At 34.5% G+C, this 46142-nt stretch carries 39 protein-coding genes and 1 pseudogene; 11 read left to right on the top strand and 29 right to left on the bottom strand.

Going from position 1 to position 46142, the window contains the following annotated elements; genetic code table 11:
• Nucleotides 1–383: 383 nt before the first annotated feature.
• Nucleotides 384–935 carry a DUF4494 domain-containing protein gene (locus ACNQGH_RS19175; RefSeq protein WP_417957637.1) on the top strand — a complete coding sequence of 184 codons (552 nt, stop codon included), beginning with the start codon at nucleotides 384–386 and terminating at the stop codon, nucleotides 933–935.
• 83 nt (nucleotides 936–1018) lie between these two features.
• Here ACNQGH_RS19175 and trpA read toward each other — a convergent pair whose 3' ends face one another.
• From trpA to ACNQGH_RS19110, 13 genes are all read right to left on the bottom strand, one after another.
• Entirely contained in the window at nucleotides 1019–1780 is a 762-nt protein-coding gene (gene trpA, locus ACNQGH_RS19170) for a tryptophan synthase subunit alpha (protein WP_417957636.1), read from the bottom strand.
• 57 nt (nucleotides 1781–1837) lie between these two features.
• The gene (locus ACNQGH_RS19165; protein WP_417957635.1) at nucleotides 1838–2158 is read right to left on the bottom strand and encodes a gamma-glutamylcyclotransferase family protein; all 321 of its coding nucleotides are present in this window, start codon (nucleotides 2156–2158) and stop codon (nucleotides 1838–1840) included.
• A 141-nt stretch (nucleotides 2159–2299) separates the two neighbouring features.
• Nucleotides 2300–3481: a tryptophan synthase subunit beta gene (gene trpB / locus ACNQGH_RS19160; RefSeq protein ID WP_417957634.1), complete on the bottom strand. Its 1182-nt coding sequence runs from the start codon at nucleotides 3479–3481 to the stop codon at nucleotides 2300–2302.
• A 16-nt stretch (nucleotides 3482–3497) separates the two neighbouring features.
• The gene (locus tag ACNQGH_RS19155; RefSeq protein WP_417957633.1) at nucleotides 3498–4127 is read right to left on the bottom strand and encodes a phosphoribosylanthranilate isomerase; all 630 of its coding nucleotides are present in this window, start codon (nucleotides 4125–4127) and stop codon (nucleotides 3498–3500) included.
• A 113-nt stretch (nucleotides 4128–4240) separates the two neighbouring features.
• A complete protein-coding gene (gene trpC / locus ACNQGH_RS19150; protein ID WP_417957632.1) occupies nucleotides 4241–5020 on the bottom strand; it encodes an indole-3-glycerol phosphate synthase TrpC in 780 nt (259 codons plus the stop codon).
• Between the two features lie 83 nt (nucleotides 5021–5103).
• Nucleotides 5104–6096: an anthranilate phosphoribosyltransferase gene (trpD, locus tag ACNQGH_RS19145; RefSeq protein ID WP_417957631.1), complete on the bottom strand. Its 993-nt coding sequence runs from the start codon at nucleotides 6094–6096 to the stop codon at nucleotides 5104–5106.
• A 69-nt stretch (nucleotides 6097–6165) separates the two neighbouring features.
• A complete protein-coding gene (locus tag ACNQGH_RS19140) occupies nucleotides 6166–6732 on the bottom strand; it encodes an anthranilate synthase component II (RefSeq protein ID WP_417957630.1) in 567 nt (188 codons plus the stop codon).
• 49 nt (nucleotides 6733–6781) lie between these two features.
• Nucleotides 6782–8182 (bottom strand): anthranilate synthase component I family protein, encoded by a 1401-nt coding sequence (locus ACNQGH_RS19135; protein ID WP_417957629.1) that lies wholly within the window; start codon nucleotides 8180–8182, stop codon nucleotides 6782–6784.
• 275 nt (nucleotides 8183–8457) lie between these two features.
• Nucleotides 8458–9024, bottom strand: a complete 567-nt coding sequence (locus ACNQGH_RS19130; protein WP_417957628.1) for a YceI family protein — start codon at nucleotides 9022–9024, stop codon at nucleotides 8458–8460.
• A 301-nt stretch (nucleotides 9025–9325) separates the two neighbouring features.
• Nucleotides 9326–10603, bottom strand: coding sequence for a hypothetical protein (locus ACNQGH_RS19125; protein WP_417957626.1), 1278 nt, complete (start codon nucleotides 10601–10603; stop codon nucleotides 9326–9328).
• 224 nt (nucleotides 10604–10827) lie between these two features.
• Nucleotides 10828–11394: a YceI family protein gene (locus ACNQGH_RS19120; protein WP_417957625.1), complete on the bottom strand. Its 567-nt coding sequence runs from the start codon at nucleotides 11392–11394 to the stop codon at nucleotides 10828–10830.
• 27 nt (nucleotides 11395–11421) lie between these two features.
• Nucleotides 11422–12054 (bottom strand): NAD(P)H-dependent oxidoreductase, encoded by a 633-nt coding sequence (locus tag ACNQGH_RS19115; RefSeq protein ID WP_417957624.1) that lies wholly within the window; start codon nucleotides 12052–12054, stop codon nucleotides 11422–11424.
• A gap of 13 nt (nucleotides 12055–12067) precedes the next feature.
• Entirely contained in the window at nucleotides 12068–12520 is a 453-nt protein-coding gene (locus ACNQGH_RS19110; RefSeq protein WP_417957623.1) for a MarR family winged helix-turn-helix transcriptional regulator, read from the bottom strand.
• A 469-nt stretch (nucleotides 12521–12989) separates the two neighbouring features.
• Between ACNQGH_RS19110 and ACNQGH_RS19105 the strand changes: the two genes are divergently transcribed.
• The 4 genes from ACNQGH_RS19105 to ACNQGH_RS19090 all read left to right on the top strand — a co-directional run bounded on the left by ACNQGH_RS19105 (nucleotide 12990) and on the right by ACNQGH_RS19090 (nucleotide 24605).
• Nucleotides 12990–18635, top strand: coding sequence for a PAS domain S-box protein (locus tag ACNQGH_RS19105; protein WP_417957622.1), 5646 nt, complete (start codon nucleotides 12990–12992; stop codon nucleotides 18633–18635).
• A gap of 442 nt (nucleotides 18636–19077) precedes the next feature.
• The gene (locus ACNQGH_RS19100; protein ID WP_417957621.1) at nucleotides 19078–21258 is read left to right on the top strand and encodes a chemotaxis protein CheB; all 2181 of its coding nucleotides are present in this window, start codon (nucleotides 19078–19080) and stop codon (nucleotides 21256–21258) included.
• Nucleotides 21259–22398 (top strand): PAS domain S-box protein, encoded by a 1140-nt coding sequence (locus ACNQGH_RS19095; RefSeq protein WP_417957620.1) that lies wholly within the window; start codon nucleotides 21259–21261, stop codon nucleotides 22396–22398.
• Between the two features lie 65 nt (nucleotides 22399–22463).
• Nucleotides 22464–24605, top strand: coding sequence for an ATP-binding protein (locus ACNQGH_RS19090; RefSeq protein ID WP_417957619.1), 2142 nt, complete (start codon nucleotides 22464–22466; stop codon nucleotides 24603–24605).
• A gap of 43 nt (nucleotides 24606–24648) precedes the next feature.
• Here the strand turns inward: ACNQGH_RS19090 and ACNQGH_RS19085 are convergent.
• Nucleotides 24649–25353 (bottom strand): annotated as a pseudogene (locus ACNQGH_RS19085) (LOG family protein).
• Nucleotides 25354–25417: 64 nt separating this feature from the next.
• On the opposite strand from ACNQGH_RS19085, the gene ACNQGH_RS19080 reads away from it, so the two are divergent.
• Entirely contained in the window at nucleotides 25418–26320 is a 903-nt protein-coding gene (locus ACNQGH_RS19080) for an IS1595 family transposase (protein WP_417957617.1), read from the top strand.
• 14 nt (nucleotides 26321–26334) lie between these two features.
• Here ACNQGH_RS19080 and ACNQGH_RS19075 read toward each other — a convergent pair whose 3' ends face one another.
• The 12 genes from ACNQGH_RS19075 to ACNQGH_RS19020 form a co-directional block, all read right to left on the bottom strand.
• Nucleotides 26335–27459 carry an ABC transporter permease gene (locus ACNQGH_RS19075; RefSeq protein ID WP_417957616.1) on the bottom strand — a complete coding sequence of 375 codons (1125 nt, stop codon included), beginning with the start codon at nucleotides 27457–27459 and terminating at the stop codon, nucleotides 26335–26337.
• 106 nt (nucleotides 27460–27565) lie between these two features.
• Nucleotides 27566–28672 (bottom strand): ABC transporter permease, encoded by a 1107-nt coding sequence (locus ACNQGH_RS19070; protein ID WP_417957615.1) that lies wholly within the window; start codon nucleotides 28670–28672, stop codon nucleotides 27566–27568.
• An 18-nt stretch (nucleotides 28673–28690) separates the two neighbouring features.
• Complete coding sequence (locus ACNQGH_RS19065) at nucleotides 28691–29425, bottom strand: ABC transporter ATP-binding protein (RefSeq protein WP_417957614.1); 735 nt, start codon at nucleotides 29423–29425, stop codon at nucleotides 28691–28693.
• 3 nt (nucleotides 29426–29428) lie between these two features.
• Nucleotides 29429–30340 (bottom strand): ABC transporter ATP-binding protein, encoded by a 912-nt coding sequence (locus tag ACNQGH_RS19060; protein WP_417957613.1) that lies wholly within the window; start codon nucleotides 30338–30340, stop codon nucleotides 29429–29431.
• 7 nt (nucleotides 30341–30347) lie between these two features.
• On the bottom strand, nucleotides 30348–31223 hold the full coding sequence (locus tag ACNQGH_RS19055; RefSeq protein ID WP_417957612.1) for an HlyD family secretion protein: 876 nt from the start codon (nucleotides 31221–31223) through the stop codon (nucleotides 30348–30350).
• A gap of 67 nt (nucleotides 31224–31290) precedes the next feature.
• Nucleotides 31291–32547 carry a TolC family protein gene (locus ACNQGH_RS19050; RefSeq protein ID WP_417957611.1) on the bottom strand — a complete coding sequence of 419 codons (1257 nt, stop codon included), beginning with the start codon at nucleotides 32545–32547 and terminating at the stop codon, nucleotides 31291–31293.
• A complete protein-coding gene (locus ACNQGH_RS19045) occupies nucleotides 32544–33137 on the bottom strand; it encodes a TetR/AcrR family transcriptional regulator (protein ID WP_417957610.1) in 594 nt (197 codons plus the stop codon). Before ACNQGH_RS19045 ends, ACNQGH_RS19050 begins: the two co-directional genes overlap by 4 nt.
• 269 nt (nucleotides 33138–33406) lie before the next feature.
• Nucleotides 33407–33709: a thioredoxin gene (gene trxA / locus ACNQGH_RS19040; RefSeq protein WP_417957609.1), complete on the bottom strand. Its 303-nt coding sequence runs from the start codon at nucleotides 33707–33709 to the stop codon at nucleotides 33407–33409.
• On the bottom strand, nucleotides 33702–33908 hold the full coding sequence (locus ACNQGH_RS19035; RefSeq protein ID WP_417957608.1) for a hypothetical protein: 207 nt from the start codon (nucleotides 33906–33908) through the stop codon (nucleotides 33702–33704). Before ACNQGH_RS19035 ends, trxA begins: the two co-directional genes overlap by 8 nt.
• 25 nt (nucleotides 33909–33933) lie before the next feature.
• Nucleotides 33934–34767 (bottom strand): methyltransferase domain-containing protein, encoded by an 834-nt coding sequence (locus ACNQGH_RS19030; RefSeq protein ID WP_417957607.1) that lies wholly within the window; start codon nucleotides 34765–34767, stop codon nucleotides 33934–33936.
• A complete protein-coding gene (locus ACNQGH_RS19025) occupies nucleotides 34764–34970 on the bottom strand; it encodes a YgaP family membrane protein (RefSeq protein ID WP_417957606.1) in 207 nt (68 codons plus the stop codon). Before ACNQGH_RS19025 ends, ACNQGH_RS19030 begins: the two co-directional genes overlap by 4 nt.
• A 25-nt stretch (nucleotides 34971–34995) precedes the next feature.
• A complete protein-coding gene (locus ACNQGH_RS19020) occupies nucleotides 34996–36411 on the bottom strand; it encodes an MBL fold metallo-hydrolase (protein ID WP_417957605.1) in 1416 nt (471 codons plus the stop codon).
• A gap of 225 nt (nucleotides 36412–36636) precedes the next feature.
• Here ACNQGH_RS19020 and ACNQGH_RS19015 point away from each other — a divergent pair, with 225 nt between their 5' ends.
• Together ACNQGH_RS19015 and cydB are read left to right on the top strand one after the other, a co-directional pair.
• Complete coding sequence (locus ACNQGH_RS19015; protein WP_417957604.1) at nucleotides 36637–37968, top strand: cytochrome ubiquinol oxidase subunit I; 1332 nt, start codon at nucleotides 36637–36639, stop codon at nucleotides 37966–37968.
• Nucleotides 37969–37971: 3 nt separating this feature from the next.
• Nucleotides 37972–39048: a cytochrome d ubiquinol oxidase subunit II gene (cydB, locus tag ACNQGH_RS19010; protein ID WP_417957603.1), complete on the top strand. Its 1077-nt coding sequence runs from the start codon at nucleotides 37972–37974 to the stop codon at nucleotides 39046–39048.
• A gap of 59 nt (nucleotides 39049–39107) precedes the next feature.
• Here cydB and ACNQGH_RS19005 read toward each other — a convergent pair whose 3' ends face one another.
• Both ACNQGH_RS19005 and ACNQGH_RS19000 read right to left on the bottom strand, forming a co-directional pair.
• The gene (locus ACNQGH_RS19005) at nucleotides 39108–39896 is read right to left on the bottom strand and encodes a sulfite exporter TauE/SafE family protein (protein ID WP_417957602.1); all 789 of its coding nucleotides are present in this window, start codon (nucleotides 39894–39896) and stop codon (nucleotides 39108–39110) included.
• Between the two features lie 71 nt (nucleotides 39897–39967).
• Entirely contained in the window at nucleotides 39968–40594 is a 627-nt protein-coding gene (locus ACNQGH_RS19000; protein WP_417957601.1) for a Crp/Fnr family transcriptional regulator, read from the bottom strand.
• 295 nt (nucleotides 40595–40889) lie between these two features.
• Between ACNQGH_RS19000 and ACNQGH_RS18995 the strand changes: the two genes are divergently transcribed.
• From ACNQGH_RS18995 to ACNQGH_RS18985, 3 genes are all read left to right on the top strand, one after another.
• On the top strand, nucleotides 40890–41195 hold the full coding sequence (locus ACNQGH_RS18995) for a rhodanese-like domain-containing protein (RefSeq protein ID WP_417957600.1): 306 nt from the start codon (nucleotides 40890–40892) through the stop codon (nucleotides 41193–41195).
• Nucleotides 41196–41261: 66 nt separating this feature from the next.
• Nucleotides 41262–42842, top strand: a complete 1581-nt coding sequence (locus tag ACNQGH_RS18990; RefSeq protein WP_417957599.1) for an NADP-dependent glyceraldehyde-3-phosphate dehydrogenase — start codon at nucleotides 41262–41264, stop codon at nucleotides 42840–42842.
• 238 nt (nucleotides 42843–43080) lie between these two features.
• Nucleotides 43081–44964 carry a M1 family metallopeptidase gene (locus tag ACNQGH_RS18985; RefSeq protein WP_417957598.1) on the top strand — a complete coding sequence of 628 codons (1884 nt, stop codon included), beginning with the start codon at nucleotides 43081–43083 and terminating at the stop codon, nucleotides 44962–44964.
• Between the two features lie 142 nt (nucleotides 44965–45106).
• Here ACNQGH_RS18985 and ACNQGH_RS18980 read toward each other — a convergent pair whose 3' ends face one another.
• Nucleotides 45107–46018: a DUF6268 family outer membrane beta-barrel protein gene (locus ACNQGH_RS18980; RefSeq protein WP_417957597.1), complete on the bottom strand. Its 912-nt coding sequence runs from the start codon at nucleotides 46016–46018 to the stop codon at nucleotides 45107–45109.
• Nucleotides 46019–46142 lie beyond the last annotated feature (124 nt).

Below are 46142 nucleotides of genomic sequence, written 5' to 3'. Positions count from 1 at the left end.
CTTTGATCGTCTGGGAATGTCTTTATAAACTCTAAAATATTCTCACCCTGAAATATCTTTTCCATATCCTTGTATTTACTATAAATATAAGTGTTTTTTATGTAAGTAACTCGATAATTTTTTTTCTTCTAAAGTTTCAATTCTGGGATTCATTTGAAAATAGGGCGTTTGTATTTATGATGTTCTTTGGTCTGATGGTTCTGATTTGCAAGCCCTGCAATGATTAATTCACGTCTTACAAATCTATTGAAATAATGGTTAAGTGTATGTTTAGTAACAGAAAAAATTAATGCTGGCACCACCTGAAATTGTGAATATCTATTTTATGAATTGTGGATTTATTTTCCTTTAAAATCTATCTTTGACATCCTAAAAAAAAAGATATGAGCACAATTTGGTATGAATGCAAGGTAAAATACAGAAAAACGGATGATACTGGAGCGCAAAAGATCACGACAGAACCTTATTTGGTAGATGCTTTATCCTATACGGAAGCAGAAAGCAGAATTAATGAAGAGATGTCTGCTTATATTAGTGAAGAATTTAAAATCACGAATATAAAAGTGGCAAATTATGCGGAGATACATCCCTTCGAAAATGCGGACCGCTGGTTTAAATCAAAAGTTTCTTTATTGGCGTATGACGAAGAAAGTGGCAAAGAACGAAAGTCGAATATGTATTTATTAGTGCAAGCTAATGATGTAAAAGAAGCTTTTGATAACACCACCAGTGTAATGAAAGGCACTATGGGAGACTATACCATACCTGCTATTTCGGAATCTCCGATTATGGATGTTTTTCCTTATTTCAGTGGTGACGAAGGGGAAATACAGCAATTAGAAAGGTTCAATGCGCTCAAAGCTTCTAAACTTGAAGTAGAAGAAGTAGCAGAAACATTGGATGCTATAGAAGCTAACACTTTATTAGAGGTATAAGTGTTTACTTATAAATAGTAACCATAAAAAACGGCGCTTAATGAACTTAAACGCCGTTTGGTTTTTAGATGGAATGATTTTATTTATCGAATCGCTTTTACAAACTCATCAATTTTTTCAGTGCCATTTTCTGTTAAATGCTGAATGAAAGCACTGCCAATAATTGCTCCTTTAGCAAATTCAGTTGCCTGATTGAACGTTTCCGCATTATTAATTCCAAATCCTATTACTTGAGGGTTTTTCAAATTCATTGCTGCAATGCGTTTGAAATAATCTTCTTGGATGCTTCCAAAACCAGATTGGGAGCCTGTAACACTTGCAGAACTTACCATATATATAAATCCGTCAGAGACGCTGTCAATAAAACGGATGCGTTCATCAGAAGTTTGCGGTGTAATTAAAAATACATTGATTAATCCGTATTTTTCGAAAGCTTCCTTGTATTCGTTGGCATAAACATCAACAGGAAGGTCAGGAATGATTAATCCGTCGATGCCAATCTCTGCACATTTCTTGCAGAAATTTTCTACACCATATTGCAACATTGGATTGAAGTAGCCCATAACCACTAGGGGAATAGTAACTGATTTTCGGATATCCTTTAATTGGTCAAACAAAACTTGTGTTGTCATTCCATTATGCAACGCTTGGGTCGAACTGGCTTGAATTGTTGGTCCATCAGCCAATGGATCGCTAAATGGCAATCCAATTTCAATCATATCGATACCGCTTTTTTCTAAATCCTGAATGATTTGTACGGTGTCGTTTAAGTTTGGATATCCCGCAGAGAAATAGATGGAAAGTATCTTTTTAGTTTCTTGTAATTTTTGATTTATTCTGTTCATTTTTTATGTTTTATCAGATTTACAATCTGTTTTATGACGTTATAGTTTTTGACCAATTTATGTGGTGGCGCTATAAACCCATGCCGTTTGCTCGGATTGCAACTGAACCTGAATTCGTTTGTAATGTATCCCTTCATAACTATCAGCCTGTTGCAGTTGCGCTTCTGTCAGTTCATATAGGATTCCGCTGATGGTATCCTCCTGATTGTGGGTTGGTGTAATAATTGGATACTGCTCTACTCCAAATTCTTCTTCTATATTGATTTCATTTATTACATATCCAACTAGTGTTTCGGGCACTCCTTTTAGTATTCGGCCAAAAATAGTTTCCTGAATGTCTTTATCCTTTAAGGTACCGTAGGCAAATAATTGTTCCATGTTTTCTGTTTTGAAAAATTTAGTTTTAAATTCAAATCTTTTTTATCGTTGCGTTAGAGCTGGAAGTAACTTTTTTTGTCCTCTTTTTAAAGACAAGAAAGAGATAACGTACTGCCGATTTTTTTTAGTGGTAACGCCCCACTATAATTTAAAATAATCAATATAGGTATTCAAATCCTTGTCTCCACGACCGGAAAGATTGATCACTACAACATCCTCCGGTTTGAATTGCATTTCGTCCAAAACCGCAAAGGCATGTGCACTTTCGATAGCAGGAATCAGTCCTTCCATTTGAGATAATTTCAGTCCCCATTGCATCGCCTGATCATCTGTAATCGAGATAAATTGCGCTCTTCCTGTTGCAAATAAATTAGCGTGCATAGGACCTACACCAGGATAATCTAATCCTGCCGATATAGAATAAGGTTCAGTGATTTGTCCGTCGGGAGTTTGCATCAACAAGGTTTTACTTCCGTGAATAACGCCTACTTTTCCCAATGCCGATGTGGCGGCACTTTCGCCTGAATCTACGCCTAAACCTGCTGCTTCGACCGCAATAATGTTCACGTCTTCCTTGTCAAGAAAATGATAGTACGCACCGGCAGCATTACTTCCGCCACCTACACAAGCGATTACATAATCAGGATTTTCACGACCTTCTTTTTCTAACAATTGTTCTTTGATTTCCTTAGAAATTACGCTTTGGAAACGTGCTACCATATCTGGATATGGATGGGGGCCTACGACAGATCCAATGATGTAATAGGTGTCAACTGGGTTGTTGATCCAGTCACGGATGGCCTCGTTAGTGGCATCTTTTAGGGTGCGTGATCCCGAAAGGGCCGGACGAACTTCGGCACCCAACATTTTCATACGAGCTACATTTGGCGCTTGACGCTTGATGTCGATTTCTCCCATATAAACGATACATTCCAATCCCATTAATGCGCAAACAGTTGCTGTTGCAACGCCATGCTGACCGGCACCCGTTTCAGCAATGATTCGTTTTTTGCCCAAACGTTTGGCTAATAAAATTTGTCCAATGGTGTTGTTCACTTTGTGTGCACCGGTATGACATAAATCTTCTCTTTTTAAGTAGATTTTGGTGTTGTATTGTTCTGACAGACGTTTTGCAAAATAAAGCGGCGTAGGACGGCCTACATAGTCTTTAAGCAATGCATCAAATTCAGCCTGAAATTCTGGTTCCGCTGTGATCTTTAAATAATTCTGACGTAATTCTTCCACATTTGGATATAACATTTCAGGAATGAAGGCACCTCCAAATTCTCCGTAATAGCCTTTTTCGTTGACGTTGTATGACATAATTTTATTTTTTATTTTATTTATGCGTAGAGACGCGATGAATTGCGTCTGTACATAATTGTATGTTTTTTAATCCTGGTTCTATTTCAAATTTACTGTTTATATCAATGGCGTAAACGGGTAAATTGGTTTTCGAAATCTCATTTACAGCGGCCATTTCATTAATTCCGATTCCTCCACTCAGGAAAAATGGTTTGCTTGAAGGATACTTTTCTAATACTTTCCAATCGAATGTAATCCCGTTTCCACCAGGTAATTTCCCTTTGGTATCAAAAAGGAAATAGTCACAAACAGCTTCAAATGGCTTCAGTATTTCAAAATCAAAAGTATCATCGACTGAGAATACTTTTATGATTTCAATTGTACGGTCTATTTTATCCTTTAAGTTCAAACAAAATTCAACCGTTTCCTGCCCGTGTAATTGAACAGCTTGCAAATCATATTTTGTTGTTTTTTCAAGAATTTCTTCTGGTGTGGCATTTACAAAAACACCCACTTTTTTAATTGACTTTGATACGGCTGGAATAATACCATCAAAATACCGTGCGGACTTATCCCAGAATATAAATCCCATATAATCGGGTAGGAGCGAGCCTACATCGCGTATATTATCGAGATATTTCATGCCGCAGATTTTGAGTTTCATAGTATGTTTTTTAGCTACTACTTTGTATTCTTTGCCATGAAGGCAAAAACACAAAGTTTAATTATTGTTTATTTTAGCCGAGGCTTTCGAACACTGATGGCAATTGGATTATTTTACAGTTGATTTATAAATTCCATTGCTGCTTTGCCGGCATTATCCGTTTTCATAAAGTTTTCTCCAATTAAAAATCCTTTGTATCCGTAGGGCTTTAATTCATTAATCGCTTCAACTGATGAAATCCCGCTTTCGGAAACTTTTACAAAATCATTTGGAATTTGTGACGCCAATTGCTTGCTGAAATCCAAACTCACTTCAAATGTTTTCAGGTTTCGGTTGTTTACACCAATCATATCCAATGTTGGCATGATTGATTTTTCCAGTTCTGCCTGATTATGTACTTCCAATAAAACTTCCAATCCTAGATTTTTAGCAAATTCTGATAACGATTTGATTTCGTTTTTTGTTAAAACCGCTGCGATAAGCAGAATTAAATCGGCCCCATGAGCTTTAGCTTCCAATATTTGGTATTCATCAACAATGAATTCTTTGCGCAATAACGGAATGTTTACTGTGGCTCTTGCCAAAAGTAAATCGTCTAATGAACCGCCAAAATATTTTCCATCGGTCAATACTGAAATTCCACAGGCACCCGCATTTTCATATCCTTTGGTTACTTCTTCAACTGTAAAACTATAATTTATTTCTGCTTTGGAAGGGGAACGACGTTTGTGTTCTGCAATGATTCCGGATGTGCTGTTTCTTAAATTATTACTCAAAGAAATAGTCTTTTTTGCAAAGAAAACTGAAGCTTCCAATTGCGAAACAGGAATGATTGATTTCTTGAGAATGACTTCCTTTTTTTTGTCAACTATAATTTTATCTAAAATATTCATTCTTATTTGTTTAAATTTTTCTTTGCTTAAAGTGCTCATTATTCGCAATAATCCATTGCTGCAATTGTAAACCTTAAACTGTTTTATTTACTCAATTCCTGTATTGTTTTCAAGGCGGCAAGTCCTTTTCCAGATTGTAAACTTTCCTTTGCTATTTGAAATCCTTCCAGAGGAGAACATTTTGTGACCGTTGCTATTGCCATTGCAGCATTGGCACAAACTACATTGTTTTGGGCTTCGGTTCCTTTTCCAGAAATGATGGAAGTAAATATTTGAGCTGATTCCTCGATAGTTTTTCCACCTTCGATTTCGTTTTGCAATAAAAGGCGAACACCAAAATCTTCCGGATTTAGCATACCTTCCATTGCACTGGTAATCGTTTTTGTAGGTCCGGTCAATGAAACTTCGTCATAGCCGTCCAGCGAATGCAATATGGTAAAATTCACATCAGTATTTTGATACAAATAGGCATACATTCTGGCCATTTCTAAATTGAAAACCCCCACCAATTGATTTTTTGGAAAGGATGGATTAACCATTGGTCCCAACATATTAAAGAAGGTTTTCACAGCCAGTTCTTTTCGAATTGGACCTACGTTTTTCATGGCCGGATGAAATAATGGTGCATGCAAAACACAAATACCTGCTTTGTCGATGCATTTTTCAAGGAAATCAGTGTCATTACTGAACTTGATTCCCATCTTTTCCATCACATTACTAGATCCGGATATAGAGGATACACCATAATTTCCGTGTTTTGCCACTTTTATTCCTGCTCCCGCAGCCACAAAAGAGGCCAAGGTTGAAATATTGAAGGTGTCTTTTCCGTCACCGCCCGTTCCACACAAATCGATAGTGTTGTAGGCTGATAAATCCACGCGGATGCACAGTTCCAACAATGCTTCACGAAAACCGGAAAGCTCTTCTATACTGATGCTTCGCATCATATAAACGGTAAGAAAAGAAGCGATCTGACTGCCGTTATAACTTCCATTGGAGATATTTACCAATACGGTTTTAGCTTCTTCTTGTGAAAGTATTTCGTGATTGATCAGTCTGTTTAATATGTTTTTCATTTTTATGTTGTTTTTGCCACAAAGGCTCAGAGACTCAAAATTTTTACTTTATGATTTGAAATCTGTAAACTAACTCTTTACCCAATTCTCCAATATCTTTTTCCCATTTGGAGTTAAAACGCTTTCCGGATGAAATTGTACACCACGAACGTCGTAAGTTTTGTGACGCAACGACATCACCTGTCCGTTTTCGTCGAATGAAGTGGCTTCCAGGACATCCGGCAGATTGGTGTCAACCACCCAGGAATGATAGCGTCCAACTTCAAATTCGTTCCCTAATCCTTCGAATAAAAGTTCATCATCTACTACTGTTTTTACATTGGTAGCAACACCATGATATACTTTATCTAAATTAGAAAGTGTTCCTCCATAAACTTCGCCTATCGCTTGTTGTCCTAAGCATACACCAAAGATACTTTTGGTTGGTCCGTATTTTTTAATGACTTCTTTCAATAATCCCGCTTCATCTGGAATTCCAGGTCCGGGAGAAAGAAGAATTTTATCGAAAACTGCAATTTCATCAATATCAAATTCATCGTTTCTGTAAACAGTTACTTCACAATCTAAATCTTCGAGATAATGCACCAAATTATAAGTGAAACTATCGTAATTGTCTATGACTAGTATTTTTTTCATGTTTTTATCTTTCGTATTGTCTCTTTCGTGTTGTCTCTTTCGTCTTTTTTTAAATTGTTTCCGCTAAATCCAAAGCGGCATTTAAGGCTCTCAATTTATTATATACTTCCTGCATTTCACTTTCTTCATCGGAACTGGCAATAATTCCTGCCCCGGCTTGGGAATGCAATTGATGATTTTTACTCAGGAAAGTACGAATCATAATAGCATGATTAAAATTACCTTCAAAATCCATAAAACCGATAGCGCCACCATAAAAGGTCCTGCTGGTTTTTTCATAATCTTCGATCAGTTGCATCGCTCTGTGTTTCGGCGCTCCGCTTAATGTTCCTGCCGGAAAAGTATCGGCTACGACTTGCATCGTTGTTGCGTTTGGGTGCAAATGTCCGGTCACTTTTGAAACTAAGTGAATAACGTGCGAAAAAAACTGTACTTCTCTATATTTTTCGACATTGACATTATTACCATTTCGGCTTAGATCATTTCTGGCCAAATCCACTAACATTACATGCTCGCTGTTTTCTTTTTTATCTACAGATAATTCTTTGGCGAGTATCGCATCTTTTTCGTCATCACCCGTTCTTTTGAAAGTTCCTGCGATAGGGTGAATTTCAGCTTTGCGGTCTTTTACAATAATTTGTGCTTCAGGCGAAGAACCAAATATTTTGAAATCCCCGTAATCAAAAAAGAATAAATAAGGTGAAGGATTGATGCTTCTCAAGGCTCTGTATACATTAAATTCATCGCCTTTGAAACCTTGGGTGAATCTTCTGGACAAAACAAGCTGGAATACATCGCCTCTGAAACAGTGCTTTTTGGCCAAAGCTACATTGTGCTTGAATTCGTCATCCGTCAAATTAGAAAATCCGTCTCCTTCTTTCGAAAATTTATAAGAAGCAATATTTCGCGATTGTAATAATTGTTCGATTTCTGAAATGTTATTTCTTGCGTCTAAACTGTGACAGAAAATGTAAGCTTCATTTTTAAAATGATTGATAGCAATAATATTTTGGTAGACCGCATAATAAACATCAGGAATAGAAATACTATTGTCTTTTTTGGCGATAGTTACTTTTTCAAAATAACGAACCGCATCGTATGATATGTACCCAAACAAACCATTATTGATGAATTTGAAATCATTTTTCTCCGATTTGAACTGCCCTGAAAATTCTTGAATCACCTGTGGAATATTGGTGTTTTTTTCGATTGCAGTTTTCTCAGAACTCCCATTAGGAAATGTTTTATAGATAATTTCATTTTCTATTTTTATAGAAGCAATCGGGTTGCAGCAAATATAGGAGAAACTATTGTCACTGCCATGATAGTCACTACTTTCCAGTAATAAACTATTAGGGAATTTATCGCGAATTTTGAGATATACACTTACTGGAGTAATGGTATCGGCAAGGATTTGCTTGTAATTTGTATTTAGTATAAAAGGTTTCAATTTGTATGTTTTTTAATGTTGTGTGATAGTGATAAAATGGGCACAAAAAAAAAGGCCTGTCGTGATGACAAGCCTTTCATATTTATAGTTTAATAATACTATAGGAAGCTTACTTCACGACGACTGACGTAAATTGTTCCACCACCAAGTATTGTTTATTGTTGTTTTCATCATTTTTTTTCTTATGACAAATATATAAATGAATTTCGATTATTCAAAAATAAAAAACCAAAAAAAATATTAAATTTAATGTTTTTTTGTTAAATAAATTTAGGCTAAAAGACTAAATCAACATTTAATTCGAATTCATCGTAAATCGTTTTGTCTCCTAAATCATCAAAATAGCTTCCGGAACCGTATTTTATGTCATATTTTGTTCGGTCTATTTTCAAAGCAGCAGTTGCGGTATTCCCTTTAACAATAAAATCAAATTTTACGGGATTAGTAATTCCTTTTATTGTTAAATCGGCGGTGACAGTATAAATATTATTGCCTTTATCTCCGATACTTTTAAAAACTAAATTTGAAGTGGTGTATTCATCAACACCAAAAAACTCGCCTGATTTCAGATGGTCTTCCAGTTTTATTTTTGATTTTCCGGTCTGATCGGTATTTGTTATTGATTTCATATCTGTGGTAAAATTTCCCCCAACCACTTTATTGTTTTTGAAAATAAGGTATCCGTCCTTAAGTTTTACAGTTCCTTCATGCTGACCAGTTACCTTTTTTCCAATCCAAATAATTTTACTTTTCGAGGCATCAATTTTCTTGGTTTGTGCTTCCACTTTGATAAATGTAAAAAGGAGTATTACAACGAGACTAATTTTTTTTAAATTTTTCATAATGATATTTTTAAGTTAAAAGCCAAGGCTGAATAAATAAACAGTGATCCAAATTTAGTTATCCGAAGTCAAAGTTACAAAAATCAATTCCAAGTTTAATGTACGGAATGGACATATCTTAGTTAATTTTGTTACCAGTTTTACAATATAAAATTATTAATAAATGCATTCCCACAATCCAATGTGTGTAGTAGTTTTTACAGCTGATTTTAATCGAAAATTCATTGGATTGAAAAAAGATTCCGGCAGTTGCTTTTTGCGATTTATAGGAATTAAAAAATGGAACGCTAAAAAAGAAGGTTTAATTTCTTAGGGATATGTTGGCGTTTGTTTTTAGTCTAAAATCAGGTGTTTTTTTAACATTTGCTTCTGAAAACAGATTGGAGTTATTGATTTTAGAATACTCCAGAGAAAAGGAATCATTAGCATACCAATTCATTATTTCGGCATTATTGGCTGCTACTTCACTTTGGATTTTATCAATGCAATTGTTAATGAGTAAATTTTGGAGATTTATTTTTGCTAAATTTTCTGAAAAAGCGGCTATTTTTCCGTCGAGCAGGGCACAAAGTTTAAATCCTGAAATAACACTGTTACGAAGGCTAAAATAGCTTTTGTCTTTAATATAAATAGCTTCTTTAACTAAGCCCTGATTGTTGTCTTCCAAGTTTGCCAAAGTTATATTTGTGGCATTTATTTTGGTTAATTTTTTAGTTAAGTCTGTGTTTTCAATTTTGTCGAAGGAGTCTATTTCAAAACATCGAGAACCGGAAATATCGGATGAATACGGATAGCGAATCGCAATGCTGTTGCTTACATTGCACTGCGCACCTTGAGTAAAATCAAAATCGTCATCAGTTGCCCTGAATGAAATGAGATTGTCAAAATTTACGTCTCCGCCATAGCACTCAAAAGAATCATCATTTGAGAAACTGATTTGAATGAAATTAAATTTAGTTTTTCGTCCGACACCCGCCAATGATAGTCCGTTAAGTTCTTTCAAAGCATTTAGTTTTCTTCCTGAGAATTCGATACGAACATACTTTAATGTTCCAGAATTGCTGTCTTCATTTTCGCCACCATAATGACTAACTGCAGGGTCTAGATTAAAATCTAAAAAACCGACCCCTCCAATTTTATTTATGGGAGCTTCTCCAAGTAGGATAATACCTCCCCAATCTCCGGGTTTTCTGGACGCAATTTCTCTGTTAGAGGTGAAAATTATAGGATCTGTTTCTTCTCCTTCTGCCATAATTTTTGAGCCTTTTGTTATAACCAGTGTACCACATGTTTCAACATCTCCTCTTATTACTGTTCCCGGTTCTATAGTCAATACAGCATTATTAGTTAGGTAAACAACTCCAATTAGTCGATACGTGTTTTTCTTATACAGTTTGAGATCAGTAGTTATTGTACCGGTTAAAATATTTGTTGCATCGGGATATTCTTCAGAAGCAGGTTTGAAATTGGTCCAGTTTTTCATCCAATTAGTTTCACCGATGACTCCCTTTATTTGTTGCCCATTTATGGACAGGTTGTTTAGCAGACCAATGAATATAATAAATAGGGCTTTTTTCATAATTAAAGTTTTTTTGAGTTCAATTCCAGAGAGGAATATGTTTTTATTTTCAAAATTACTTCGCATATGTTAAGACAGTACTGTTTGTATGTTATTTGATTGTTATAATAAGGTCTGGTAAATCGGAGTATTAACTTAGTCTGTAAGGGGCTTTTATTTTATTGTAAAAAGAAACCCCAACAGTTTTTTTCCTGTTGGGGTTTGCTCATTATTTTTGAAAAATATTAGAATATCAAAGCGACATCTAATTCAAAATCATCAGAGATTGCTTTGTCTCCTAAATTGTCGAAGAAACTTCCAGAACCATATTTAATGTCATATTTTGTTCTATCCACTTTAAATGATGTTGCAGCAGCATTTTTTGTAGTTGCAAGATCAAATGTAATTGGGTTTGTTTTTCCTTTGATTGTTAAATCACCAGTTACAGTGTAAACATTTGGAGCTTTTACAGCTACTTTTTTGAAAACCAATGTTGCGGTTGGAAATTTTTCAGTTCCAAAGAAATCTTCTGATTTCAAGTGACCGTTTAATTTTCCTTGGTATTCCCCTTGAAGGTCAGTTGCGGTCAATGATGTCATGTCAACAACAAAAGTTCCACCTGCTAATTTTTTTCCTTTAAAAGCTAATGAACCTGATTTGATGGCAACAGTTCCATTGTGTTGTCCGGTCACTTTTTTCCCAACCCAGCTGATTGCGCTTTTTGAAGCATCCACTTTCTTAGTTTGTGCTGTTACTGATAAAGTAGATAAAACTACTACTACTGCCAATGCAATTGATTTTAAATTTTTCATGTGTTTAAATTTGATTTTAATTAATAATTATAGTGTAATAAATAATTCTTCGTTTGATTTTCTGACTTTTTTGTAATGTTGCGTCGCGTCTTCCTCATGTCTGTATCCTAATGTTGCAATCAATGATGCATTCAGGCCCAGTTTGTTTAATCCTAAGATTTCGTTTACTTGAGCCGGAACAAAACCTTCCATTGGAGTAGCATCGATTTGTAGCTCTGCTGCAGCATTCAATAAATTACCTAAAGCTAAGTAAGTTTGTTTTGCTGTCCAAATGTTTTTAACGTCACTATCTAAAGTAGCAATTTTAGATTTCATAAAGTCGCCATAACCAGATAGAGCTTCAATTGGAGTATTTCTTGTTTCACTTATGTTTTTCAAATAACTATCAATTGTTGTTTCGTCGACGTTAGTCTCATTTGCAAAAATGATTAGGTGAGAAGCCTCAACAATTTGAGATTGTCCCCAGGCTGCTGGCTGAAGCTGCGCTCTTAATTCTGGACTTTCAACGATTATTACTTTATAAGGCTGTAATCCATAAGAAGAGGAACTTAAACGAATGGCTTCTTTTAAAGTATTTAAATCTGCTGGTGTTATTTTTTTGGAAGCATCAAATTTCTTTGTCGCATATCTCCAGTTTTGATTTTCTAAAAATGTATTCATAATTTTAATATATTTAATTTCTGTATTTCTCTAATAAATGATTTAACTGTACTAATTCTTCGTTATTTAATTTTTTTGAAAAAAATTCTTCATGTTCTATTACCTTCGGGTCTAATTCAGTTAAAATGTCTAATCCTTTTTGCGTAATCTGAACTTCAATTTTTCTTCTATTTTCAGGGCAAACATTTCGAGTAACAAAATTTTTCAATAATAATTTATCTACTAATCGAGTTGTGTTACTAGTTCGGGCTAACATACGTTCTTGGATCAGACACATATTTGCGGGATTCCCTTTTTGACCTCTTAATATTCGTAACACATTGTATTGTTCTCCCGATATGTCATACGGCTTCAATATTTCATTGAAATTATCAGTAATAACATTTTGAGTATATAATATATTCAGAATAATTTTTTTTGATATGTTCAATGCTACTGTACTTTTTATTTCATCTTCAATTTTCATGCCTCAATGTATCTCATTTGTCGGTACAAATGTAACACTTTTTATATTTGTATATACAAGTGTTTGTTATTTTTTTGTTAAAATAACTTTAAGATTGTGTAAATAATTGATTTTTAGATGATTGTGTTTTTTTTTGCGTTTTTGTAAAAAATATTTGCCGTTGTTGTAGTAATCTTAATTTATAAGAAAATCCAAATAATCTGATGGATTTTATGCATCCGTAAGAGGTTTTGATTTCATTTGGAGGCATTGCTATTGAGCGCAAATCGGTTTTTTGGTTTTCCCAACGCTTTTGCTGCTTCCTATGATACTTGTAATTGCTTAAAAACGTTACTGTTTAATTATTTTTCACAGAAAAAAAGCGCTGAGCAGTTGTTAAATACTATATTTAAATAAATACATTTAATTCGGTATGGTATTTTTGTTACATTTAAGAGTTCTAATGAATTTTTGATTAAAATTTGATTTTATGAGTATGAAAGAAGCAGAACCTACCTATAACGATCTACTCAAGAGAATGAAAGAGCAGGAGATAGAAATAGATCGGTTACTAAAAAAAGAAGAGTCATTGGCTAGTTTCAAATTTTTTATCGAAGAATCTAATGATTTGGTGTGCATTGTGGGAATTGATGCTTTTTTCAAAGAGATAAACCCCGCTTTTGTTAACATTTTGGGGTATTCAAAAGAAGAATTACTTAACAATTCTTTAATCCATCTTTTGCACCCAGATGATCTTGAAAGGTCGTTAAAAGAGATTGAAAAACTTTCTAGGGGGATACCTTCTGTAAATTATGAGAATAGATTCCAAAAAAAGAATAATGAATTTGTTACCATTCAATGGACTGCAAACAGTATTTCTTCTGAAAATATTTATGCGATAGGAAAAGATATCTCTGAAATAAGAAATACCCAGGAAAAATTAATTAAAAGCGAAAACTTATTAAACCATGCACAAAAAATTGCAAAAATTGGTGCTTGGGAATTCAATTTAAATACAAAAAAAATATTTTGGTCGGATGAACTGTATGCCATTTTTGAAGTTGAAAAAACGATAGATCAAGACTTATTTAAGGAGTATTTAAATCATTTTTCTCAGGAAAACGCTGCATTATTCCAAAGGAAAATAGCACAATTGGTTCTTGATAAAAAGCCTTTTGAAGTCGAACAAAGTGCTGTTTTTTTTAATAATAAAATAAAATGGGTCCAAGAAACTGTTTTTCCCCTATTGGATGATAGTGGAAGTGTATATGCAATCAGGGTGAATACTCAGGATATTAGTTTGAAAAAACAAATCGAAGAAGCGGTTAAAGCCAAAGAACAAGCAGAAGTTGACTATAAACTAAAAGTAATCGAAGAAGAAAGCAATGCTAAGTTTAAGAATTATTTAGAAAATGCACCGGATGGCGTTTTTGTCTTGGATGAAAAAGGAAATTACTTAGATGTAAACCATGCGGCAACAGTATTGACCGGCTACTCAAAAGAGGAACTGTTAACAATGAAGTTTGGAGATTTATCAACCGTCGATTCACTTGAAGATTATTTTAAGGAGTTCCGAAATCTTTTAGATAATGGAATTGCAAAAAAAGAAATTAAAGCGATTCATAAAAACGGAGCCATTAAATGGTGGTCCGTTGAAGCTGTAAAACTGTCGGAAAATCGTTTTCTGGGTTTTGTTAAAGATAGTACGGAGAGTAAAAAAGTAATTGAAACGTTAAAAGAAGAAAGAGATAAGTTTGCCAAAATTGCGGCTACTTCGCCGGGTCTAATTTATTCGATGCGTCAAAATAAGGATGGTTCTTTATGTTATCCTTATGCTAGTAATGCTGTTGAAGAAATCTACGGATTTACTTATGAAGCTATTGAAAATGATGCTAATACCATTTTTTCACTGATTCATCCTGATGATTTGGACTATGTCATGCAAAGTATTAAGGCAACCAAGTCAAAGTTAGTTCCGCTCAAAGGTAAATACCGTTACCGACATCCAATAAAAGGATTGGTATGGCATGAAATGAACTCTTTGCCAGTCGTAGAACTGGAAGGGACAGTAATTTGTCATGGAATTATTACTGATATCACTGAAAGGGTAGAAGCAGAACAAAAACTTATTAAGGCCAATAGACTTTATTTATTTATAAGTCAGATCAATCAGATGATTGTTCGTACGACTGATGAACAAACGCTTTTTAAGGAGGCTTGCACAATAGCTGTTGAATTAGGGAAGTTTAAAATGGCCTGGATTGGAATGGTAGATGAAGATACAAAAAAATTAATTCCGAGAATGATTGCGGGTGAAGATAGCGGGTATTTTTCTATAATAAAAACGATTTCAACTGAAGATATACCAGAAGGTAATGGTCCTGCCGGAATTGCATGCAGAGAAGCGAAATATGTCGTTTGCAATGACATTCAGAATGATTCTATGATGCTGCCATGGAAAGAAGAAGCTTTAGAGCGGGGCTATTTTTCGTCCATGGCTGTGCCAATAAAAAAATTAGGAAAAGTAATAGGTGTTTTTTCTTTTTTTGCTGGTGAAAAAAACTTTTTTGACGCTGAGGAAATTGCATTATTGGAAGAGGCAACTGGTGATGTGAATTTTGCGCTGGAGGTATTTGAAAAAGAAGCTTTGCGCAAAAAAGCCGAAGAGGCAGTTTTTGAAAGCGAAGAACGCTATCACACCCTTACTGAAGTATCGCCAGTAGGAATTTTTTGTACTGATACAAATGGACTCACTACTTATGTTAATCCCCGCTGGTGCCAAATTTCAGGCTTATCTTATGAGAAAGCTTTAGGAAATGGTTGGCTGACTGCTGTTCATAAAGAGGATAAAAAAATGCTGTTTAATGAATGGGAAAATGCAACTTATAATCAAGAAATCTCGCTGTCAGAATATCGTTTTGTTCGCTCGGACGGGTCAATTTCCTGGGTGATGGGACAGGCGATTCCGGAAAGAAATAGCAAAAATGAAATTGTGGGCTACATAGGCACCATTACTGATATTACGGAGCGCAAAATTGCAGGAGATCTCATTTTAAAGGAAAAACAGCTTTCAGAAACAATAATCAATAATCTGCCAGGTATTTTTTATCTCTATGACGATTCCGGAAAATTTTTAAAATGGAACAAAAATTTTGAATATGTTTCTGAATACAATAGTAAAGAAATAAGCCAAATGAGACCGTTTGAGTTTTATGAAGAAACGCAAAAAGAAAGGATTCAGGAAAGAATAAAATCAGTGTTTGATAAAAAATATTCTGGTATAGAAGTGGAATTGTATACAAAAACAAAAAACAAAGTTCCGTATTATATCAATTCACTTGCTATAGAATATGAAGGGAAAAAATGTTTGCTTGGAATGGGATTAGATCTAACAGAAATTAAAAAAGCAGAGGAAAAAATTAAAATTGCTAATGAACGATTTGAAATGATTTCAGTTGCAACAAAGGATGCTATATCTGAAGTAGATTTAGTGACCGGGCAAAGTTGGAATAATAAAGCATTTACCGAGCTTTTTGATTTTGGTAGCAATGGTGAACCAAGTGCGATTGATACTAGAGTAATATGGCGCTCCAGAATACATCCGGATGATAAAGAAAGAGTCATCAAAAGGCTTGAAGAGACCTATGCTGGTGCAACAAATATTTGGGCCGACGAATTTCGTTTTCAAAAAGGGGATGGTAGTTATGGATACTTTTATGATCGTGCCGTGATCATTAGGGATGAATCTGGAAAAGCAAGACGTTTTATTGGTTCAATGACTGAAATTACTGAGTTGCAGAATGTTAAAGAACAGCTTCTTAACAGTGAAGAAAAGTATCGCAGCCTTATAGAACAGGCTTCGGACGCTATTTTTATCAATGATATTTCGGGGAATTTACTTGAGGCAAATGAAAGTGCCTGTATAATGCTTGGCTATACTAAAGAGGAACTTTGTGCAAAAAATCTGATTGATTTGTATGCGATCGATCAGCTTAAAAGCAGGCCGGTAATGCTTAAAGAATTGCTTAACGGTGAACAAACATTGATGGAATATAATATGTTGTCTAGGGATCAATCGTTGATACCTGTTGAAATTACTGCCAAAATGATTGCTGACGGACGGATAGTAGCAATAGTACGGGATATAAGTGAACGAAAAAAAGCACAAGACGAGTTTAAAAAAATACACAAAAAACTGGAGGCTGTACTTGATGCTATTCCTGATTTGCTATTTGAAGTCGATATTAACGGTAAAATTTATAATTATCATTCCCGTCGGGATGATTTGTTAGCGATGCCGGCAAACTTATTTCTAAATAAAACATTCTCTGAAGTATTGCCTTTAGATGTTGCTAATTTATGTCAATTAGCGATACAGGAAGCTTCGGAAAAGGGATTCTCGATTGGACGGCAATATTCATTGCAGTTGCCGAGTGGCTTGCATTGGTTTGAACTTTCAATCGCACCCATGCAGGAAATTGAAGATCATGAGATACATTTTATTTGTCTGTCTCGGGATATTACCGGTGCCAAACAATCAGATAATGCATTGCTGAAAAGTGAGGAAAGATACCGCGGTTTGTTGAATAATCTTGAGGCAGGTATAGTGGTTCATGCTCCGGATACATCCATTATGGTTAGCAATCAGAAAGCATCAGAATTATTGGGGTTGAGTAATAGCCAAATGAAAGGAAAAACGGTTACTGATTCCGTCTGGAAATTTTTGAATGAAGACAATTCTGCTATGCCGATAGAAAAATATCCAGTTTATCAAATTGTAAAAAATAAAAAAGCAATTAAAAATTTCAGACTTGGAATGAACCGGCCTGAAACGAATGATATTGTTTGGTTCTTAATTAATGGCTTTCCTGAAATCGATTCCAATGGTGAAATATTTGAAATTGTGGTCAGTTTTATAGACGTTACCGAACAAAAATTGATGGAAGAGGAATTGGTTAAAGCTAAAGAACAAGCTGAAACCGCTAATAAGGCAAAGACTGATTTTCTTGCCAATATGAGTCACGAGATCAGAACTCCGTTAAATGGAATCATCGGGTTTACTCATTTATTGATGAAGTCAGATTTAGAGAAAAATCAAGCAGAATATATGACTACCATCAATGAATCTGCAACTTCATTGATGGAAATCGTTAATGATGTTTTGGATTTTTCTAAAATAGAATCTGGAAAATTAGAGTTGGATATTGAAGAAATAAATCTTTTTAAATTAACGAATCAAGTTATTGATTTATTTAAATACCAAGCCAATCAAAAAAAGATAGATTTAACGCTGCATATAGACGAAAACGTTCCTCAATATATTTTTGCGGATTCTGTTCGGTTAAAACAAGTAATAGTTAATCTATTGAGTAATGCTGTAAAGTTTACCAATTTTGGAGAAATACGATTGGATATCAACGAGATATCCCAAGAGGATAAAAAGTGGTCAAACATAAAATTTTCAGTAAAAGATACCGGAATAGGTATAAAAGGAGGCAACAATGAAAAAATATTTAATTCTTTTGTACAAGAAGATAATTCTACAAATCGAAAATTTGGAGGTACTGGACTCGGTTTGGCTATTTCAAATCAGCTTTTAGCGCTAATGGACACTAAATTAGAATTGATTAGTAAATATGGAGATGGAAGCGATTTTTTCTTTGACATTAAATTTAAAAAGGCTAAGCATAGGAAAAAAGTAGATTTACAATCGAATGATGCAAGTAATGAGAGCGCAATTATTTTCAGAGAAATTCCAAGTGATACAAAGATTTTAATAGTCGAGGATAATAAAATCAATATGTTTTTGGCAAAAACACTAGTAAAAAGAATAGTATCTAATTGCACTATTTTTGAAGCTAAGGATGGAAATGAGGCCGTTGAACGGTTTATAAAAGAAAAACCGGATGTTGTTTTAATGGACATTCAGATGCCAACTAAAAACGGATATGAGGCAACTGAGCAAATTAGGAAATTAAAAGATGCGGAAAATATTCCAATAATCGCAATAACTGCTGGAATAATGGTTGGTGATAAAGAGAAATGTCTTGAAGCAGGAATGAATGATTATTTGCCAAAACCAATTATCCAAAGTGATTTGGAAAAAATGTTATACAAATGGTTGTCTAAAAAATAATTTATTTTGAAATTGAAAAAAGTGTTTATTAAATTTAAACACTTTTTTGTTTTTACGGCAGTTTGAGTTTGTTTAAGGATTATTGTATTTAATTTATTTGTAATAGCTGTTTGTTTTTAGTAAATTTAACATTGATTAGCCATAAATTTGATTAAATATTAAATTAAGAACAATAAAGTGTCAGGTTTGGTATAGATACACTATTTTTTTGGATTGTGTAAATCGAAATCTATTCTTTGAATACGTTGGTCAGTTGTTAAATTCCAATGATGTCTTTATAAAAAAATATAAATATTTAACGTTCTTTACCTTTGTAAAAAGGGATTTAGCCCATGATAACGTCTTAATTTAGTCGTACGAATAGTGCTGAAATAAAAAGAGCAATTGTGAATGAAGCAATTCGACTCAACAACTAAAAGATCTAGATAATTCTAATTTTGTGATGATAAAAAAAAATCAAATCAGTCTTGGGGAAGACAAAGTTTTAGATTTGAAAACAGATTCAGTCTTGTCTGGAGCCGATGACAGTGATTTTCCGGTGATTGGTATTGGAGCTTCCGCTGGAGGACTTGAGGCATTAGAATTGTTTTTTAAGAACATGCCTAATAACAGTGGTATGGCCTTTGTGGTTATTCAACATTTGGATCCTACACATGTTGGAATAATGCCTGAGTTATTACAAAGAATGACACAAATGAAGGTTTTGCAAGCAACCAATGCGCTTAAGGTTAAACCGAACCATATCTATGTAATTCCACCAAATAAAAGCCTGTCAATATTAAACGGGAAATTGCATTTGTTTGATCCGGTTGAATCTCGTGGTATGCGATTACCAGTTGATATTTTTTTTAGATCCTTGGCATTGGACCGAATGGAAAAAAGTATTGGAATCATTCTTTCCGGAATGGGATCTGATGGAAGTCTAGGAATAAAAGCTATTAAAGAAAAGAATGGAATTGTGCTTGTTCAGGAACCTGCTTCGGCAAAATTTGATAGTATGCCTCGCAATGCAATCGATGCCGTTATAGCTGATATTGTGGCTCCAGTAGAAGAGCTACCCGCTAAACTGATTTCCTTACTCAAATACTTTCCTGAAATAAACATGGATTCTGAAGTACCCGTCAAAATTGAAAGCAGCCTGGATAAAATTATAATTCTCTTACGAGAACAATCCGGACATGATTTCTCAATGTATAAAAAAAGTACTTTAATGCGCCGCATTGAAAGGAGAAAAGCAATACATCAAATAGAAAAAATACATACCTATGTCCGTTTTTTACAGGAAAATCCAAAAGAGATTGAATTACTGTTTAAAGAGTTATTGATAGGTGTAACCAGTTTTTTTAGAGACACCGCTGTTTGGGATAAGCTCAAAGAGGATATTATTCCTCAGCTGTTGAAAGAAATTCCGGATGGATATACTATCAGAGCATGGGTTCCAGCCTGTTCAACAGGAGAAGAAGCCTATTCCATGGCTATAGTTTTTGAGGAAGCTATGGCGAAAATTGGAAAAAAGAAAAATATTAAATTCCAGATTTTTGCCACTGATTTAGATCTTGTTGCAATTGAGAAAGCGCGAAAAGGAGTCTTTTTATTTAATATTATAAAAGATGTGTCTCCGGAGCGAATCAGTCGATTTTTTACTGCCGAAAAAACAGGATATCGTATGAATTCAACCATTCGGGAAATGATAGTATTTGCTCCTCATGATGTCATAAAAGATCCTCCTTTTACAAAATTAGATCTATTGACTTGCCGAAATATGCTGATATATATGGAGCCCCAATTGCAGAATAAATTAATGAGGTTATTTAATTATAGCCTTAATCCGGGTGGGATAATGGTACTGGGAACCGCAGAAACTATAGCTAGCAGTGTCAAAGGATTTGAAGTGATTGATTCCAAATGGAAATTTTTTAGACGTACTTCAAAAGCAGGAGCTCCGGAATTTACTAATTTTCCAAGCTCTTTTTCCCAAATTAAAAGATTAACTACCGACATTATGAAAGAAACTAAGGTTGTTGAAAACTTACAAATCCTCGCAGATCAAATTTTACTTCAGCGTTTTTCACCAGCAAGTATATTGGTTAATAATAAAGGAGACATCATTTATATTACGGGCAGAACGGGTAAATATCTAGAGCCGGTAGCCGGTAAAGCCAATTGGAATATACATGCAATGGCCCGTGAAGGTTTGAGAAATGAATTGCCTGTTGCTTTCCGTAAAGCGCTGCAAAATTTTGATCCGGTAAAAGTTGAAAATGTAAAAATAGTTGATGACGGAAGTAAATATTTTGTAAATTTAACACTTCAACAAATCGATAGTCCGGACGCTTTAAAAGGGATGATTATGTTGATATTCAGTGATGTGCCAGAAAGTATAGAATCGGATATAAATACATTAAAAGAAAGAAAACAAGGTGTTTCCAGAAAACAAAAGGAACTAGAAGCAGAGCTGATTCGTTGTAATGAAGATTTGAACAGTACTCGTGAAGAGATGCAAACCTCTCAGGAGGAACTGAAGTCGACCAATGAAGAGTTGCAATCGACTAATGAGGAATTGCAATCCACTAACGAAGAACTTACCACTTCCAAAGAAGAGCTGCAAAGTCTAAATGAATAATTGCAAACGGTTAATGCGGAACTTCAAAGTAAATTAGTAGATTTTGAACAGGCAAATAACGACATGAAAAACCTGCTCAACAGTACAGAAATAGCTACTCTTTTTCTGGATAAGGAACTAAATATTCGTCGATTTACAGATCCGGTGACTAAAATATTTAAATTAAGGGGCGCTGATACAGGAAGGCCTTTTACCGATTTAGTTTGTGATTTGAAATATCCGGAAATGGAAAGTAATGCTCTTGAAGTTATTAAGACACTCACTCCGATTCAAAAGGAAGTAGGGACAAATGATGGACGATATTATTATTATGTCAGAATAATGCCTTATCGTACTCTGGACGACCGTATTGATGGAATTGTAATTACTTTTACTGATATTACAGCGGCAAAACAAGCAGAAGAGTCTCTTAAAATGGAGAATCGTTACCGTCGTCTCTTTGAATCGGCAAAGGATGGTATTTTAATCCTTAATTCGGAAACAGGGATGATAATGGATGTCAATCCTTATTTGGTTGAAATGTTAGGGTATTCGCATGATCAATTTATCGAAAAGACGATATGGGAAATTGGTTCTTTAAAAGATATAGTTGCTAATAAAGATAAATTCTTAGAATTGCAAAAAAAGGAATTTGTCCGGTATGAAAATTTACCACTTGAAACTGCTGATGGAAGAAAAATAAATGTTGAGTTTGTGAGTAACGTTTATTTAGTAAATGATAAAAAAGTAGTGCAATGCATTATCCGTGATATTTCGGATCGCGTAGAGGCTCAAAAAGCATTGGTTTTTTCCGAAACACGCTATAATCATCTTTTCAAATCGGTCAAGGATGGGATTTTATTCCTTGACCCCGGCACAGGAATAATAACTGCTTTAAATCCTTTTTTAATTGATTTATTAGGTCTCACCAAAGAAAATTTCATAGGAAAAGAAATTTGGAAGATTGTTTTTTTTAAAAAAATTATTCCTGACATGGAAAAATTTAAAGAATTAAATGAAAAAGAATTTGTTCATTTTCAGGATATCGAAATTGAAACAGCTGAAGCAAAAAAAATAAAAGTTGAGTTTATTAGTGCCATGTATTTTATTGATAGTCATAAGGTAATTCAATGTTTTATTCATGAAATCTTGAATCACTAACAAAAACACCTATAATTCCCCAATCATATCTTTAAGAATGGCAGTATTTAACATATGCGGAAATTATGAAAAAAACTGAAAACAAATTAGAAGCCAGGGTAATTCTTCGTAAAAAAGCCGAGGAATTGCAAAAAGCAAACCAATCAAAGTTAAGTTCTGCACTTTCTGAAGCGGATACGTTGAAACTCATTCATGAATTTGAAGTTCATCAAATAGAACTTGAAATACAGAATGAAGAGCTTATTGTTGCAAAAGAACAGGCAGAAATTGCTACTGAAAAGTACGAGGATTTATATGATTTTGCTCCCTCAGGTTATTTTACATTAGAAAAGACAGGAAAAATTATAGCACTCAACCTGACCGGATCCCAAACGTTAGGCAAAGAAAGATCTCGATTAATGGAGAGCCAGTTTGGATTTTTTGTTTCGGATGATACAAAGCCAATTTTTAATTATTTTTTAGAGAAGGTATTTAACAGCAATGTCAAGGAAAGCTGCGAGATTAACTTATTATTGGAAAATAATAGTGTAACTAATGTTTACCTCACTGGGATAGTTGCTCAGGATAAGGAATTGGTACTGATTTCAGTTGTTGATATCACACAACTCAAATTGGCCGAAGCAGCACTTATGGAAAGTGAGGAAAGGTATCGCGGATTATTGAATAATATCGATGTTGGTATTATTGTTTATGCTCGGGACACTTCTATTATTTTATCTAATCCTAAAGCGTCGGAATTGATTGGTTTGAGTACCAATCAAATGAAGGGCAAAGTAGCAATTAATCCGGTATGGAGATTTGTAGACGAAAATTATAAAGCGTTACCAATTGAAAATTATCCGGTAAGCCAAATTATTGATAAGAAAAAACCAATCAAAAATTTTATCATCGGAATTAAAAGACCTGATAATACCAGAACGATATGGCTTTTATTAAATGGATTTCCTGTTTTTGATTACAATGGTGAAATAACCGAAGTGATTAGTAGTTTTATTGAGATTACCGAACTGAAAATGTTGGAAATAGAATTGACAAAGGCAAGGGATCAGGCCGAAGCAGCCAATAAAGCGAAGTCTAGTTTCCTAATGAATATGAGCCACGAGATTAGAACTCCGCTAAATGGAATAATTGGTTTCACTGATTTGTTAATGAAGTCAAATCTTGATGAAAATCAGTTGGAATATATGAAAACGATAAATGAATCGGCAATAATATTGGCTGATATTGTAAATAATGTTTTAGATTTTTCAAAAATAGAATCAGGAAAATTAGAATTAAATATTGATGAATTGGATCTTTTTGAGCTAACACATCAGGTTATCGATCTTTTCAAGCATCAGGCATCTTTAAAAAACATCGATTTAATTTTAAATTTAGATAAGAATGTACCCCACTATGTTTTTGGGGATTCGATACGATTGAAACAGATATTAGTGAATTTAATAGGGAATGCATTAAAATTTACGAAATCGGGTCATATCCTATTGGATATTTATAACAAATCCAATCCGGCAGATAAAACAGCTGCCCTGATTTTCTCAGTAAAAGATACCGGAATCGGCATAAAACAGCAAAATCAGGAAAAAATATTCCATTCTTTTGTCCAAGAGGATAATTCCGTAACGCGCCAATTCGGAGGAACTGGTTTAGGATTAACCATTTCAAATCAACTTTTAAGTTTGATGAATAGTAAATTAGAGCTAATAAGCAGCTATGGACACGGAAGTGATTTTTTCTTTACCCTAGATCTTAAAAAATCAAAGCATCTGATCGAACCAAGCCATGGCGAAAGCACGAAAGGGATAAATGAAATTACATCCCCTGAAATTTTAAATCCCATTAAAATATTAATTGTCGAGGACAATAAGATTAATATGCTTTTGATAAAAACACTTCTTAAAGCAATAGTTCCCAATTGCATACTATTAGAAGCTTCAGATGGAATTGAGGCAGTAAAACTGTCTAAAAAGGAAGCACTGGATCTCATTTTAATGGATATACAAATGCCGATAAAAAATGGATATGAAACAACTGTCGAAATCAGAAAATTAAAAAAAGCAAAAAACGTTCCTATTATTGCCTTAACTGCCGGGATACTGATCGGAGAAAAAGAAAAATGTTTAGAAGCGGGTATGAATGATTATATTGCAAAGCCAATTATCAAATCAAATCTAGAATTGATTCTGCACAAGTGGCTGGATAAATAATTTTTAATTTAGTAGCAAAGCAAAAGAGAAGCTGAGAGTACAGTTACTTGTTTTTATTTTTTCTTTTTCCAACCCACCAATTGGCGCTATACGGTTGCTTTTTTAAACCAAATCGTTTAATGGCATGTTTTTTTATGTGCGCTATTAATTCATCAACGGAATCAGTGACAAATAAAAGCTTCATATCTTCGGGACTGATACTTTCGTTTTCTGACATGACATGGATATGATGAATGAGCTCCTCGTGGTATTTTTTATCATAAATTACTATCGGAAAATTATTTATTATTTTATTCTGAATTAAAGTCAGGGCTTCAAATAATTCATCCAAAGTGCCAATTCCTCCAGGCATAACAACAAATGCATAGGAGTATTTTATCAAGATTACTTTCCGAACAAAAAAATAGGGGATATGGATCCATTTGTGTTAATAAGGATTTGGTTTTTGTTCTACAGGAAGGACAATATTGCATCCCACAGAATAGCCGCCAGCTTCATAAGCTCCTTTATTTGCCGCCTCCATTATACCGGGACCTCCGCCGGTCATTACTGTAAATCCTAGTTTTGCTAATCGCGCAGAGCCAAAGACGGTTACACAGGGACCGATAAAGTGCATTTTGCGGAATGCATTAATGAAGTTATAAAGGACTTTAAATAAGAAAACTAAGTTTTTAAATCGTGATAATGGTTCTCTTACAAACAAAGATTCGGATTTTGAAAGTCTGTAGTATTGCGGGAATTTTTTCATAATGATATAAAGTTATCGACTTACATACATAAAAAACACTTATATTTATAGTAAATACAAGGATATGGAAAAGATATTTCGGGGTGAGAATATTTTAGAGTTTATAAAGACATTCCCAGACGATCAAAGTTGCCGAGAATTTATCGCCAACGAGAAGTGGAAAGATGGCTATAAATGTCGCCGTTGCGAGAATACAAAGTATGTATATTTTGAAAAACACAATACAAGAGAGTGTACTAAATGCAGATATAAAGAGAGTGCAACAGCTGGAACGCTTTTTCATAAAGTTAAATTTGGAGTTCAAAAAGCATTTTGTATTGCTTTTGAAATGACTTGTACAACCAAATCAATTTCTTCAACCCAAGCCGCAAAACGCTATGGGATAACTCAAAAGACTTCCTGGTTGTTTATGCAAAAAGTAAGATTGGCTATGAAGTCTTCAAAACAATATCCGATGACCGGAATTGTCCAAGTAGATGAATTTGTTGTTGGAGGAAAAGAGACTGGAAAACAAGGAAGAAGTTATGACAGTAAAAAATCTAAAGTGGCTTGTGCTGTTGAGTTGACAGATGACGGAAAGATAAAAAGAGGTTACGCAAATGTGATCGATGATTATTCTGCAAAGTCGATAAAACCATTATTTGACGAGCATATAAGTACGGATGCAAATGTCAAAACAGACCAGTGGACAGCTTACAAAATAATAGCAAAAACCTATAACATCGTCCAAGAAAAAAGTGTTCCAGGAAAAAATTTCAAAGAAATGCACACAATTATTCATCAGGTAAAAACTGCTATAAGAACAATTCAATCTCACGTAAAGAAAGAACACCTGCAAAAATATTTAGATGAATATTTTTATCGCCTGAATAGGTCAATATATAAAGACTCTATTTTTGATAATATATTCAAACGATTAGTGTCACACCCACATCGGGGCTGGAAACAAATCGGAGTGATTAAGTAAGTAACTCGTTAAAGTTAATTAACTTTTTTATAACTCCAAACTGCCAAAGCATTTAAAATAAAAGCGTAAAGAACAATAACAATAAATTGGAATGATATATCTGAAAAAGTTGCGCCTTTGAGCATCACCATTCTAATAATTTCCACAAAATACCGAATGGGGTTAAACAAAGTAATGTTTTGAGCCCATTGTGGCATACTTTCTATGGGCGTAAATAAACCACTCATCAGGATGAAAATCACCGAAAAAAACCAAGCAATAAACATGGCTTGCTGTTGGGTTTCCGTATGGTTGGAAATGAATAACCCAATTCCTAAAATAACAAATAAATAGATTGATGTAAAGCCATAGATTAACCCAATATTGCCTAAAATAGGCACCTTGAAAATCAGTTTTGCAATTAGCAATCCCACGGTTAAAATCATTAATCCCAGTAACCAAAATGGGAATAATTTTCCAATGATAAACTGGTGTTTTTTTATGGGAGTAACGTTAATTTGTTCTAAAGTTCCCATTTCTTTTTCCCGAACAATATTCATCGAAGAAAGAAATAAGGTAAGCATTGTAACCAAAAGAACCAAAATCCCAGGGACCATGAATGTTTTATAATTCAGGGTGTTGTTGTACCAAAAAGAAGGTATTGTGACAATGTTTTGGGGTTGTACAAAAGTCTCATCGTTGTACTGAAACAATTTAGTTTGTATATTTTGATTGAATGCAGTTATGATCTGAGTGATATAAACATTTTCAATTCCGGCTGATGCACCGTCGATGGCATTGATGCTCACCGATAGACTGGATTTTTTTTCTTTGATGAGGTTGCGTTCAAAATGGTTTGGGATTTCGAGAATGATGTCTACTTTTCCTTTTTGCATTTGCTGATTGGCTTCGGTTTTTGAATTAAAGCTTTGGATTACTTTAAAATAATTGGAGGCTTGAAATTTAGAAATTAATTCTCGGGAAGCAACTGTATGATCGCTGTCAACATACGAAAATTGAATGTTTTTTACTTCAAAACTAGCCGCGTTTGACAATATTAATAATTGAAGCAACGGCAAAATAAATATAATGGGAAGCATTGCTTTATTTCTAAAGATTTGCCGAAACTCTTTTTGGATGATAAATAGTATAGTTTTCATTTTGTGTTTTTTAGTCCTGACAACCTGAAAATTCTTTATGGTTCCCTTTTTAGGAGACAATAAAGATCGGAACGAGTAGCAGGAAATAATTTTTAAAAAAGGTATTCTATTCTAACCTTATTCTATATTTTCGAATGCTTAATGCGATGAAAAACACCGTCATTCCCAGTAAAATCAATGTTTCTTTCCAAATCACGACAATCGTTGCCCCTTTGAGCATGATGGCTTTGATGATGATAATAAACCATTTGGCAGGAATGATATTACTGATGATTTGCAATGCCATGGGCATACTGGAAATTGGGAAAATAAATCCTGAAAGGATAATGACGGGGAGCATTAATCCCATTAAGGAAATCATCATGGCGGTTTGTTGTGAATTAGAAATGGTTGAAATCAGAATGCCCAACGACAGTGCCGAAATAATGAACAGGATACTTTCAAAAGCTAATAAAAATAAGCTTCCTTCAATAGGCATTTTGAAAACAAAGAAACCTAAAAGTAAAATTATTGTGGTATTGATAATCGAAAGAAAAATATAGGGGAATACTTTGCCAATAATCACCTGAAAGGGTTTTAGAGGTGAAACCAAAAGAACTTCCATAGTACCTAGTTCTTTTTCCCGTGTAATGGAAATCGAGGTCATCATGGCGGAAACAAGCATCAAAATGATGGTCATGACGCCAGGAACAAAATTGAACACACTTTTTAATTCTGGATTGTAGTACAATTGTGTCTGGGTTTGTATTTGGTAACGGGATGGATTGTTTTTATTTATTTCTTGCGCGTGATTTTGCAAAATAGCATGAACGTAATTCGTAATTGTATTGGCAATATTAGGATCGGTGGCATCCGTTATTACCTGAACCGTGGCTTGTTTTTTGGTTTGGAGATTTTTTATAAAATGGTTTTCGAAAACGAGAACTGCTTTTACTTTTCCTTTTTTGAAAACAGATTCTATTTGGCTTTCACTGCTGATTTTCTGTTCGATATTAAAGTATTTAGAAGCATTGATTTTGTTGATTATTTTTTGTGTTTCGGTATCTTTTGATTGGTCCAAAATGGCAATATTCACATTGTTGATTTCGTTAGTTATGGCAAATCCAAACAACAGTATTTGAGCAATGGGCATTCCGAAAAGAATAAACATTGAGCGTTTATCACGAAATATGTGATAGCATTCTTTTGTAACGAAACCGATGAATCTTTTCATTTTAAAATTTTTAGTTTTTTATTCAACATTCCTTGCCAATTTTAGAAATACGTCATTCATAGAGGCCACATTATATTGTTCTTTTAAATTTTTTGGAGAATCCAAAGCTTTAATGGCTCCTTCCACCATGATGGAAACGCGATCGCAATACTCGGCTTCATCCATATAATGTGTGGTTACAAAAAGGGTGGTTCCTTTGTGTGCTTCTGCATAAATCATTTCCCAGAATTGTCTTCTTGTTATGGGATCCACGCCACCGGTTGGCTCATCCAGAAACACGATTTTAGGCTCGTGCAACAAAGCAACCGAGAAAGATAATTTTTGTTTCCAACCCAATGGAAGTGCCCCAACCAGTTTATCGGCTACTTCTTCGAGTCCTAATTCGTGAATTAATTTTGCTGTCTTTTCTTTAATTTGAATTCGGCTTAAGCCATAGATTCCACCAAAAAAAGTAATGTTTTCCTTGATGGTTAAATCATCATACATAGAGAATTTTTGACTCATGTAGCCAATACTTTTCTTTACCATTTCGGACTGTGTTTTTACATCAAAACCAGCAACTAAAGCTTCGCCGGCAGTCGGTTTTGAAATCCCGATAAGCATTTTCATTGCGGTTGTTTTTCCGGCTCCGTTAGCTCCCAGAAAACCGAAAATTTCTCCTTTATTCACATCAAACGAAATCGTGTTGACTGCGGTAAAACTGCCAAATGATTTGGTGAGGTTTTTTACGATTATGATTTTTTCCTGGCTCAAAATTTAGTTTTGTATTGCTGTCAAATCCATAAAAACGTCTTCAATTGTCGGATTTGAAATATGAATTTCTATTTCAGTGTGATTTTTACTTTGAAGATAATTAAGCAATTCTCCGCTATTGAAATCTTCTTTTTTATCGATATAATGAATGTATTGCCCAAAGGCAAAAACACTGTACTGACTCGGATAATGCTTCAAATCTTGAAGGAGCTGATAGGTGTCTTTTGCTTGAATATCATAAATAGTTTTATCATATTTTTTGATGATGTTTTCCGGACTGTCTATTTTTAGAATTTTTCCTTTTTGGATTAGTGCAATTCTGTCACATAAAGCCGCTTCGTCCATATAGGGTGTTGATACTAGAATAGCGATTCCTTTTTGTTGCAATCGCTTGAGCATTTCCCAAAATTCTTTTCGGGAAACCGGATCGACACCCGTGGTCGGTTCATCTAGAAAAAGGACTTTTGGTTTGTGGATTAAAGCGCAACACAAAGCTAATTTCTGTTTCATTCCTCCAGAAAGTGCACCGGCTCTTCTTTTTTTGAAAGGCTCAATATGACTATAAATATCCTTGATTAAATCATAATTTTCTTCAATCGTTGTTCCAAAAATAGTGGCAAAAAAATTCAAATTTTCTGCTACGGTTAAATCTTGGTACAAAGAAAACTTTCCAGGCATATAGCCTACAGCATTCCGGATGGATTTATAGTCTTTCACTACATCAAAGCCTGCTACTGACGCTGTTCCCTGGTCTGCCAACAGGAGTGTGGTCAATATTCTGAAAATAGTCGTTTTTCCTGCGCCATCAGGTCCAATCAGTCCGAATAATTCCCCTTCCTTTACTTCAAAAGAAATGTCCTCAACCGCTTTAATGTTGTGGTAAGATTTGGAAATATTTTGAACTTTTATCTGCATCAGTTACTTATTTAAGCCACATTTCACCCGGCATTCCAATTTTTAAACTGCCATCATTTTTAACTTTGACTTTTACCGCATAAACGAGGTTGGCGCGCTCTTCTTTTGTTTGAATTATTTTTGGCGTAAACTCTGCCGATGAAGCAATCCAAGAAATAGTTCCAGCATAGGATTTCATGTCTTTTTGGGAATCTATTTTAACAGAAACGGCCTGTCCGACTTTTATTTGACCCAATTGGGTTTCACTCACATAGACACGCAATGTCATTTCTGAAATATCTGCGATTTTATAGAGCGGTTTACCAAAAGCGGTAATTTCATTTGGTTCCGCATATTTGGCTAAAACCGTTCCTTTTATTGGATTGATAATTTTGCTTTTCTGAATTTGGTCGTTGATTTTTTCAATTTGTACAGCAATGGCTTGCGCCTCATTCATGATGGGCGCGTTTTGCGTTCCTACGCTTTTTATCTGTTCATTCAGCACATTTACTTTTCCAATAATTTCATCAACTTGCCGTTGTGTCGCAGCGTTTTCGGCAAACATGTTTTGAATCCTTTTTTGTTCAATCAAAGTGGTTTTTAGTTGTTCTCTTAATACATTGGTTTGGGATAAAACATTTTTGGATTTTGAAAAGACGGTGTTTTTGGAAGCAATTAACTGCTTTTTATTAAAATACAATTGCGTAGTGTCAATCAATCCAACTTGGATATTTGGTTCGAGAACATCGCCTTCTTCTAATTTCAGAAAGTCAATTCTTCCATTGGCTTCTGCCGAGATCGTAATTTCGGTCGCTTCAAAATTCCCGTATCCATCCGCTTTTTCATTGTTTTTAGTACAAGAAATTAGACTTGTAAGGATTAAGAATGTGTATATTTTTTTCATATTTCTCCTTTACAGATTTATAAGTGATAAATTTTTAATGTTCATTTGTTTTGCAAACCATTTAAAATTAATTTTCAGTACCTTTATTAACCTGATAATTTGCTTTGGCCAAATCCAGCTGAATTTCATGTAATTTTTGATTGTTTTTTGCTTCGTATAAATTGGTCAGTTCTATTAAATATTCAGAAGAAGTAATGACGCCATTTCGTAATTGTGCATCTGATGATTTTAGAACATATTCTCTTAAATCAATGATTTCAGAATCAGTTCTGATAACTTCTTCTGTTTTTTTTATTTCGTTTTTCAGTTCCTGCAATTGTAAAGTGTTCTGGAGCAAAAACGTTTCTTTTTCGGTATTGACAATGTTTTCAGAGATCGAAAGTGCTTGTTTTTCTATTTTGGATTTGTTCCAGTCAATCAGATTCCAGTTGGCTTTTAATCCTACCATATAAAAAGTTTGAAATGAATTATTTAACATATTCAAGCCCGGATTTCCGTAACCTGCCTGCGCAAATGCATTTACTTTTGGCAAGTTACTTTTCGAAATCACTTCTTTTGAAACTTCAATTTGGTCGTTTTGCAAATCAAATAATTTTAATTCAGTACGATTATTGTTTTTTGTGAAATCAATAGAAATGCCTGGTTTTAACAAGGTGGTATTGCCATCCAGCGAAGAAAAAATCAGCGTGGATAAATTGTCCAAGTTTCTTTTTTTGTCAAATTGAATTTCGGTGAGTTGTTGTTTAATTTTCAAATTTTCGGCTTCCAGAACTTTCTCCGAAGCGGGAAGCATAGCGCCAAATTTCACCCCCGTTTTCACCTCTTTGATCTTGGCAATCAGTTGTTCTTGTTTCGAAATCAAAGTAGCTTTTCGTTCCTGCAATAACAGAATTGTGAAATAAAATTGATTGATTTTATTTTTAATTTGGTACAGATTGATTTCGACCTGTTGTTGTTGCGTTTTGGTTTGTGCGGCTTTGAGTTTGGTATTCGTATCAATGAGTGCGCCATTATACAGCAACTGATTTACATCCAATGTAGCCCGATACTGATCTTTGTTTAATGGAGTTACATTAGGCATAGCAATTGGTAATCCTGTTACATCCGATTGATAGGTCGCTTGAGCATTCAGGTCAATTTTTGGTAATTTTCCTTTATGGAGGGCATCAATTTCATAGGCTGATTTGTGTTGCAGCAATTCGGTCTGTTTTGCCAATGGATAATTTTTGTTTGCCAGCGCATAACAATCTTGCAACGAAACTATTTGTTGTGCATGTGCATGAAAAATGACTAATAAAAAAAAGGTGATTAGTATTCGTTTCATTTTTTTATCGAATTAATAATTTGTTTTGCGATGCTGGTTTTTCTTTCTTCCATCAACTCATTAAACTCTGAATCGGTTATTTGCAAGATTCCTTTGACCATCATTTGTGCGGCAAATGGAAAGACGGTCATCGAAAAAATATCCAATAGCAGTTGTTTTGGGTTAAGGGGTTTTATGATTCCTGTTGCAATCTCTTTTTCGATTTGCGAAATCAGCAGCTTAGGATTGGGTCTGTTTTCGTGATTTAGAAACGACATCACAAACTCCGGATTATTATTCATTTCCTGAATAACAAATGAAGGCAGATACGGATTGTCAATAACAAACGAAATGTAGCTGTGAGTGAATTTTTCTATTTTAGCAAAAACCATATCGTCAGAATTAAAAATAGCATTGATTTGCGGTGCTAATTGTCCAAAAGCATTCATGAAAACCGCCTTAAAAAGTAATTGCTTGTTTTTAAAACAGTAGTGCAGCATGGCTTTATTAATTCCGGCTTCATCTGCTATTTCCTGCATTCTGGCACCAGCAAACCCTTTTTTCTGAAATACGATTCTGGCAGCATTGAATATTTTTTCTTCGGTTGTCATTGTGATTTAACTATACGGTTTAACCATTTGGTTAACAAAGGTACCGAAAAAAAGTATCTCAAGATGAGATACTTAAATTTTTTTTAAAATTCTTTTACAAACCTGTTAAAGATTAATCCGCCGATCATATCTCCCCATAAAAAAAAGGCGCAAGGGTTTTGATGTTATGGCAGATGTTCCAGAAGAACAGCCCGACAAAAAATAGTAACGTTAACCCGCCAGGAATTTCACAACTATTGCTAATCCTGTTATGAGGATCGCTTTTCTGGTCATGGATTGCTTTTTTCTATAATAGTTTTAATTATTTGTTCTTTAGTCAGTACACCGGATTGTCTCCAGAGTTGTTTGCCGTTTTGAAATAAAATCATAGTTGGGACACCACGAACCTGATATTGACTCGAAATCTGTTGGTTTTTGTCCACGTCAATTTTGATAATAGAAACGCGGTCTCCTAAACTGTCCTTTACTTCTCTCAAAATGGGGCTAAGCATTTTGCATGGTCCACACCATGTTGCAAAAAAGTCTATTAAAACTGGTTTTTCTGATTTGATAATAGTATTGAAATTACTCATTTTTATTATATTTATTGTTTGGAATAGTGCAACCATGAGAACCGCAACCTAAATTAAAAATCACTTGAATGAAGAAAAATAACCCAAAGGCGATAAACATCCATTCTCGCAATACATAGGCTTGGGCAAATAAAAATAAGGCAAACGCTAAACGAATCCAACGTACAACATGCCAATTTGTAAACAACAATTCTTTCATTTTTTGAAAATTGTAAACCATGGTTCTAACTTATTTTTTTAATGGTATACTTTGCTTCATAAGAAACTGCATTTTGTAGTTCTTCAATTGCAATATCATTTTTACTGACAATTAGCACTTCAGCAAAATTACTGCTGATACTTACATTTAATATTCCATCTATTGCTGCAAACTTTTTTGTAACAGATTCCATGCAACCGCTGCAAGTCATTCCTTCAAATTCATAAAGAGTAACTTTGACCCTGTCGTTCTTTTGCAATTCGAAAAATAATTCCGAATCGGCTCTTGGTGCAATCGAATTTGGACATACTTCCATTTCTAAAAAGTTAAAAGCTGCTGCAAAAAGAATCTCGTATTCTGCTGCGCTTCCGCCAAAAGGAGGACTTACTTCAAATGTTCTATTGAATAATAGTCCTGCAAGCTTTCCTTCATCAGCTAAAAGTTGATGTGTTTTCCAAACGTATTTTTGACGTGTGGTAGGCGGCAGGGCACACAAAAAAGTCTGCTCAATAATCAAATCATATTTTCCCTGATGCTCAAAGAAATCACCTAATACAATTTGGATATTGAGATTGTTTTTGAACTTCTTTTTTAAATCAGCAACTGGTGTTGGTGCTATATCAATAACGGTGACGTTGGTAAAACCTTGTTCCAAAAGATATTCAGCTTCATAGCTGTTTCCACAACCAGGAATCAAAATAGCTATGTTTTTATTTTCTATTCTATCAATATAGGTTTGTAGGGGAGGCGAAACTTTGCCTAAATCCCAACCTGTGGTTTTGGCTTTGTATTGGGCTTCCCAATACGCTGCGTCAAGAGGTCTTTCACACGAAACGACACAACATTGTACTTCTTTCATTCTTTGTTTTTTTTGGTTGAAAATTTAAAAGGGGAATATAATGGGCAAAAACTAACAAAACTTGTAATCAATAAAATAATTGCGAATGCCCCTAAAATTAGGGCAAGAGTACCAGTAATTGTTTTGGTGGCATACAGTATAGCGATAGTTACTGCTCCAGCGATGCGAATGATTTTGTCTGCTGAACCCATGTTTTTTTTCATCGTTTAAATTTTCTTTGGTTATCAATTATTTCAAAACTTTACTTTGACAAACAAAATCTGTTTTTGGTAAATTTGTTTTAGCTATAGCATTAAAACCACCTTCTATTTCTGTGAAATTTCTAAAACCGCGCGCTTGTAATATGGAAGCTGCAATCATACTGCGATAGCCACCGGCACAATGCAAATAAAACTGTTCTTTTGGATTAATATCTTTGATCCAGTCATTAATAGTTGTTAAGGGCTTACTGAACGCTTCCTCAACGTGTTCGGCACAATATTCACTTTCTTTACGAATATCTATTACTTTGCTTTCGCCAATTTTTACTTCTTTGGCAAATTGTTCAGCTGTAATTCTATTTACGGTATCAATTTCTTTTCCCTCTTTTGCCCAGGCATTATAACCACCCTCCAGATGACCGATTAGGTTATCAAAACCGACACGACTCAAACGCGTAACGGTTTCTTCCTCTTTTCCTACTTCGGAAACCATTAGGATAGGTTGCTTTACATCAGCAATTAAAGCACCCACCCAAGGAGCAAAATCGCCATCGATTCCGATACTTATCGATTGAGGAATAAATCCTTTAGCAAAATCAGTGTTTTTTCGCGTGTCCAAAATCAGAGCTCCGGTTTCTTCTGCCGTGGCTTCAAATTCGGTTACCGATAAAACGCGCATTCCTAAGTGCAATACATTTTCAAAACTTTCATAACCCTTTTTATTCATAGCTACATTCATTCCAAAATAGGCTGGTGGTGGCAACAAACCGTCGGTTACCTCCTGAACAAATTCAGTCTCAGTCATGTCGGCTCTCAGCGCGTAATTAGTTGCTTTTTGATTTCCAATAGTGGAGACTGTTTCTTTACTCATATTTTTACCGCAAGCGCTTCCGGCACCGTGGGCCGGATATACAATTACATCGTCTGCCAGAGTCATTACTTTGTTTCTTAACGAATGATACAATAGCGCTGCTAGTTGTTCCTGAGTCATTTGCGCTGATTTTTGGGCTAAGTCCGGCCTTCCCACATCGCCGACAAACAAGGTGTCTCCCGAGAAAATAGCATAATCTTTACCATTTTCATCAATCAATAAAAAAGTAGTGCTTTCCATGGTATGCCCAGGTGTATGTAGCGCTTTTATTTTGATATTTCCAATAGTAAATAGTTGTCCGTCGGCTGCAGATACACATTCAAATTCACATTTTGCATTCGGACCATATACTATCGGAGCGCCAGTTGCTCTACTTAAATCAACATGTCCGGAAACGAAATCAGCATGAAAATGAGTTTCAAAAATGTATTTTAGTTGTACCTGATCGCGTTCCAGTCGGTCTAAATAAGGTTGGATTTCACGAAGAGGGTCTATTATAGCCGCTTCGCCATTTGAAGTAATGTAGTAAGCGCCTTGTGCTAGACAACCGGTATATATTTGTTCAATTTGCATGATTACAATTTTTTTTATTTTGCTATACAAAGGTACTTTTGTTTTTAAGAAAAATTGGTGACTAAAGTTACACAAGTTTTTTTGATTTTTTATAAAAAAACACCAATAGTATCCATTGTATTTCTATTTAAATTCTAATAAACATCAGCGAATAAAGTTTGTTTTTGCAAAAGAAATGTTACTTATAATGGGTAAATTTGCACACCTCTGATAAAATATATTTGAATGGAAGAAATGCTTTTTTACGACAGAATGCAATTTGCATTTACGATTACCTTTCACTACTTGTTTCCTCAATTGACAATGGGACTTTCCTTAATTATTATTTATTTTAAATGGAAGTTTTTACGCACGCAAAACGAACAGTACAATCAGGCAACCAAGTTTTGGATGAAAATATTTGCACTTAATTTTGCGATGGGTGTGGTAACAGGAATTCCGATGGAGTTTCAGTTTGGAACCAATTGGGCCAAGTTTTCTGAATTAACTGGAGGAATCATTGGACAAACTTTGGCCATGGAAGGCATGTTTTCTTTCTTTTTGGAATCGTCCTTCTTAGGGCTATTTTTATTTGGAGAAAAATTGCTCGGGCATAAATGGCATTTTGTCACCGGATTACTGATTTTTATTGGTTCCTGGGCCAGTGGGTTTTTAATCATTGCAACGCATTCGTGGATGCAATATCCAGTGGGCTATGAAATTATGGCCAATGGAAAATTTGTTTTGAATAACTTTTCAGCGCTATTCACAAATCCGTGGTTGTGGCCCTCTTATCTGCACAATCAGGCGGCTTCTATGGTAACTAGTTCTTTTGTTGTTGCAGGGATAGGTGCCTTTTATATTTTAAGTAAAAAGCAGCAGTATTTTGGAAAATTATTTGTAAAAACGGGAGTGATTTTTGGATTGGTTTCAAGCCTTATCGTTGCAGTTCCTACCGGAGATTTATTAGCCAAAAATGTCGTAAAGTATCAGCCTGTTACTTTTGCCGCTATGGAAGGGATTTTTGATACTGAAAAAAAGGGTTCGGAAATTGTTTTGATTGGTCAGCCTGATGTAAAAGATAAAAAATTAGACAATAAAATTGCCGTACCTAACATTTTGAGTTTTTTGACCTATGGCAACTGGCATAGCGAAATTAAAGGGTTAGATCAATTTAAAGAAGAAAATCATCCTACTAATATCTCAGGATTATATTACGCCTATCATATCATGGTGGGGCTTGGAACCGTTTTCATCGGATTAATGGCTTTTGCTGTTTTTCAGCTCATTCGAAAAAAACTATTCGAAACTAGATGGATTTTGTGGTCGTTGCTTTTTATGCTTCCATTTCCGTACATCGCGAATACAACAGGATGGTATACTGCGGAATTAGGAAGACAGCCTTGGTTAGTATATGATTTGTTACGTACTGCTGAAGGTGCTTCCCCAACAGTTTCCTCCGGGAATACATTGTTTACCTTGCTTGGATTTATAGGATTGTATCTCTTATTAGGAATGTTGTTTTTACTTTTGGTTGGCAAAATTATAAATAAAGGACCTCAAACAGAAAATATATAAATTATGGAATTCTTTTGGTATGTAGTTTTAATGGGAATTTTGGCCGTTTATATTGTACTGGACGGTTATGATTTCGGGGCGGGAATTATTCATTTGTTTTTTGCTAAAACGGAGAAAGATAAAAAAGCAATAACCAGCGCAATTGGTCCTTTTTGGGATGCAAACGAAGTATGGTTAATTGCTGCCGGTGGGGTTTTGTTTTTCGCTTTTCCTACTTTGTATGCCTCTTCTTTCAGTGGTTTTTATTTGCCTCTGATGATGATTTTATGGTTGCTTATCTTTAGAGCAGTAGGTTTGGAATTGCGTGGTCAGATTCATCATCCTATGTGGGAAGTGATTTGGGATAAAGCTTTTGGGATCGCCAGTTTATTATTATCCATATTTTTTGGAGTGGCTTTGGGGAACATTGTCCGAGGTGTAAATTTGGGCATGGTTGAAAAAGGTATTTCAACTCAGGAAGCGCATTTTTTCTTTTTGCCTTTGTGGAACCCGACTTTTAGTCCAAAAGCGGATCAGTTAGGAATTATAGATTGGTTTACGTTATTTTTAGGAGTGGTTAGTGCAGTTACGCTTACAATTCATGGTGCCAATTGGATTATTTATAAAACGAATTCCTCTTTGAATGCGAAATTAAAAGAGGTGGTTTTTAAACTTAATTTTGTGTTATTGGGATTGGTAATTATTTCACTATTAATTTGGCACAGAATCGAACCAAAACCGTTTCACAACTTTGTTGAAAATCCTTTTCTTTGGGTATTTCCGGTGATTGCATTTATTGGCATTTTTGGCTTGTTTAAAGTAAAAACATTTAAAAAAGAAGGACTTGGATTTTTATTTTCAAGTATGTTTCTTGTGGGTGGATTTGCCGCAACGACGGCTTCTATTTTTCCGAATGTCCTGCCTTCAACCAATACCGTGAATCCTTCGCTAACTATTTATAATACTGCTGCTGACGAATATGGATTAGAGGCGGGAATGAGTTGGTTTTTTATAGCTTTAGCTTTAGTTATAGTGTACTTTATAATTCAGTATAAAGTTTTTAGCGGTAAAATGGATGACATCGGCTATGGTGAACATTAAAAATTATATTCAAATGATAAAAACAAAAAAGTACTCAAAATTTGAGTGCTTTTTTGTTTTTAATGAAAGAAAATCTCTTTAGTAATAATGTAAATTCCCATGACCAGTACAAACCAGCCAAAGATTGGTTTTAGTTTACCTCCGTCAATTTTTTTTGAAAGCTTGGTTCCGATAATCATTCCTAAAAAAGCGATGGCTGAAATCCCCAGTAAAAAAGGATATTTTATAGGGGTGCCAATATATAAATCGCCGCCAAAGCCAATTGTGGAGTTTATAAAAATAATAAGTAAGGACGTACCAACGGCTTGTTTCATTGGCAAATTAGCAAAAAATAATAAGGCAGGGATGATTAAAAATCCACCGCCGGCGCCTAAAAAACCAGTTACAATTCCAACTATAAATCCGATTATTCCCAGTTGTATGTAATTTGTTTTTGCAGTAGCCGTTACTGGTTTTGTTTTGCCTATCATTGCTATGGCTGCCGCCATCATCAATACTGAAAAAATAATCATGATCAGAAAACTTTTTGATACCTGATAGGAGGCAATGGAGAATAGTGTTGCCGCTATTTTTGGAAAAATAACTTCCCGAATTATCAAAATGGAAAAGACTGATGGAATAGCAAAGTATAATGCTGATTTAATTTTAAGATTTCCCATTTTGTAATGGCCAATACATCCGAATAAAGCAGTGATTCCAACTATAAACAACGAATAACTGGTGGCTAATTCAGGATCTATCTTAAATAAGTAGACTAAAATGGGTATGGTTAGAATTGATCCGCCACCTCCTATTAAACCCAATGAAAGTCCTATGATAATTGAAGCGAAATAGCCTAAATATTCCATTTTAAAAATTTTACTGCAAAGGTCGTTTGTAAATTCTTTACAAAAGGTAACATTTATCACATTGAGAAGCTTTATTTCAAAAGCTCGATGTTATTGCGCTGTAAGTTTACCAATCCTCGTTGTTCCATTTTTTTTAGTAAACGGGAAATGACTTCTCTTGATGTATTCAATTCGGATGCAATTTCCTGATGGGATAGTTTCAAATCTTTACAACGACAAGCGTCGGCATGCCGCTTTAGATAGAATTCCAAGCGCTCATCCATTGCTCTAAAAGCGACACTGTCAATAACTTCCAGCACTTCTTCAAATCGACTGCGGTAAGTGCCAATTACAAATTCATACCAGCTGCGGTGCTGCATCATCCATTTATCCATAAGAGGTAAAGGAATCATTATCAATTCAACATCCTCAACAACTTTGGCCATTATTTGGCTTTTTTCATTCTTGGTGGCGCAGATCATAGAAATAGCACAGGCTTGTCCAGGTTGCAGATAATACATGAAAAATTCACCTCCATTTTCATCTTCTCGGTAAATCTTAACTTTACCACTGGTAACTAAAGCTGTGTTTTTTATGTATTGCCCTGTTCGCATAATGACATCACCAACTTTGAAGGATTGAATAGTGGCATTAGCAGCAATATCTTTGACTAATTCAGTAGTAAATGAAGGGAATATTTTCTTTATTGGATCAAACATTTTGGAATTATTTTAAATTTTAACAACAGCTATACTGTAAAAGTAGTATAAAAACTCAAAAGATTATTGGAATTATACTATAGGAAAAACAGATCGGCTGCTGCATCATTGCGGATTGTTCTTTATGCATTTCCGATGGATTTAATAGGCTATTTTTCGCAAAAATAAACGTTTAATTTATAGTTTATTGATAGTTAATGTTTTGCGAAAACGTTTTCTTTAGAATTTTATCTAATTAACAATTGAGAGGTTTATTGTTTGGTAAAATCTTTGTATTTTTACAAAAAACAATACTATGAATTTAACACAAGAAGATTGGGTTTCTCAATTCGAAGCTGATGAAAATGCAGTAATACTTGACGTGAGAACAGAAGACGAATGCAATGAAGGAATTATAGCTAATTCCATAAATATTGATATTCACATGGGGCAAGGTTTTATAGACCAATTAGAAGCTTTAGACAAAAGTAAAAATTATTATGTGTATTGCCGTTCCGGAATGAGAAGTGCAAAAGCGTGTGAAATCATGAACGAACTGGGTTTTGAAAATGCCTACAACTTAGTGGGAGGAATTATAGCATGGAATGGCGATATCGTTTAACCATAAAACGATACTTGAAGGCACCACTTTTTATTAAATTTTAAATTAAAATACAACCAACCTATAATGAGTTTTATACCAGAAGAATTTCAAATTAATACGTTACTAAATCAGGATACTTATTTAATTAATGGTGAACTAAAAAAATGGACTGGTCAAACCACTCCGGTTTTTTCTACGATTTCATCTACCGAAAAATACGAACCTACTATATTGGGTTCTATTCCTTTTATGGGAGAAGCAGAGGCTTTAGATGCTGTTGAGGCGGCATCTGCAGCATACAATAACGGACAAGGTCTATGGCCTACAATGAAAGTTGTGGATCGTATTAAATGCATGGAAGATTTTGTTTCTCAAATGAAAACGACTCGAAAAGAGGTTGTTAAACTTTTGATGTGGGAAATTGGAAAATCATTGGGTGATTCTGAAAAAGAATTTGACAGAACGGTAGAGTACATCTATGATACTATAGAAAGTTACAAGGAATTAAACGCCCGTAGCGCGCATTTTTCTAAAGTTCAAGGGATAAATGCCATGGTTCGTAGAGGACCACTTGGTGTTGTATTGTGCTTAGGACCATACAATTATCCGTTGAATGAAACTTTTTCATTGCTTATTCCAGCTTTAATTATGGGAAATCCTGTAATTTTTAAACCCGCTAAACACGGCGTTTTATTAATTTCCCCTTTATTGGAAGCTTTCAGAAGCAGTTTCCCAAAAGGAGCAATCAATATTGTATACGGTAGAGGACGTGAAGTAGCTTCACCTATCATGAAATCTGGAAAAGTTGATATTTTGGCTTTGATAGGAAACAGTAAATCAGCCATTGCTTTGCAGGATCAGCATCCAAACAAAAACAGATTGCGTTTGGTATTGGGTTTAGAAGCAAAAAATCCTGCGATAATCCTTCCGGATGCCGATTTAGATTTGGCGATCCAGGAATGCATAGCGGGATCTTTATCTTTCAACGGACAACGTTGTACTGCTTTGAAAATCTTATACGTGCATGAATCAATAGCAGACGAATTTAATAAACGATTTGCAGCCAAAGTTGATGCGTTAATTTTTGGTAATCCTTGGGACAAATCAGTATTTCTTACTCCTTTACCAGAAAAAGACAAGCCTTGTTATATCCAGGAATTAATAGATGACGCTACAGCTAAAGGCGCAAAAGTTATTAATGCAAAAGGAGGAGAGCAGACTGATAACTATATATTTCCGGCAGTTTTATTTCCTATAAGCAAGGAAATGCGCGTGTATCATGAAGAGCAGTTTGGTCCGGTTGTTCCTATTATTTCTTTCAAAGATATTCAAGAACCATTGAATGATATGGCTGAGTCTAATTATGGACAACAGGTAAGTTTGTTTGGAAAAGACATCAAAACGATTGCGCCGCTTATCGATACTTTAGTAAATTTAGTTTGTAGAGTAAACTTAAATAGTTCATGTCAAAGAGGACCTGATGTTTTTCCATTTACAGGAAGAAAAGATTCAGCTGTGGGAACTTTGAGTATTCACGATGCATTGCGTTCGTTCTCGATTAGAACCTTTGTAGCTTCTAAAGACAATGAATATAACAATGCCATTTTACAAGAGTTATTAAACAGTAAAGAATCCAATTTCATTAATACGGATTATATATTGTAAGTATTAAATAGTACAACTGAAGCCGTCCCGTTTTTTTCGAGACGGCTTTTTTTATGAGATTCGGGTATCGAATTCGGTTTTTATTTAGTGAAAGTTAAATAATGGGTTCTGTTTTAAATAATAACAAAAATGGCATGACCAGACATCAATTTTTTTATTTCTAAAAGTTTTTGTTACAAAAAAGAAGCTATTGCTACTAATGTTCCATTAGTATTTATATTATTTCTAAAAAATCTTTATGAAAAAAAAATCACTTTTATTAGTTTTGTTTACCGTCGTAATTTTTGGACTCAATAGTTTCGCACAAGAACTGTATGTTCCCAGAAATATAAAAGAAGCGTATTTAAAAGGCAGCCGTTCCAAAGACGGAAAACCAGGGAAAAATTATTGGCAAAATCATGGGAAATATGCTATGGAAATTACGGTAAATCCAGACACAAAAATGGTGAGCGGAACCGAAAGTATAGCATATGAAAATAATAGCAAGGATACCTTGAAGGTATTAGTTATTCGTTTTGTAAACAACCTGCATAAACCAACTGCGCCAAGAAGCGGAGGCGTAAGTGCTGATTTTTTATCTGAGGGATTGACTATAACTTCTTTCAAAATTAATGGGGAAGCATATAGTGAAAATGCTAAAAATTGGGGTACCGTTGGTACTGTTAAGCTCAAAAAACCATTGCTGCCGAATACCAAAGCTACTTTAGATATTGACTGGTATTACCCTTTGTCTAAAGAAAGCGGTCGTGAAGGTCAAATTGACAATACTACTTTTTTTGTAGCATACAGTTATCCGAGAGTTTCCGTTTATGATGATTATAATGGCTGGGACAAATTGCCACATACAGATGGTCAGGAATTTTATAATGATTTTAATGACTACACTTTTTCTATAAAAGCGCCCAAAAATTATGTGGTCTATGCCACGGGTGATTTTCTAAATCCAGACGATGTTTTACAAACAGAATTTTCGGCTCGATTGAAAAAATCCTACACTTCTGATACGGTTATCCATATTGCAAATGAGCAGGAAATGAAAGAGGGAAAAGTAACTTTACAAAACGATTGGAATACTTGGAAATTTGAGGCAAATGCAATTTCGGACGTGTGTTTTGGTTTAAGCAACCATTATTTATGGGATGCAGGAAGTGTTGTTGTAGACAATAAAACCAATCGTCGTGTGAGTACACAAGCGGCTTACGACATAAAGGGCACTGATTTTATCAGTTCGGTAAAAAATAACAATTACGCATTGGCCTGGTTTTCTAATAACTGGCCCGGAGTACCCTATCCATTTTCTAAAATGACAGCTTTTCAAGGTTTTGCTGATATGGAGTTCCCAATGATAGTGAATGATTCGCAAACGGGCGATCCTGTTTTTGCACAATTGGTGCAAGACCACGAAATCGCTCATACCTATTTTCCTTTTTATATGGGCATCAATGAAACCCGTTATGCTTTTATGGACGAAGGCTGGGCCACGACATTGGAATATTTGATTGGAATTGCAGAACATGGAAAAGAAGCCGCTGATAAATTTTATAAAGAATTTAGAGTAAATCGCTACATAAATGATAGATCAGCCGAAGAAGATCAGCCTATAATTTCCATGTCAACACAAGTCTCAGGACCGGGGTACGGTAATAATTCATATGGCAAAGCATCGCTCTCTTATCTGGCTTTGAAAGATTTACTTGGAGATCATTTATTCAAAAAAGCATTGCACACATATATGGACGATTGGAATGGCAAACACCCTATTCCTTGGGATTATTTTAATGCTATGAGTAACAGTACGGGTGAAAACTTGAATTGGTTTTTCAACAATTGGTTTTTCAGTAATAATTACATTGATCTGGTTGTTGCGAATGTAAATTCGACTGCCTCCAAAAATTCTATTTTTATTAAAAATGAAGGTGGTTTCGCTATTCCTTTTGATGTGAATATTGTTTATGTTGACGGTACTAAAGAAACAGTACATAAGACGCCGGCCGTTTGGGCAACCAACCAAAAAATGGCAACAGTGACTTTGAAAGGAGCAAAAAAAATAAAATCAGTAACACTTGATGGCGGAATTTTTATGGATGCTACGCCATCCGATAATAGTTGGAGCAATAAATAATTGGAATTCTTTAAGTCACGATCGATTTATTTAAATTGAATTTTCAAATGCGGAAAAGCCGTCTCGTTTAGGATAACGAGCCGGCTTTTTTATGGATTCGAATACAGGTAAAATGCAAGCAAAAAAGAGTCAAAAAAACAGGCTATTTTTTTACCTTATTTAGATCAAAACGATAGATGGCTTCCATCTTAAAAACGATCGTGTTTGATTTGTCGTCAAATAATTTTGTACGGTTATCACCAAATTTTAACGCTAGAATTTGTAGATCAAGCTTTTGGTCCATTGGATATATACTGAACTGGTTTAAAGAGTATCCCACTTTTAGACGTAAAAGAATTTTTTTGTCGAATATACTTTGTTGTAAATAAGAAAAGAAATCGATAGACTTATTTTCGACATAATTGGAACGAATGTTATCTGTTGTCAGTTTATAACTGTTTCCATGACCCAGAAAATCAACCCCTATTTTTGTTTTATCCGTTAAACTATAATTTAAATCGCCGTCATTTGGTAAAAATAAATTCAGTTCCAAACGTTTATCCGGACTATGATAATAAAAACCAATAATGGGAGTCATAGATAGACCAAAAGCTTCACTACTACCATAAAGTCCAAAACTATAGCCAAAATTTTCGTTTCTTTTATATTTTAATAAAGCTAATGCACCCAAATAAAAATCTTCACTACTTAAATGTATGTAATCGGATGAGGCTTTTGGAAGGAAAAGATATATTCCACTCCAGTGCTCTGAATGGTTAATTCTTAGCCCGGCTCTTAAAGTTGTTGAATATAAATGATTGTTATTAGAATCAGGAAATAATTGTAAACTGTAACTGTTGAAATTTATCCCAGAGACAACAGTGTATTTTTCATTTAAAACAACTGGTAAAGTAAGATTCGTTTGAAATGTGGATATGGTGGTATTAAAAGATGAATTTTCAAAGGTAGTTTTTTGAGATTTTCCATAGTTTACGGAAAACAGATCTATATATTCTTGAGCATTACATAAAAAAGGCAATATCAAAAATAACAATTGTATTATTTTTTTTTTCATATGTGTTTTATGTTATTTTTTTAAATTTGACACCAATATTTACCTACCAAAGTTTCCTTTAGATGCTTAACTTCGGAATGTAATTTTTGCCAAATTGCGGTCTTTTTTTAGATTAACGTGTTGT

Source organism: Flavobacterium kochi (assembly GCF_048286715.1).
In the GTDB taxonomy this organism is placed as follows: Bacteria; Bacteroidota; Bacteroidia; order Flavobacteriales; family Flavobacteriaceae; genus Flavobacterium.
This window is presented reverse-complemented; position numbering and strand designations above follow the sequence as displayed.

Bases quoted from the DNA above. Each gene is read 5' to 3' on its own strand.
- ACNQGH_RS19175 (WP_417957637.1), top strand. From the start codon at position 384: ATGAGCACAATTTGGTATGAATGCAAGGTAAAATACAGAAAAACGGAT.
- trpA (WP_417957636.1), bottom strand. From the start codon at position 1,780: ATGAACAGAATAAATCAAAAATTACAAGAAACTAAAAAGATACTTTCC.
- ACNQGH_RS19165 (WP_417957635.1), bottom strand. From the start codon at position 2,158: ATGGAACAATTATTTGCCTACGGTACCTTAAAGGATAAAGACATTCAG.
- trpB (WP_417957634.1), bottom strand. From the start codon at position 3,481: ATGTCATACAACGTCAACGAAAAAGGCTATTACGGAGAATTTGGAGGT.
- ACNQGH_RS19155 (WP_417957633.1), bottom strand. From the start codon at position 4,127: ATGAAACTCAAAATCTGCGGCATGAAATATCTCGATAATATACGCGAT.
- trpC (WP_417957632.1), bottom strand. From the start codon at position 5,020: ATGAATATTTTAGATAAAATTATAGTTGACAAAAAAAAGGAAGTCATT.
- trpD (WP_417957631.1), bottom strand. From the start codon at position 6,096: ATGAAAAACATATTAAACAGACTGATCAATCACGAAATACTTTCACAA.
- ACNQGH_RS19140 (WP_417957630.1), bottom strand. From the start codon at position 6,732: ATGAAAAAAATACTAGTCATAGACAATTACGATAGTTTCACTTATAAT.
- ACNQGH_RS19130 (WP_417957628.1), bottom strand. From the start codon at position 9,024: ATGAAAAATTTAAAAAAAATTAGTCTCGTTGTAATACTCCTTTTTACA.
- ACNQGH_RS19125 (WP_417957626.1), bottom strand. From the start codon at position 10,603: ATGAAAAAAGCCCTATTTATTATATTCATTGGTCTGCTAAACAACCTG.
- ACNQGH_RS19120 (WP_417957625.1), bottom strand. From the start codon at position 11,394: ATGAAAAATTTAAAATCAATTGCATTGGCAGTAGTAGTAGTTTTATCT.
- ACNQGH_RS19115 (WP_417957624.1), bottom strand. From the start codon at position 12,054: ATGAATACATTTTTAGAAAATCAAAACTGGAGATATGCGACAAAGAAA.
- ACNQGH_RS19110 (WP_417957623.1), bottom strand. From the start codon at position 12,520: ATGAAAATTGAAGATGAAATAAAAAGTACAGTAGCATTGAACATATCA.
- ACNQGH_RS19105 (WP_417957622.1), top strand. From the start codon at position 12,990: ATGAGTATGAAAGAAGCAGAACCTACCTATAACGATCTACTCAAGAGA.
- ACNQGH_RS19100 (WP_417957621.1), top strand. From the start codon at position 19,078: ATGATAAAAAAAAATCAAATCAGTCTTGGGGAAGACAAAGTTTTAGAT.
- ACNQGH_RS19090 (WP_417957619.1), top strand. From the start codon at position 22,464: ATGAAAAAAACTGAAAACAAATTAGAAGCCAGGGTAATTCTTCGTAAA.
- ACNQGH_RS19080 (WP_417957617.1), top strand. From the start codon at position 25,418: ATGGAAAAGATATTTCGGGGTGAGAATATTTTAGAGTTTATAAAGACA.
- ACNQGH_RS19075 (WP_417957616.1), bottom strand. From the start codon at position 27,459: ATGAAAACTATACTATTTATCATCCAAAAAGAGTTTCGGCAAATCTTT.
- ACNQGH_RS19070 (WP_417957615.1), bottom strand. From the start codon at position 28,672: ATGAAAAGATTCATCGGTTTCGTTACAAAAGAATGCTATCACATATTT.
- ACNQGH_RS19060 (WP_417957613.1), bottom strand. From the start codon at position 30,340: ATGCAGATAAAAGTTCAAAATATTTCCAAATCTTACCACAACATTAAA.
- ACNQGH_RS19055 (WP_417957612.1), bottom strand. From the start codon at position 31,223: ATGAAAAAAATATACACATTCTTAATCCTTACAAGTCTAATTTCTTGT.
- ACNQGH_RS19050 (WP_417957611.1), bottom strand. From the start codon at position 32,547: ATGAAACGAATACTAATCACCTTTTTTTTATTAGTCATTTTTCATGCA.
- ACNQGH_RS19045 (WP_417957610.1), bottom strand. From the start codon at position 33,137: ATGACAACCGAAGAAAAAATATTCAATGCTGCCAGAATCGTATTTCAG.
- trxA (WP_417957609.1), bottom strand. From the start codon at position 33,709: ATGAGTAATTTCAATACTATTATCAAATCAGAAAAACCAGTTTTAATA.
- ACNQGH_RS19035 (WP_417957608.1), bottom strand. From the start codon at position 33,908: ATGAAAGAATTGTTGTTTACAAATTGGCATGTTGTACGTTGGATTCGT.
- ACNQGH_RS19030 (WP_417957607.1), bottom strand. From the start codon at position 34,767: ATGAAAGAAGTACAATGTTGTGTCGTTTCGTGTGAAAGACCTCTTGAC.
- ACNQGH_RS19025 (WP_417957606.1), bottom strand. From the start codon at position 34,970: ATGAAAAAAAACATGGGTTCAGCAGACAAAATCATTCGCATCGCTGGA.
- ACNQGH_RS19020 (WP_417957605.1), bottom strand. From the start codon at position 36,411: ATGCAAATTGAACAAATATATACCGGTTGTCTAGCACAAGGCGCTTAC.
- ACNQGH_RS19015 (WP_417957604.1), top strand. From the start codon at position 36,637: ATGGAAGAAATGCTTTTTTACGACAGAATGCAATTTGCATTTACGATT.
- cydB (WP_417957603.1), top strand. From the start codon at position 37,972: ATGGAATTCTTTTGGTATGTAGTTTTAATGGGAATTTTGGCCGTTTAT.
- ACNQGH_RS19005 (WP_417957602.1), bottom strand. From the start codon at position 39,896: ATGGAATATTTAGGCTATTTCGCTTCAATTATCATAGGACTTTCATTG.
- ACNQGH_RS19000 (WP_417957601.1), bottom strand. From the start codon at position 40,594: ATGTTTGATCCAATAAAGAAAATATTCCCTTCATTTACTACTGAATTA.
- ACNQGH_RS18995 (WP_417957600.1), top strand. From the start codon at position 40,890: ATGAATTTAACACAAGAAGATTGGGTTTCTCAATTCGAAGCTGATGAA.
- ACNQGH_RS18990 (WP_417957599.1), top strand. From the start codon at position 41,262: ATGAGTTTTATACCAGAAGAATTTCAAATTAATACGTTACTAAATCAG.
- ACNQGH_RS18985 (WP_417957598.1), top strand. From the start codon at position 43,081: ATGAAAAAAAAATCACTTTTATTAGTTTTGTTTACCGTCGTAATTTTT.
- ACNQGH_RS18980 (WP_417957597.1), bottom strand. From the start codon at position 46,018: ATGAAAAAAAAAATAATACAATTGTTATTTTTGATATTGCCTTTTTTA.